Raw genomic sequence first — 55,549 nt, 5'->3', positions numbered from 1 at the left:
CCCTGGCCCGACCCAACGCGGCGGATCGCCAGCGTGCCGTTCCAATCTCGCGCCCACTCGGACGCAGGCGCGAACCCGGCACCATCGAGTGTGACGCGCGGGGGCTCGCCGCTGCGTAGATTGAGTTCGAGGGCCAGAGGCACCCGGCCCGTGCGGCCCAGCGCGGCGGGAGCAACCGACCAGCACAATCGCAGGCACGCCGCGCGTATCGCGGGCTCGTGCCGGATGCGTTGCTCGAAACTCGTGCTGGAGTGCGCGGTGGTCATGCTTGGGTCATTGCGAGATCAGGTTACCTTGGCCAGCATCTTGGCGGCCACGCGCAGGCCGCGCCCCTGCGGGCTCGCGAAACGCTGGCCGAGTTGATCGACGGTAACGAAGAAGTCGACGAGCTCGTCAAGTCGAGCGTTGTGGTCGCCCAAGTCGGTGGCTATGTTGGCCTTGCCCTTCTGCTTGGCTGCTTGCTGCTTGACGCCGGTGAGGTCGCGGATCTCGTGGAGCTGGGCAATGAGCGGCTCGACTTCGCGCTTGAGTCGCTCGCGCACGATGGCGCGGAACATGGCCCACACGTCCTGCTCGGCCTGGAAGTACTCCTTGCGATCGCCACGCTTGTGGGCCTTGCTGACGATCCCCCACTCGAGCAGGGCCCGCAGCGACATCGACGCGTTGCCGCGCGAGATCTGGAGGCGTTCCATCACCTCGTCGGTGTTCAGGGCCTGCCCGGTAACGAACAGCAGGGCGTGGGCCTCGGCCATGGTGCGGCTGATACCCCAAGCCCCGGCCATCTGCCCCCACGCGCCGATGAAGCCGTCCTGGGCCTCGCGGATGGCGGCCTCTGGCTCGAGCGGGGCCGGGGGTGTGGGGACGGGATCCATATCTTCAGTATCGCTGGTGGGCGGGGGTTTGTCCACTATTTGTTTCAAAAATAACTGAAAATGTTGTGGGTGTCGCGTTCGTAGCGAGATCGGTTTGTTTCCCACGAGTATGTGGGCGGCCTGTCAGGGGTCAACCACAACCTTGCCCATCGCTTGGCCGCTTTCGAGTCGGGCATGGGCCTCGCTCGCTTCCTGGAGCGAAAACTTCTTCTCGTCGAGCATCGGGGTCATCCCGCCCGCCTCTGCGATGCTGGCCAACTCGCGCAGGATCTCGCCATGGGCCTCTCGGCGGAAGTCGTGCAGCATCGGGATGAGCATGAAGACCACGTGCAGCGACAGGCCCTTGAAGTGGGCCGGCGTCAGATCAAGCTCGCACATCGAGACGGTTGTCGCGATCTGGCCGTTGAGGGCGGCGGCCTCGAACGAGTTGGCCAGGTTGGACCCGCCCACCGAATCGAAGACGACGTCGAAGCCCGCGCCGCCGGTGTGCCTAACGACGTATTGCTCGACCGTTTCGGTCTTGTAGTTGATGGGCGTGGCGCCGAGCTTTTCGATGAGCGCGAGTTGGGCATCGCCGCCACCGGTGGAGTACACGTCGGCGCCGAAGTGCCTGGCCAGTTGCAACGCGATGTGGCCGACGCCACCCGAGCCGCCATGGACCAGCACCTTCTGGCCCTTCGTGATCCCGGCGCGTTGGAGCCCCTCGTACGCGGTGATGCCAACCAGCGGGATCGCGGCCGCCTCACGCATCGACAGGTTCTTTGGCTTGTGGGCGATCAGCCTGGCGTCGGCGGCGATGCGCTCGGCCAGCGTGCCGGGCAGGTCGCCCAGCCCGCCCGCGCAGCCGTAGACCTCGTCGCCTACGTCGTAGCCGGTGACGCCCTCGCCCATCGCTTCGATAGTGCCCGCGAAGTCCATGCCAAGTATGGCGGGCGTCTTGGGCGCAAAGGGAAGGTCAGCGCCCATCTTGCGGATCATGGTGTCGACAGTATTGACGCTCGACGCGGCGATCTTGATGAGCACCTGGCCGGGCTTGGGCCGTGGGGTTTCGGCTGTTCCGGCCTCGAACTTAGCGTCGGGGCCGTAGTTGTTGATGAGCATGGCGTGCATGTTGTGGCTCCTTTGAGGCTCTGGTTAGCGCGATCGGGTGACGGAGAACGGGCCCTCGCTGCGGACGTAGAGCACACTGGGCCGGGCAGTGGACAGAGCGATGTAGTGGGTCGAGCCGCGTGCCGAGCCGACGTAACTGCCCGGCTGGAGGTCGATGCCCTCGGGCGTGTACCGGGGCTGGCCCTCGACCACGACTGCGCGGAGGGAGGCGCCCTCGCTCTGGAGCGCGCCGTTGAAGCCGGCGGGCAGCATGACGAACGCGCCGCTGGGCCCGGCGTCCTGCGGATCGCCCCAGAGGTAGGCGATCTTCGGGCCGGCCTCTTCATCGCTCTCGATCCGGGTGAGTGTCGCGGCGTCGAGCCACACGAGGTTCGATTCGTGGATGTTTACCGGGCGCTCGCCGGTGTCCTCGGCTTGCTCGCTGGGCAGCACCATGTAGGGGCCCTGCTGGATCTCGATGTAGGCAAGGTTGCTGGTGCCCTTGGCGGCGGTGATGTGGACCTCGCCGGCGGGCTGCGTCCAGTACGAGCCGGTGGGCATCCACATGGGCTCGGCGGTCGGGTCGTCGTTGTGGACCTGGCCCCGGATGACCACGCCGCGGTAGGTGACGTTGTGGATGTGCGGCGGCGACGAGAAGCCGTCGGCGAAGCGGACCAGCATGCCCGTGGCCCCGGTACCGGTGCGGTCGCCCCAGAGGTTGGCCGCGCCAGGGCCCTGGTTGCCGCGGGCGGGGTTGAGCGAGCCCCAATCGGCGTCCGAGGCCAGGAGCACCTCGTTGTCCTGCGGCGCGGCATCGGTCGGGGTGGGCTGCGATGTCGCACAGCCGGCCGCCAGCAGGCCAGCGACACCCTGGGCGGCGGCGGTGCGGGCCCGTGTGATCTGGAATCGAGCGTGGATGGGCATGGCCGCGGTCTCCCGGTTGGCGTGGTGTTGGTGCAACTGGCGGGAACGTACGGCTATACTGCACTCTCGACAAGTACCTACAAAAATGTAAGTATTAAGTTTCTTTGGTTTGCGATGACTCAGGAGAGCCCGATGGCACGGCAGTACAACTGGAAGACCGGATGTGACGTGGAAGCGACACTCAGCGTCATCGGCGGGCGGTGGAAGCCCGTGCTGGTGTGCCACCTGCTCTCGGGCCGCAAACGGTTTGGCGAGCTGAAGCGGCTGGTGCCCAACGCGACCGAGCGGATGATCACGCTCCAGCTCCGCGAGCTCGAGGCCGACGGCGTGATCTCGCGGCACGTGTTTGCCGAGGTGCCCCCCCGCGTCGAGTACGAGGTGACCGACTACGGGCGATCGCTCGAACCGGTGCTTGTCTCGATGCAGGAGTGGGGCCGAGACTTCAAGGCCCGTCGCTTCGCCGAAGAGGCGATGACCAATCCCGAAGAGGCCGGCGTGGCCCATACGATGTGCCCGTGACCGCATCCCCCGTCCAGACCCGCCCCGGCGTGCCGCCGACGAGCCCGGCCGAGCCGCCGAAGGAGCGGACGCTGGGGCCACGCGCCCTGGGGGGCATCATCGCCGTGGTGGCCCTGGCCCCCTTGCTCATCGGGGCCGGGCTCACGCCCTCGGCCGAGGGGCACGGCACGCACACGCAGCTTGGCATGCCCAGTTGCGGGTGGGTGCAGGCCTTCGACAAACCCTGCGTGACCTGCGGCATGACCACGGCGGTGACGCATGCGGCCCATGGCGATTTGATCGGGTCCTTTCTGGTGCAGCCGGCGGGCATGGTGTTCGCCATTGTGGCGGCTATGGCCTTCTGGTGCGGGCTGCACAGCCTGATCAGTGGGGCCGACACGGTGCGGCTGGCGGGGAAAATGTTCAAAGGTCGCCTCTGGTGGGCCATCGGGGGCATCCTGCTGGCCGCGTGGGCGTACAAGATGGTTACCTTCTCGGGCTGAGCCTCTAATGTAGAGCAGCCCCCATTCCGTCCACCGGAGCATCGATGACCCGATCCCTCGCCATCCTCGTGCTATTGCTGGGTGCCACCTTCGCGGGCGGCTGCAACATCCTGGGCTTCGCCGGCGCCCTCGAAGAGCAGCGCCGCCGCACCGGCAAGGTCTGGGTCGATGGTGTGTACAACGGGCTCGAGGACCAGAAGGTCGCCGTGGTCGTCGACGCCTCGAACGACATCTACGCGACGGGCGGCGAGGAAGTGGTCGGGGCCGTGCTGGTCGAGGTCATCGCACGGCTCGTGGCCAACGCGGAAGCGGAGAGCGTCGTGCCGGCCGCGGACATCATGCGCGTGCTCTACGACGAGCCCGATTTGCTTGATCGCACGTACGACGAGGTCGCTGCCCGCCTGGGCGTCGACCGGCTGATCGTGATCCAACTCGACGAGTTCCGATTGGCCGAGCCGGGCAACCAATACGTGTGGAGCGGGCAAGCCGCGGGCAACCTGCTGGTGATCGAGGCCGACAGCTACATCGAGGACGACGTGCGCCTGGAGCAGTACGTCAACGTAACCTATCCCGATCGGGCCAACACGACCATCGACGACCTCACCGCCCAGGTGGTGGCGCTCGAATTGCTGCGTCGCTTTGCGAATAGGTCGTCGTGGTTCTTCTACCGGCACCAGGAGCGGTACCCAGGGTACCAGGAGTACTAGCCGATGCGGACCACCTCCATACTCGTGCTTGTCGCGCTCTCGATCTCGGCCACGGGATGCAACATCCTCGGCCCGGCGTTCGTGATCTTCCAGGGCCCGCCCAAGGTCTACGCCGAGCACGACCTGGACCGCCAGCGCACGGTTGCGGTGGTCATCGACGACCCCGACAGCATCGTGCCGTCGATGGGGTACCGCCGCGTCATGCTGGCCACGGTGCAGGAGCAACTCGCCAGCGGTGCCAAAGTGAAGGAGGTCATCGACAGCCGCGACACGATGGCCGTGCTCCAGCGTGACAGTGCCCAGGAGCGCATGAGCCTGGCGGAGATCGGCAAGGCCATCGGCGCCGAGCAGGTGGTCTGGGCACGCGTCGAGGGCTTCTCGCTGGCCGCCCGCACGGGCGAGTACCGACCCAACGCGCAGCTCCGGGTGAAGGTCATCGACGTGACGGCCAACGAGAGGGCCTGGCCCAACGAACCGCCCGATGGTTTCTTGCTCGATGTCAACATGCGTGTGCGCCCGGACTACGTGCCCAGCAGCGGCCCCGAGGAGCGCACGGCGATGGAAGACCTGGCCAAGTACACCGGCCGGGCGATGGCCGAGCTGTTCTACACCCAGGAGAAGGTCCTGAGCGCCCGGGCGGGAAGCTGAGCGACCGCATGGCCCGAACGCCCCACCGATTGCTCCACCTGGTCGAGGCCGACCACCCGGCGATGCCCCCGCCGGAGGCCGACGCGCCCGTGGACATGATCGAACGCGGCGGCGACCTGAGCGCGCTCGCTTGCGCCGCGATGCTCGACGCCGAAGAGACCAATGAGAGTGCGCACGCGGTGGTCGCGCTGGGGCCTTCGACCGTGCAGCGCCGGGCCGCCGCGTTGGGTGCCGACCCGGTCGCCCGTGTGCCCGTCCCGTTCGGCACACCCCACGCCACGGCGAACGGGCTGCGCAAGGTCGTGCGGAACTGCGGCGTGCGGTTCGACGCGTGCATCGCGTGGAGCGCCTTTGCGGCTCGCGTCGCCCGGCTCACGGGGTTCGGCCCCGGGCGGGGTGACCTGGCGCCGTTGCTCGAAGCCGACCCACACCGGCCCGACCCCGAGTCATCGAAGCTCGAACTCTTGCGCGGTGAGCGTGCCGACGCCGGCGCGCTGGGAAGCCTGGCCGATCGGGTGTTCCACGCCGCCCTCGCACCGGCGCGGCTGCCGCTCGGCGGGGCTTCCGACTCCGATGATCCCCGCACCGTGCGCATCGCGCTTCTGGCCGACCCCGCGGCCTCGGGACTGGCCACCCTCGCCTGGCGCGGGGCGGTGCTGGCGGCCGCGGCCTCGGGGCCCACCACCCTCATCCTGCCCGCCGGCTGCGCGGGCGCCCGGCGTGTCGCCCGGCTGCCCGCGGCTGCGAACATGACCGTGGCCTTCGATGCCGGCGGCCTGCCCCAGCGGCTCGCGCGATCGCACGCGGCGCTCGCCGTCTACGGGCCGCAACCGCACCAGCACGCCAGCCCGGGCCTGGTGGCCTATGCGCTGGCGATGGGCGTGCCCGTCGTGGCCGATCCCGCACGATTGACCGAGGGCCACCCGGACTTGGAAGCCGGCATCGCCACACCCGGTGTGCACGGCGTGCACGCGCCCGTGGCCATCGAGATGTCGCGCGCCCTCCTCGCGGCGATGGACGCCGCCCCGACGACGATCTGATTCCAAACGACACCGCCCGCACAGCGCCATTGGGCACCGCGCGGGCGGATGGTTCAGAATCCGAGGAATCGGTCGATCAGCGGCTGCGGCGACGCGGCGCCATCTCGGTCTCGTCCTTATCCTTCGGGGGCTGGAGCACGAGCAGGCGGTCGACGATCTTCGAGATGTTGTCGCTCTTCACGCCGGCGGCACGCACGATGCCGTCGCGATCAACGACGACGTAATAGGGCCACCATTGCACGCCGTAGGCTTCCTTGGTTTTGTCGTCTTGGTCGGCGGCCATGGCAAAGTGGCCGTTGTGCTTCTCGGCCGTCTCCATCATGGACTCGGACTTGTTGGTGTTGCAGATGCCCACGACGCGGACCTGCTTGTCGGCGTACTTCTCGGCCATCTCGGTGTTGTGGGGCATCGCGGCCCGGCAGGGCGGGCACCAGGTGCCCCAGAAGTCGATCACGACGATCTCGCCGCGCATCGACTCGATCGAGCCGCCCTTCATCTCGCTGTTGAGGCTCTTCCACTCGCCAACGCTGAACTTGGGAGCGGGCTTGCCGAGCTGGCTCTGGATCTTCTCCCACGCCTTGTCGTCGCGCTCGCTCGAACCCGAGGCATAGGTAAGGTCACGCGTCAGCACGGTGTCGAGCGTGAAGCGTTCCTGCTGCTCCTGGACTTGCTGATCGCCGCCGTTCTGGCCGTTGGCCATGCCGGCCGACACGGCAAGGGCCGCTGCCATGCCGAGGGCCAGGGCACCGGTGACTCCACACTTGTAAAACGAGCATGCCATGGTTCGATTCCTCCACGCTGGGCCCACCGAGTTCGTGGCAGGCGGATGTCTGCTGGATCGATAGCGGCCCGGGTGTCGGGTCACCACGCTGTGTGAAACAACGCTAGCGCCCGGCTTGTTCCCGGGGCTTGCAGAAGGTCGCCCGGTGTTTATGATGCCCCCATGGCCCCGCCGACCCCCACAAAGCATGTCCGCATCGTCGAGGTTGGCCCCCGTGATGGCCTGCAGAACGAGCCTGGCAGGGTACCCACGGCCGACAAGGCCGAACTTGTTCGCTCTTTGATCGCAACGGGTACCCCCGAGATCGAGCTGACCAGCTTCGTGAGCCCGAAGTGGATTCCCCAACTCGGTGATGCCGCGGAACTGCTCGATTCGCTCACGGGCGACCTGCCCGAGACCACCACGTTCAGCGCACTGGTGCCCAACCAGCGGGGCATGGACCGCCTGCTCGACGCCAACGAGAAGGCGGTCAGGGCGACCGGCCGCCGCGCGATCGACAAGGTGTGCCTGTTCACCGCCGCCAGCGAGACGTTCAGCCAGAAGAACACGAACGCGAGCATCGAGGAGAGCATCACGCGGATGGGGCCGGTCGTGGCAGCCGCGAAGGAACACGAGCTTACGCTGCGCTTGTATGTTTCGTGCGCGTTCGGCTGCCCGTTCGAGGGAGACATCAGGCCGGCAAACGTGGTCTCGACGCTCCGGCTCGCATCGTTGATCTTTGGTGTCGAGGACGATCGATGGTTGCGCGAGCACCTCGAGGTATCGCCGAGCGACACCATCGGCGTTGCGACGCCGGGCAAGATCGGGCTCGTCCTCGAGGCCATTAAGGATGCGACACCGACATGGTGGATCGATCCTTCGACCAACGTGAACCTCCACCTGCACGACACGTTCAACCGCGCCGCCGACTGCGTGCGCGCGGGGCTCGAAGCGGGGGTGCGTTCCTTCGATGGTGCCGTCGGCGGCCTGGGCGGATGCCCCTATGCCTCGACACCCGGCAAACGAGCACCGGGCAACATCGCCACGAGCACGCTGGTCCAGACCGTCGAGGACGCGGGCTACGAGACCGGCGTCGATCATGCGGCCCTCAACATCGCACGCGTCCTGGCCGGCGATCTCGTCGCACGAGCCCGCGCGGGAGCCCCGGCATGATCGCACGGGAACGCATCGGCGATGTCGAGCGGCTGATTCTCTCTCGCCCCGAGCGGCGCAATGCCCTCACGCCAGCGATGCTGGATGACCTCGCCACGCACATCGAGAACGCGAGCGATGCGCACGCGCTGCTGCTGCTGGGCGAGGGCAAGGCCTTCTGCGCCGGCTTCGATCTGGACCTGTGCGTGGGCGAGCGCGGCGACGAGAACCTGCGGTCGCTGCTTTCGGGCCTGTCTCAGTGCATCGTTGGAATGCGGGCACTTCCCTGCCCGGTGGTCCTCGGTGTGCAGGGTGCGGCCATCGCCGGCGGCTGCGCGCTCTTGGGTGGCGGTGATATTGTCTTCGCCCACCCCGATGCCAAGCTGGGATACCCGGTTACGCGTCTTGGCATCTCGCCCGCGGTGAGCGCCCCATTCTTGCGAGCGATCCCCGATGGCCAGGGCCGGCGGCTCATGCTCGATCCGGGGCTCATCGACGGCCGCCGCGCGCACACGATGGGGTTGGTCCACGAACTCTCCGACGAGCCGGCCGCTCGCGCCATGGAGCTGGCCGAGCAGCTCGCCGCCAAGCCGCCACACGCGCTGACCGCCACCAAGCAATGGCTCAACGAGCTCTCGCCCGCCGATGCGCAGCGCGGGCTGGACACCTCGCTCTCGCTCGTGGGCAACGACGAATCCCACACTCTCCTCGCCGCAGCCCTCCAGAAGAAGTAGGCCCATGACCGACTACGCAACACTCGAAACAACCGATTCGATGGCGACGCTCACGATGTACCGCCCCGACGCGCGCAACGCCATGTCGCTGCCGCTGCTCGACGCGATGCACGCGGCGCTCGATGGGCTCCCCGAGGGGCCGCACGTGCTGGTACTGACTGGCGCCGGCAAGAGCTTCTGCGCGGGCATGGACCTCAAGAGCGTGCTGGGCGACGAGCACGCCCCGCCCAAGCTGCTCCACAGCATTGCCAAGCTCACCACGCGGCTGCGCAACCTGCCGATGGTCGTCGTCGCCAAGGTCAACGGGGCGGCCATCGGTGGCGGCTGCGGGCTGGCGTGCGCGTGCGACATCGTGCTCAGCCACGCCGACGCAAAGCTCGGCTTCCCCGAGGTCGACCTGGGCGTGTGCCCCGCGGTCGTCGCCCCACTGCTTGTCAGGAAAATCGGCGCGGGCCCGGCACGGAACATCCTGCTGCGAGGCGGGCTGATGAGCGGCACACGCGCCCACGCGGTCGGTATCGTCGACGATCTGGCCGACTCGCGAGAAGACCTGGATGCGCTGTGCGACACCATTACCCAGCGCCTTGCCTCCGGCGGCGCGAACGCGATCGCCGCGACGAAGCAACTCCTGACCGAGATCGATGGCTCGGGCGACGGCACGCTCGCGGCCCGGGGCGCGGACCTGAGCGCCTCGGTGCTCGCCACGCCCGAGGCCCGCGAGCGGCTGTCGGCGATGTTCCAGAAGTCCTGATGGAATTACGAAAGCCCCCGCGAGTTCACCTCGCGGGGGCAGGCATTCCGTCGCAACGCGACGGTTATTAGGGTTCACCAATCTTCCTTACGGGCAGCCGGCGTCGAACTCGTTCTGGAACGCCAGGAAGTCGAACAGCGTCAGCACGCCGTCACCATCGAAGTCGGCGAGCAGGTCGCCCGAGTCGAAGGCGTTCTGGAACGCGAGGAAGTCGAAGATCGTCAGCACGCCATCGCCATCGATGTCGGCCCGGCAGGCGGTATCGAAGCAGATGTTGTCGATGCTGTAGATCCATGTGTCGGCGAACGAATCGATCTCGATACGCGTCACGCCGGACAGGCCATCGAAGCGAAGGTTCCGGGCCCAGTCGTTGCCGGTCGATGCCAACCCTTCGGTGCGAACCAGGGCCGCACCGCGGTAGAAGCGGATTGGGAACTCGAACCCTGGCGCGGGCGTGCCCGCGCTGTTGAAGTCGAACTCGATCGAGTCGATCGAGGGATTGAACCGCATGCTGAGCGTCAGTTCGCGGTCGCCCGAGGTTCCCCCAGCCGTCGCGTTCACGACCGACAGGGTGCCGAAGAACGAGACAAAATCGGAGATCGAAGCCGGCCCGCCGCCCGTGGTGCTGAATCGCACGCCGGCGTACTGGTTGGTAATGGCCTCGGCCGCGGCACGATCCTCGAACTGGATGCAGCCGGGGTTGCACAGCCACACCATCTGGGCTTCGAGCAGGTCGGCCACCTCCGTAGCGGTCATCGATTCGTACTCGAAGCCGTTGATGAGCGTGCGCTGGCCGCGGCCACCGATGATCGTCGCACCGGGGCCGAACACGGTGGTGAATCGCGAGACAACCTGGGCACCGGGCGAGGCGGTCATATCGTCGCCGTTGTCGTTCCATTCGTCGCCCGCGACGGTGACCGGGCTGGTCGCCACGCTCCACGAGGGGTGCCCGGTGTTGTTGTGGACGGGCTTGGGCGCGAAGAAGTCGACCGTGCTGGCGACGTCGAAGGTCGTCTGCAGGGATGGCGAGGCGTCCAGGTTCCAATACGAGAAGTGGACCTTCGCGCCGTCATCCACCGCCGCATCGACAATGCCCTCGAAACCGGCGGCGAAGCTGTTCGCCGGTTGGTGGATCACGATGCAGTCGTACCGACCGCTGGCGACCGCCGCGTTGAGCGCGGCAGTGTCGCTATCGATCAAGCGGTACCGGGCGGTACCAAAGGCGGCATCGGCGGCATCGACATCCCACTGCGCGTCGTCGCGGGCCTCGGTGTACACCAGCACGCCACTGCCGATGCCGAGCAGGTAGCGGATCTGGGCGCGGATGCCCGCCTGCGTACGGGCCTGGTTGGTCATCGAGCGGTAGTCCCAGGCGTTGTAGATGGTCCGCCCGCCGACCGACGTGGCGATCGCGCCACCCGTGCTGCTGAGGCCCGACCGGTAGCCGGTGTTCAGCGTCAGGTCGTCGCCGTTGTCGGCGTAGTACGGATCGGCCGCATCGGGGAAGAGGTTGCCGGTGCCACCCCAGGACGAATCACCGATATCGACCTTGCCCTTGGGCGCGAAGTAGTCGATTGCGCCGCTGAAGCCGAAGATGTCGCCGCTCAGCAGGTCGTCGCCGTTCCAGTAGGAGCAATGCAGGCGACCGCCGCCGTTCACCCAGTCACGCATCGCGGTGATGGTGTCGGCATCGAACAGATTCAGGGGATTGTTGACGACCACGACATCCCACCCACCGGCGGCGAGCTGGGTACGGAAGTCGGCTTGCAGGTTCCCGTCGATCAGCGTCACGGAAAGCCCGAGTGCATTACAGGCGTCTTCGGCGATATCGGTAGCCGACGCGGCGCTCTCGTTCTCCCAAACGAGAGCGGACTGCGCGCAAGCGAGGCCAGCGGTCGCCAGGAGCGACGCGGCAGAAAGAGCACATACATGGATCGGTTTCATCGGTTCTGTTCCTCCGTGCCCCAGCGCGTCGGACCTCACGCTGGACAACGCGGGCTGGGGCTGAGTCAGAAAGCGGAACAGAACCAACTGAGTCACGCAACTTCCAGATAATTTTTTGTGTTCGTGCGTAAATGCCGACGCTTGCGATGCGACTGGGTCTCAACGGGCCGTGAGCAAAATCCGCAGGTTCTCCTCGGAGATGTGCTCGATGAGCTGCACACGCTCGCGGGGGATGTGGATCTCCATCCGTTCGTTTCCCTCGGCCGCCTTGCGGAGGATGACCCAGTCGTCCTCTATGTCGTGGAGATAGCCCAGCACCTGCGTCGGCCATGTTGCGCCCCGTGCGGTCTGGAACACGGTGATGCCCCCGCCCGTGCTCGTCACGCTCTGGCCTCGCTCGGGGTGCTCGGCCTCGTGGACCAGGTACACCCGCACCGGGTCGTCGGCCGCCGACGAGTTTCCGAGCCCCAGGGCCGCCCCCGTCGCCAGCACCATCGCCACGCCACCAATCGCCAGCCATCGCTTCTGCCGCATGTTGAGCCCTCCCGGCCTTACGCGTCGCTCTGCGAATGCAACGCCACACGGTTACCCTCGCTGTCGTGGACGATCGCCCGGTAGCCGTGCGGCCCGATCGCGTGGACGTCCTGCTTGACCGTCCCACCCAATGTCGGCACCTTGACCACCGCGTCGCGAATCCGGCCGTCGACGTTGAGGTAGATCAGCGCGCCCTTCTCGCACACGGTGCCGGCGTCGGGCACCAGGCAGCCGCCATTGCCCTCGTCGTGCTCAAACACGGCAAACTCGAACCCATCGAACGACTCGCGGCCGACCTTGATGGCCAGCACCCCCGAGTAGAACTCGATCGAGCGATCGAGGTCGACCACGGGAAGGTCGAACCAGACGACGCGGTTGTGCTTGGTGTTGAGGTCGGACATGGAATACTCCTTTTATGCCGGCTGCTTCGCCTCGTTCAACTTCTTGCGAATCACCGTGTGCAGGATCCCACCGTTGCGGTAGTACTCGATCTCGATCGGCGTATCGATGCGGCACTTGCAAGTGAACTCGATCGCCTTGCCATCGGGCGTGCTCGCCTTGACGGGCACGTCGCAGCCGGGCTCGATGGGGCTGGGCAGCATGATGTCGAAGGTCTCGTCGCCCTTCAGGCCCAGGCTCGCGGCGCTCTGCCCGTCCTTGAACACCAGCGGCAGCACGCCCATGAACACCAGGTTGCTGCGGTGGATGCGCTCGAAGCTCTCGGCGATCACCGCACGCACACCCAGCAGCATCGCGCCCTTGGCGGCCCAGTCTCGGCTGGAGCCCATGCCGTAGTCCTTGCCCGCCAGAACCACCAAGGGCGTGCCAGCCTTCTTGTAGTCCATGGCGGCGTCGTAGATGTACTCGACGGGCGCACTGGCCAGGTCCTTGCCCTTGGTGAAGTTGCGGGTCCAGCCGCCCTCGGGCTGCTTCCCGCCCTCGGCGGCGATCTTGTTCTTCACGCGAACGTTCGCAAACGTGCCTCGCGTCATCACGCGGTCGTTGCCGCGGCGGCTGCCGAAGCTATTGAAGTCGCTCTGCTTCACGCCGCTCTCGATGAGGTACTGCCCCGCGGGCGTCTCGGGCTCGATGCGGCCGGCCGGCGAGATGTGGTCGGTCGTCACGCTATCGCCCACCAGCGCCAGGCACCGCGCGCCGCTCACCGGCACGAAGCCCGGGGCCTCCTCGGCCATCCCATCGAAGAACGGCGGGTTCTGGATGTAGGTGCTCTCGTCCTCCCACGGGTACAGGTCGCTCTCGGACACCGGCACCTTGTTCCACGTCTCGTTGCCCGTGAAGATGTCGCCGTACCGCCGCTCGAACTGCTCGCGGTCGATGCACGAGGCCACGACCTTCTGCACCTCTTCGATGCTGGGCCAGATGTCCTTGAGGTACACCTCCTTGCCATCGGGTGTGGTCGCCAGCGGCTCGTTGATCACGTCGATATCGATGCGGCCGGCGATCGCGTACGCCACCACCAACGGCGGGCTCGCCAGGAAGTTCGCCTTTACCTTCGGATGCACGCGTCCCTCGAAGTTGCGGTTGCCGCTCAAGACGCTCGCGGCGATCAGGTCACCACGCACGATGCCCTGCTCGATCTCGGGCGGCAGCGGGCCGCTGTTGCCGATGCACGTCGTGCAGCCGTAGCCAACGGTCTGGAAGCCCAGGGCGTTGAGATCCTCGGTCAGGTTGGCCTTGTCGTAATACTCCGTCACGACCTTGCTGCCGGGCGCGAGCGACGTCTTGACCCAGGGCTTGCGCGTCAGGCCGAGCGCCCGCGCCTTGCGCGCCACCAGACCGGCAGCCACCATCACGCTGGGGTTGCTCGTGTTCGTGCAGCTCGTGATGGCGGCGATGACCACCGAGCCGTGGTGCAGGCGGATCTTCTGGCCCACCCGCGGCGGGTGGCTGGCCTCGGTCAGCTCGACGACAACGCCGTGCTCGTCGAAGTGGGTCGAGTCATCGGAGCTCGGAACGGCATGCTCGGGGTTAACCGCCGAGAACTCGGCCTGTCCGCCCTCGCCGGCCCAGCGGTTCAGGTTCACGCTGCCGCTGGGCGGGTTCTTGCCGAAGGGGCCGGCCAACTCCTCGGTCCAGCGAGCCTTCATGTCGTGCAGGTCCACGCGGTCCTGCGGGCGCTTGGGGCCGGCCAGCGAGGGCTGCACGGTGCTCAGGTCCAGCTCCATCACGTCGGTGAACTCGGGGTCGGGCTGGCTCTCGTCCCACCACAGCATGTTGGCCCTGGCGTACTTCTCGGCCAGCTCGATCTCCTCCTCGCTGCGGTTGGTCAGGTGGAGGTACTCGATGGTCTTGTCGTCGATGGGGAAGAAGCCGCAAGTGGCGCCATACTCGGGTGCCATGTTCGCGATGGTCGCGCGGTCGGGCAGGCTGAGCGCCGCCATACCCGGCCCGAAGAACTCGACGAACTTCTCGACCACACCGAACTCGCGGAGCATCTGTGTGACGGTCAGCACCAGATCGGTCGCCGTCACGCCCTCGGCCAGCTTGCCGGTCATCTTGAAGCCCACCACCTCGGGCGTCAGCATGTACACCGGCTGCCCCAGCATGACCGCTTCGGCCTCGATGCCGCCCACGCCCCAGCCCAAGACGCCCAGGGCGTTGATCATGGTCGTGTGGCTGTCGGTGCCCACCAGGCTGTCGGGGTACACCTGGCGCTCTTCGCCGCTGGCGGTGTTAACGGTCCGTGTCAGGCAGCCGCGCGCGAGATACTCCAGGTTCACCTGGTGCACGATGCCGGTCGCCGGCGGCACGCAGCGGAAGTTGCTCAGGCTCTGCTGCCCCCACTTCAAGAACTTATACCGCTCGTTGTTGCGCTCGAACTCGTGCTGGGCGTTGATGGTCAGCGCCACACGCGTGGCGAAATCGTCCACCTGCACCGAGTGGTCGATCACCAGGTCGCACGCCACCTCCGGGTTGATCATCGTCGGGTCGCCGCCCAGCCGCTTCATGGCGTCGCGCATGGCCGCCAGGTCGACCACGCACGGCACGCCGGTGAAGTCCTGCAGCACCACGCGGCCGGGCGAGAAGGGCATCTCGACGCGGTTCACGTCCTTGGCGTTCCAGTTGGCCAACCCCGCCACGTCGTCCTGGGTCACGGTGAACCCGTCGACGTTCCGCAGCATCGCCTCGAGCAGCACGCGGATCGAGTACGGCAGCTTCCTGACGTTGCCCACCTTCTGGTCGGCCAGAGCCTCAAGGGCGTAGTACGTGTAGTCCCCGCTTTTGCTGGTGCTGAGCGAGCGGCGGCTGTTGAACGGGTTGCTGGCCATGGTGAGTCCTCCTGAAGGGGCGTTGCGAGCAGGTCTACCAGTAGTATCGCCGGGTCGGACCTATTGGTCCAACTGCTTGTGTGCAGAGTTTATATAGACAATGACTATAACGAGCCAGCTACCCGTCTATTGGCTCGTCCGGCGGCTGGGTCTCCCAGTGCTCCAATCGCCCCAGTTCCTGCCCGTGCTCGAACAGGGCGGTCATGTCCTCGGGATCGAAGTCGTCCCACTCGGGGTTGCCATCGAACTGGCGGATGTAGTTGAACCGGAACTCGACGCCGGCCTCGAACGCCTCGGCGTAGAGCTTCTGCAGGCTGCCGATGGCGACCTCGCTGATCATCGTGCCCACCGACCGTCGGGCGATGCCCAGCATGGGCACCCAGCCGAAGTCGACCTCGCGGTATTGGCTTCGCATCTGCCCGTTGATGAGCGCGTACAGCCGGGCCGGCGGCACGCTCGGATCGTCGCGCCGCGATTCGAGCACGTGCGATAGTTGCGCCAGCTCGCGCCGCCAGAAAACGTTCTCGCGCAGCCCGCCATCGACGTGCCAGCGGTGCCTCTGCCGATCGTCGCGCAAGCCAGACTTGATCTTGATCGGCGGGAACGCCATGGGCACCGCGCTCGCTGCGAGCAACACCTTGCGGAACAGCTTGTACTCGTTCGCCAACGCGATGCACACCATGTCCCAGATCACCAGCCGGCCATCCGCAAGATCGACCGTCGCGACATACAGCCCGCGGTCGGCACCCTGCTCGGCGACCTCCTTGATGACGCTCTTGGTGATGTGCTTCTCGATCAGCTCGGCCAGCGGCTTCGAGCTCAGCAGCGACTTGCTGAACGGGATGCTCACCCACAGCCGCTTCTTGTAGACCTTCTCGGTCGTCACGGTGGTGTAGATCTCGCGCAGCGCCGCGTCAGCCTTGTCATTGCCCAAGAACGCCAGTGGTGCCATGAGCGAGCCCGTGCTGATGCCGGTGACCACATCGAACTTGGGCCGATCGCCGCGCTCGGCCCAGCCTGTGAGATATCCCGCGCTGAACGCCCCGAACTTGCCGCCGCCCGAGATCGCCAGCACGGTCAAAGGCTTGACCGGCCCCGCCGGGCACACCACGTCGGCCGCGCTCTGCGCGAATTCGCCGCTGCGCAGCGCACGGCAGCGGACCTCCGGGCGTTCGTCGTGCTTGGCCATCCGTGCCTCCCGTGCCTAGAGCGCCGATACTTCGCCGGCCTCCAGGTCTATGACGAAGCCCACCGGCCCCGCGTTCACCACGATCGCCCCACTCTGACGCTCGAACCGCCCGCCGCTGTCGTGGATGTGCCCGCAAACCACCAATGGCGAGCCCACACGCTCCATCGCCGCGCGCACCGAAAGCGACCCGGCGTGCCGGCCGGCGCTGGTCACGTCGAGCACGCCATGCGGTGGCGAGTGGCTGACAATCACAGCTTGTTCGGGACAGGACTCCAGCAATTTCGCCGCCTCGTCCTCGGTCAGGTCGAAGCTCCACGCCCCAAACGGCGTCACGGGAACACCCGCGCCAAGACCGAAGAACGGCACGCACCCGATCGTGGCCGCCTCGCCGTGGAGCACGCAAGCACTGTCCCACCCTGCGCACGCGACGGCGAGCGCGTCGGGCCGCTCGTTATTCCCTGGCACCAGCACGGTGGGCTTCTCGATGGCCTGGAGCACGTCCACCGTCGGCTCGAGCCCGTGGTGCTGGTTGGCCAGATCCCCGGCAACGACCACGACATCAACGCCGCCGGCGTGCGCGACGATAGCCTCGGCGTGCGGGCGGCTGGTGTGGATGTCCGAGCAGGCGAGGATGCGCATGCCAACACACTACGACGCTGTTGCCATCGCCGCATGGAGATCCTGCTCGAACGCCGCCGCCGCGGGCGAGGGCGCGCGGTCGCGCCGCCGCACGAGGGCGAGCCCGCGCAGCAATCGGCCGTCCCGGCACGCCAATCCGGTTGTCTCGCTCAGGGCCATCCGGCTGACGAACCCAACCCCCACGCCCGCTTGCACCATGCGTGCGATGCCCTCGATCGAGCGTAGCTCCACGACGACCTCGAGATGCACGCCGTGCGCGATGGCCGCCTGATCGATCACCGCTCGCACGCTGCTGCCGGCCTCGAAGCCGACGACCGCCTCGCCCGCGAGCTCCTCCCACGCAAAGTCGGTGTGCCCCGCGAGCGCATGCCCGGGCGGCAGGATCAGCCGCAGCTCATCCTGCGCCCGTGCCACGGTCATCAGCTCGCCACTCCCAGGAATGTTCACCGGCAGCGTGACCACGCCCAGGTCTAGCTCGCCCTTCAGCAGCGCCTCGGCCACCTGGCTGCTGCCCGCCTCGCGCACGCTGACCCGCAGGTCGCGGTGCTTGCGGCGGAACCGCTCGACCACGCCGGGCAGCAGATACGTCACCACCGTCGCCCCCGCGCCGATGCGCACCGTCCCGGCCTCGAGCCCCGCCAGCGCCCGCACCGCCCGCACTCCTGCGTCGACGTTGCGCACCGCCTGGTCGGTATGCTCGAGCAGCGTGAGGCACGCCTCGGTCGGCGTCAACCCCCGCCCCGTGCGGCTGAACAGGTCGACGCCCAACTCCTCCTCAAGCTTTCGGACCGCGGCCGACAGCGTCGGCTGGCTGAGCCCCAGCCGCTGGGCGGCGACCGTCATGGTGCCCGCGTCGGCGATGGCGCGGAGGTATCGGAGGGGGGTGAGTTCCATGGGCTATTGATCCACCCAGATGACCTGATCACGGCGCGATGGATCGCGCCCGGCCATGATGCGCTCGGCGTCGTGCGCCCCGATCGTTCCGTCGTAAACGAAGATACATCGAACCCCCGCCATGCGCGTGGCGTTACAAGCGTACTCGACCATGCGGTACCACAGCTTGGAGCGATGGACGACGTTCAGCCGCTCCTCGTCGAAGACGAACTCGACGTCCATCGTCTGCTGGTGGAAATCGAGCGTCGATCTGTAGTCGAAGAGGATTTCGTCCTCCAGCGAGACCTGGACATTGATGGTGCCCTGCATGCCCCGGCGTGCTAGCTCGTCCAAAGCCTCGCTGAGGCTGCTTGTTTGCTCGATCCAGCCGTCGCCATAGACCTGCTTGACCACGAACGCAAACCCAGGCTGGCCGAGCATCTCGGTCACACGCTCGAGCACGCGCTCCGTGGACGCACCAAAGAAACCGAAGTTGAACGCCGGGAACGAACCATGCGCGTGGGACGCAAGCATCTCGTCGAGAACAGAAGCTGGAAGCTCGTGCATGGCGGCGTCACTCATCGTCGTGGAACGTACACATCGGACACGGCCCACGATCTGTGATCAGCGGTCAGTGGGCCACCGCCCTCGAAGGCCCCGCTTCGGCCCCGATTGTCGATTGGCGGCTCCCCGCGACCGATTGGCGGCCCTCGATGACCGATCATCGGCTCCCGGCAAGCGCTTCGCGGCTCCTGTGCATCGTCCCTCGGCCGCCCACAGACGATGCGCAGGAGCTGATAGCCAGTGCGCAAGAGCACACAGTCGATGCGCAACGGCCGACACACAATGCGCAAGAGCAGAATATCGAGGTTTGCGGACCGCAATCCAACGAACCCTCACAGATTGGCGTTCGCCGGGGTCATTATATAAGGCTATTGTTCGGCATGCCCCCCACCCTCACCACCACCACCCTCACCAGCCCCGTGGGCGTCCTCACCCTGGCCTCCATCACCAATGCCGACGGCCCCCGCGTCGCCCTGGTCGAGTTCGGCCACCGGGCCCCGGCGGCCATGGACGCCCTGGCCACCCTCTTCGATGCGGAGGTCAAACCCAGCGTCGACCCGCCCGAGTGCCCGGCCCTGGCCCTGCTCATGCGGGAGCTGGCCGCCTACTTCACCGGCGACCTGCGCGAGTTCACCGTGCCCCTCGAGCTGGCCGGCACCGCCTTCCAGAGCTCGGTGTGGAACGCCCTGCTCGACATCCCCTACGCCCAGACCATCAGCTACGGCGACCTGGCGAGGGCCATCGGCAAGGAGCCCGGGGCCTCGCGGGCGGTCGGGGCGGCCAACGGGGCCAACCGGCTGGCCATCGTCGTGCCGTGCCACAGGGTGGTGGCCGCCGACGGCAGCCTGCACGGCTACGGCGGGGGCTTGGATCGCAAACGCTGGCTCATCGACCACGAGCGCACGGCCGTGGGCGGCCTGTTCGCGTCGGCGAGCTGACCGCCTCCCGCGGGGGGGTAGAGACCCTTTTCTTCAGGTCAGCGCGGCAATCATCCGTTGATACACACGCATGCGCGTGACCACCATCATCCCAAGCCGGGGAACACCCGGCGGCCCCCTCGCCCGTTGCGTCGCGGCGTTGCTCGCCGGGCGCGACGCCAGGCTCCGCATCATCGCGAGCATCGATGCCCCAGACGCCCCCGACGAGCTCGAACCCCTGACGCGCGACGGCTCGGTGAAGGTTGTCGCCGGCGAGCAGGGCGGGCCAGGAGCCGCGCGCAACCGGGCGCTCGAGTACGCCGAGGGTGATCTTGTACTGTTCTTGAACGACGACGTGGTCCCCGCGCCGCGGCTCGTCGACCACCACCGCGCCGCGCATCGCGACGGCTTGCCGAAGCTCGTCCTGGGCGATGCCCCCTTCGCCGTGCCGGGCGAAGATCGCGTCATCGACCGTCTCACGCGCGAGACGGCCCTCCTGTTCTTCTACAGCGACATGAACTCGATGGAGCGGGATCGAGACTGGAGCTTCCGCCACGCGTGGACGCTCAACCTCTCGGTGCCGCGTGCGATCTGTGAGCCCTTCGACGGCCGGCTCAGCCATCCGATGTTCGACGACCTCGAATGGGCCTACCGCGTCACCACCGACAACGGCGCGCCCGTGCTCTACCGCCCCGAGGCCAGCGTAACCCACCACCACCGCTACGAGCCCGCGCAGATCCTGGCGCGCGAGGCCTTGTTGGGCCACCAGGCCCTGGCCCTGCACCGCACCAACCCCGCCTGCGCCACCGCCGTCTTCGGTGATCGCTTCGACGGCTCGCCGGCTTCGACCAGCGACGCCCAGGCCCTCATCACCGCCGACGCCGCGCAGGAATACGCGCACTTCGAGGCTGTAGCCACGCGACCCGCGCTGAGCGCTAACATCCACGACCTCTTCGCCCGCGCCCGCACCTGGCGCATGGCCGCCCGTGCCGCCGGCTATCTGGCTGCCGTCAATGGCAAGCCGTCACCCACGGCTGCCAGCATCTTCCCCGTTGGAACGGGCGTGTGAAACGCGTCGTCCTGTTCGGCAGCCGCCGCCCGCTCGACCAGTTCGCCGGCGTGCCGCAGACGTTGGAACAACTGGGCACGGAGGTCGTCTACGAACGCCTCTGGGATCGCCAGATGCGCTTCGGCCATCACGCGAACCCCAATGCCATCGACGGTGCGCACGCGCTCGCCTTCGCCGACCTGAGCTACAACGCGCACCTCGCGCCGACACGCCTCGCCCGCGAGCGGGGCATCCCCACCGTTCTGCTCGTCGACGGCGTCGTCGAATACGCCAACACCTTCATGAATCCCTGGCTCGGCCCCACGCACCTCCAACGCACACCCCACGACCTCGTACTCGCCACGGGCCCACTGCAAGCGAAGCTCCTCGAACACCTCGGCAACCGCGTCGTCACCACGGGCCTGCCACGCCTGGACGGCTTCGAGAACCGCATTACCGAAGCGCGAAAGCACCTCGAGCCGAACCAGTGGCTGCTCGCCGTCACCGCTCTCACACCCGCCATGGACGACGATGCGCTGAGCCGCGTGCGAGGCATGCTTCGCACCATTCGTGACGAGTCCAAGCGTCGCAATCTCAGTGTACGTTGGCGCATCGCTCCCCATCTGGCCGACGCGCTCGGCGTGCCGGTCGACACGGCCGCACTTATCGAGTCCCTCGCCGGTGCCAAGGCCACGCTCACCACTGCCAGCACGCTCGCCGTCGAATCAATGCTCGCCGGCGTGCCCACGGCCGTTGCCCATCCGCATCCCTGGCCGCTGTGGGTGCCCGCCGCGTGGGTGTGGCAGGCGTCCCCCGACAACGCACCGCTCGGCAACTTGCCCATCGAGTACCTCACGACATGCTCGGCTGTCCTCGATGCGCCCCTGGCATCGCCAGACCTCAGGAACCAGCGGGCCATACTCGACCAGCTCCACACACCCAAGGCCGCAACCAACGTCGCGCGCACGCTGCTCGGTGCAACGCCGGCTAGCAACGCCAACCCCATCCCATCCATGGCCCGCGTTCGCGTTGCGCCCTCCCCCTGCGACACGCTGCACATCGCCATCTGCGATCACACGCAACCGCGACCACGGATCGTCGATCACGCCCTGCGCGCAATGACGACCAATACACACGACCACCTGCTGTGCGTTGGCTTGAGCCCGCTCAACTTCCAGAATACCAACACGCCCTCGCTCGACCACCCACGCGCCCACGAGGTCATCCTCGACCCTATCGCCGCCGAGCACGAACGCGCCCAATCACTCCTCGATACCGCGCTCGTACTCAAGCCCACGCGCGTTTCCTTTGACGACAACCGCGCCCTCGCTCTGGCCGCCCAACTCGTCTCACGCGGCGTTCGATGCGACGATCCTCGATTGGCTTCGAGAAGTGACCATGCCGTACACACGACCGAGCAATGGCCCTTGGCCCCTCGCTCGCCCGCAAGCGAAATCGAGGCCGACGCCTGGCTCGAACGCGAGCTCTGCCAAGCCGGCTACGCATACATCGCTTACGACCAACCGGAAGAGGATTGCGATGCCGTGCTCGTGCGGGCCGCGTCACCTCGACCACACCCGGCAGTCTTGGAGCAGTGGCGTACCCGTGGCCTGGGCGTCGCCGTCTCACCCAACATGCATGTTGAAACAGGCGTCTACGCCGCCGAGAGTGCCCTCGCGCGCTTACAACACCAAGGCTGCACACGCCTCTGCGTCGCTGGCACGGCCGAGCGCTCACCCATCCTCGCCGCCCCCATCCGCCACGGCGCACCCATCTTCGGCTGGCTCGACGACGACGCGCTCGACCCCACGACCCACATGGGCCTGCCCGCGCACCCGTTCGAGAGTGGCTTGGCCAGACTCAAGCCCAACGGCCTGTTCGTGCTGCGCGAGCCCATGCTCGACCGCTGCCGCGCCACCGGCCTGCCTACCGAATTAATCGACCTACACGAAGCTCTTGCGCACCAGCCCGATCATCGCGTCGGCGAACCGATCCATCGCGAACCGCTCGCGCACCCGGGGGTTGATCGACGCTGACCAATGCTCACGCCAGCCGGTATCCCGGGCTTTGCGCGCTATCCGCTCCAACTCGTCCTCGCTCGCGAAGCCGATCTCACCCACGTCCACCAGCATCACAGCCGGATCGTCCTCGGGCATCCTGGGCTTGCCCAGCGGGCAGTCTTTTAGGATGCCCATCTCGTAGGCCGAGGGCGACACGACACCATCATCGCCGAGCGTCAGCCCGCACCGCCCCCACAACGCCGCCACGCGTATCAGCCCATCGTGATTCGCGATGACATAGCTGGGCCGCCCGTCCTCGGTCCGGCCATCGGGCTCGACCTGCCCCACCATGGCGTTGAGCTGGAACCACCGCGCCCGATCGACGTCCTCGAAGCTCCGCCGCACGACCGGCAGCCCACCGCTCATCGCCGCCTCGGCCACGCGCTGGTGCATCAGCCCGCGCACCGACGCGTGGATTGTCACGCCCGCGAGCTGGTACGCGGCCCGCAGCTCCTCGCCGTGCCCCAGCTCGCCCCTGGCGTACTCGGCCAACTCGGGGTGTTCCTCCCAGCCATTGCCATACAGGTGCAGCCGCCAGCCGTTGCGCTCGCACACCGCGGCGGCCCACACGGCCGATTGCTGGCGATAGTGCAGATCGGCCAACGGCATGACGATCTCGTGCAGGAAACCCTCGACCATCGCCGCCGGCGGTGTCCGCCCGCACCCGCTGCGGATCGCCTCCTCGCATCGGGCTCGCAGCTCCCGCGCTGTCCACCGGTGCTCGCGCTGCGCGCGCTCCAGCCCAATGGGAACCAGCCGTTCCATCTCCGCGATCGCGCGGCCCGTGGGTGTCGCGCCCCCGGCTTCCTCGATCTTCCGCCGCACGTACGCCGCAGGAAGCTCGCTGTGCCGCGTCATCATCGCCACGTCACACCGCAGGTGCTCGAACTCTTCACCCACCGGCTCGCGATGGAACTTCGCCGGCGACACCGCGTTGGGCCACGCCAGCATCCGCTCCTCGGGCAGTCCGACGCGCGTCCGCAGCTCCGGATACAGCATACCGACTACATAGTCGAGCGTGCCCACCCGCGGCGGCGAGGCTCCGGTGAAGTAGTGCGGCATCGCATCCTGAGACCAGGTCACCACGGGCACGTGCGGCGGCAGCACCGGGCCGATCTGCGGCCTGAAAAAATTCAGCAGCACGACACCATCGGGATCGAACTCGGCCACCGCACGCGTGTAATGCAGCTGCGTCTGACGCGTGTGGTCGTCGGGCTCGAGCAGCAGCCTGGCCTCGTGGCCGATCGCGTCGAGCGCATCGACCAGGTCCGCCGCCGCGTGCCGCATGTACGTCGAGAAACGTGTCGTACTGACGAGGATCCGCAGCGTCTTTCCTTCCCGCCAACGCGCCCGGACCGCTTCGCGCCGCTGCCGGCTGTTGGCCCCCTCGCGCATCATGGCGACGCGATCGCGCATCAACGCCTGCTGCCGCGCGTGCGCCTCGCCCAGCACCTTGGCCACGCCCGTCGCCAGTTCGGGCGGTGCCCCGTTGGGGATGACGTCCTTGGGCAGTGGGTCGTCCACACGCTCGGTGAGCCACGCCTGGAACGCCGACATGCCCAGCGGCCCGATGAACCACTCGACTCCGGGAGCACCGAGCAGATCCCGCGCCGCGGCCTGGCCATCCGAGGCGGCGTACCGCGCGATCGCCGCCAGCGCGACCTCGGCCCGAGGCTCGACAACGAAGATCCGTGGCCGATACTGCAACACGCCAGACCTGTCGGCAATCGCTCGCACCAGCACGTCGGCCGAGCCCAGCCCCGCCACCGCGACCGGCGGCGCGAACCGCTCGCCCGCCGGCCAGATCACCTTGCCACCCCCAGCCACCGGCGCTTCGGCCAGTGCCGAGCCAACACCTTCGAGCACGCCGCCCGAGATCCCCCACCGCTCACTCGCCAACGGCCACAACGACCGCGCGAGCTCGAGCAGCGGGCCAGACCCAGCGGGCGCACGGACAGCGGGGATCGCGGACATCCCCAGTCCATCGGCCCCGGGCTCGTGCCCGCACCAGAAGATGGCCGATGACCGCCCCGTGAGCGCCTTGCATACGCAGAACCTGCCGACCGAGTCCACGCCACCCGCCACATGGCAGCCCAAGGCCCCGCGCCTGCCGCTCGTGCCCCAGCTCCGCGAGCGACTGCTCGACCGCACCGCCGCCTGGCTGGCCGCTCATGGCGTGAAACGCATCGCCCTCTACCCCGGCGGCCGCCACACCCGTGCCATCATCCGCCAGCCCTGGCTGTTCCACGGCATCGAGGTCGCCGCCGTCCTCGACGACCAGCCCGAGCGCGACCACCTCGCCGGCGTTTGTGTCCTCTCGCCAACCCAAGCCGCCCAGAGCCCGACCTTCCAGGCCGTCGTCCTCAGCGCCACCGAGCACGAAGACACGCTCCGCGATCGCGCCCACGCCGCCTTCGCCGGCACAGCGGTCAAGGTCGTCTCGCTCTACCTGCCCGACGATTCCCTCTGGGACGCCAACACGACCGTCGAACGCCTCGTCGCCCGCGGCATCCCTCTCGACGATGCCCGCTGGCTCGTCGACAACCGCGGCGAGCGTCACGATGCCCTGCTGCCCATCATCCCTCCCGCGCGGACCGAGCTGCACGCGCGTCGGTACGAGCTCGCCGCAGACATCGCACTCGAGAACAACGCCCGGCGCATCGCCGACGTTGCCAGCGGGACCGGCTACGGCTCACGGTTGCTCGCGACGATCGCCGACGCCACCACCGACGGCGTCGACCTCGACCCCGACGCCATCGAGTACGCCCGCCGCCACCACGCGTGCGAGGGTCGCTGCGCGTTCCACGCCGCCGACGCCTGCGACACACCCCTGAACTCCAACACCTACGACCTGGCCGCCAGCTTCGAGACCATCGAGCACGTCCAGAACGCAACGGGGCTCATCGCGGAATTGCACCGCATCCTCAAGCCCGGCGGCACGCTGGTCATCAGCACGCCCAACCGTATCGGCCCCACGCCCTACCACGTCCACGACTTCGGCCTTCCCGAGTTCTCGGCGATGGTCGAGAGCTGCCTCACCGTCGAGCGTTGGATCGGCCAGAACGCCACCGATGAGGTGTATAGCCCAGGCCTGCCCCCCGGCATGTGGGCCATCGACCGGGCGGCCGCCATGGACGAGCGATGGACCGGTCTGGGTGGGGGCGGCGGCGGCAAGCCCCAGTTCCTCATCGCCATCGCGCGCAAGACCGGCAGCTCGCGGACGACACCCGTCGATCACATCGACGCCATCGTCTCTTGGCTGCACCAACGGCGTTGAGTTCCACGCACGAGAACGGAGGCCGGCCACACCGGGGTCGCGTAAGAGAACCCCGGCGAGCCGGCTCTCCTTGTCTTCGCGCGGGGCTTAGGAGAGAGCCCCTACGGGCAACCCGCGTCGAAGAGGTTCTGGAACGCGAGGAAATCAAAGATGGTCAGCGACCCGTCCATATCGATATCGGCCGACACCTCGCCTCCATCAAACCGGTTCTGAAACGCCAGGAAGTCGAAGATGGTCAACAAGCCATCCATGTCCAGGTCCGCCCGGCAAACCGGGTCCGTCACCATGTAGTTTGCCGGCCCGTGGAGCAGCTCACCAACCGCCGAGACCAGCTCGATCTCGACAGAGTCAGTCCGCGTCACGATGAACTCGCCCGCGGCGGTCCACAGACCCTCACCCACGGCCTGGCCCGTGCGCTGCTCGGATGTTCCCATATCGCGGCCATCAACGTTCCACTGGATGTGGTCGGCGATGTCGGAGCTGTCGCCGAAACGCACGGTGCCGTCGTCACCGGGGAAGAACACCTGCATACCGAAGGCATCCTGGTCGAGCGGCCCGGCAATCGCGCCGCCGAGATCGCTGGCGTTCACGCCGGACGGGAAGCCACCGGGCATGTCGTCGTTGGTGAAGACCGTCAGGCTCTGGCCGGCGTCGAGGCTGAACCCGTTCAGCCCGGTCGAGCCCGTATACCGGCGCGCCTCGTTGAAGTCATGGGAGCACAACCGCCAGCCGTCGAGCGCGATCGTCTCGTCGGTCGTGTTGGCGATCTCGATGGTGCCGTCGGCAAAGCTCACGCGCACAATCTGGACGCCGCGCTCAATCGGGTCGACTTGCGCCGTCGCCATCGATGAGGACACGACCAAAGCACCACACGCGGCAAGCAGTAAAGAGTTGGACACAATATTCTCCGATCCAGTTTGGTTTCTGTTGGCGTCTCGATTAACCATGGCCGACATCGACTCCGCCACACCCATGAAATGTTCGCGGCACTCCGCGACGTTGCACCGGTCAACTGCTATGCGAGCGTTTTTGTGCCCCATCGCAACAGATCCCACTTCGGGATACCTCCAAGCGGGGATGCACCACATGACTGGAGCAACCAGACGGGACCGGCCGATGCCCGAGACCGACACCAAGCAGGAGACCACGCCGAGCGCGAGCCGATGCCGGGCCCGCCGCCATCACGATGCCCGCCACGCGTCTGGACCAGCCCGAGTTCGCCGAGCTCTTCGATCGAGCCACGCCCACGCTGCGCCTGGTCGCGGCGGCCGAGGTGGGCCGGGCCCACGCCGACGACGTGGTGCAACAGGCCGCGATCATCGCGCTCCAGCGGCTCGATCGCTTCGAGGCCGGCACCGACTTTCGCGCCTGGATGGCCGCCATCACACGCGGTGCCGCTCGCAACCACCGCCGCAGCGAGCAGGCCCGCGGCCGCCGCGAACGAACGCCCCGGCTCCTCCCACGCCGCCAGCCCAAGCCCGCCGATAACCCCACGTTCGAGCAGCACGCGCCGCTCTTCGACGCGTTAGCCGAACTGTCCCCCGCCCAACGCGAGTGCTTGCTGCTGCGCGTGGTGGGCGAGCACACCTATGAAGAGATAGCCACCATCCTCGACATCCCCGCCGCCACCGCACGCAGCCACACCTATCGGGCACGCGCCCACCTGCTCGAACGCCTCGAATCGAGAGGCGACACCCCATGACTGCCCAGCCACCCACACCCCGGGATCTCGAACGACTCATCGCCCACGCCGATGGCGAGGGCACGCCCGACGAACGCGCGGCCTTCGAAGCCGAACTGGAGCAACGCCCCGAACTCGCCCGCGCGCTGCAACAGCTCCACGCGAACGACACCGCCCTGCGCGACCACTTTGCCGCGCCGCCATCCACACCCGCGCGATGCTCGCGCCGCCAGTTCCGGATCTACGGAGCCGTCGCCGCCCTCGCCGCCGCCCTGGCTATCACGATCACGCTGAGTGTGTTCTTTATGCACGAGCCCGTGCGCACCGTCCAGCTCGGCCACGCCCGCGGCGTCTTCGAGGGCCCCTTCGAGCCCGCCGAGGTCTGCGACACCCGCGAGAAGTTCCGCCAGTATGGCCTGGACACCTTCGGCGTGCCCCTGCTTGCCGACTTCCAGCAAGCCGCCGCCAGCAACGTCGCACTCATCGGCTGGACCGCCTACGAGGGCCGCTACGGCCGCGATGTCGAAGCCGGCGAGAAGCCCCTGCGCGTCCTGCTCGCCCGCGCTCCCGGCGGCGAGCGTGTCATCGTCGTCTTCCGCCCGCCGGGTACCCTGCGCTTCGACACTAACTACACCCACGGCTTCACCCAGCACACCACGATGCTTGGCGGCCTGGTCGTCGACGAGATCAGCACGCTGGAAAAGCCGGTGGTGCTGCCGTTGTTGGGGGTGGAGGGCGAGTGACAGTTACGGGCAACCGAGGTCGAAGGCGTTCTGGAACGCCAGGAAGTCGAACAGCGTGAGCTCGCCATCACCATCGAAGTCGGCTGCGAGATCGCCCGCATCGAACAGATTCTGGAACTCAAGAAAATCGAATACGGTGAGCACGCCATCACCATCGAGATCGGCCCCGCACGCGTCGGCCTCGAAGAGCGTCGCCTCAAAGAAATAACTCGCGGCCGCAAGGCTGTCGCTGACCTCCTCGAAGCCGTCGGTCCGATCGGCGGCCGTCGCCGCAATGCGCAGCTCGTAGGCCCCCGGATCGAGCGCGATCTCGATAGGCGCCACGGGCCGCAGCAGCAGCCGCGTGCCGATGTCGTCCAGCACGGCCTCCACCTCGAACTCGACCTCGAACGTGCCCGTGTTCACCAACCGGATCGACGCCCCCGCATCGCCGGGACGATCACGAGACACGATTCCATCGAAGGCCCGATCGACCAGCAGCTCGAAGTCCTCGATGAGCAGCGTCGCCGAGCCGGCCGCCACGAACTCCAGGCGGTACAGGCTCGTGGCGTATGCCTCGCCAAATCCCTGGATGAACAGCTGCGCCACGGCCGAGCCCGAGGCGTCGATGAGGTCGCCGCCCGCCATTGGTGAATCGGGAACAAAGAAGCTCACCTGCTCGGCACGCGATCGATTCGACGCGAACGGCGGGATGGCCGCGAGGGCCGACACCGACTCAACAAAGTCACCAGCCTCCATCGACGATGCCAGGTCGCGGTCGCGCACCGGATCATCGAACACCAGCGCCAGCGCCTCGGCCTCGACGATCCGGCTGATTTCGCGATCCTGGGCCGCCACCTGCCCCGCGAGCGCCGCCGACGATCCAAGGATGATCTTCCACCACCGCATGCTCCACCTCCTTTTAGCATTGTAACGAAAACCGCCGCGATCGCGATGAAGACTTCGAGAAGACCCGCGAACGCCCTCCCTACCCTCTCCGCCTATGACCACCAAACCCCGAATCCTCACCGGCGACACCCCCACCGGCCAGCTCCACCTGGGCCACCTGGTGGGCAGCCTCGAGAGCCGCGTCGCGCTCCAGGACGAGTACGACTGCTTCTTCCTCATCGCCAACATGCACGCCTACACCACCCGGGCCGACAAGCCGGCGGGCATCCGCGAGAGCACCTTCGAGATCGTGAAAGACTGGCTGGCCGTCGGCATGGACCCCAGCCGCGCCGTGTTCGTGTTGCAGACCGAGGTCCCCGCCATCGCCGAACTCACGTGGTTCTTCGCCATGCTGCTGCCCTTCAACCGCGTCATGAAGAACCCGACGCTCAAGACCGAGATCAAGGACAAGGACCTGGGCGACACCTACTCCTTCGGCTTCCCCATGTACGCCGTCGGCCAGTGCGCCGACATCCTCGCCTTCCGCCCCGAGCTCGTACCAGTGGGCGAGGACCAGGTCGCCCACATCGAGATGTGCCGCGAGGCCGCGAGGCGTTTTAACCAGGTCTATTGCGGCGTCGACCCGCACGCCGAGGACCACGAGCACGAGGCCCTGGGCGGCGTGTTCCCGATCCCCCAGGCCAAGGTCGGCCGCATCGGGCGATTGGTCGGCACCGACGGCAAACAAAAGATGTCCAAGAGCCTGAACAACGCCATCATGCTGGGAGACACTTTCAAGCAGATCAAGAAGAAGATGGGCCAGCTCTATACCGGGCGCCAGACCATGGACGAGCCCGGCGACACCACCAACGCCCTCTTCGACTACGTCCGCGCCTTCATCCGCGACGAGACCCGCGTGAAGGAACTCGAGACCAAGTACGCCGCCGGCGACAACATCGGCGACGGCCACATCAAGGTCGAGGTCGCCCAGGCCATCGACGAGCTCATCGCCCCCATCCGCGAGAAACGCGCCGAGCTCGCGGGCGAGGCGGGCGACAAGGTGGTGTTGGAGATCCTTCGCGACCACTCCAACAAGGCTAACGCCGTGGCCGAAGACACACTGGCAAGAGCGAAGGCGGCGATGGGGCTGGATTTCTTCGGGCGGGAGTTGCGGTTTCCGAGGTAAGAAGTTGAACGCGGAGGTCGCGGAGGGCTTGGAGTAGAAGAGGGCTCTTTCCGAGCCGCGTGCGTGAGCACGCGGACCAACACCCAAACTTCATGATCGTGCCTCGTCGGCAGCCTCGATCTCTTCCAGCGCCACGCTCACGCCGTACGCGTCTAGGCACGCCTGAGCCGCGTCACTGATCCGGGCCACGCGGGGATCTTCGTGGACCAACTGCTCGATCGTGGGGCTGGCCTCATGGCACGGGATGTCCGTGAACGGGCCGCCCGCGAGGTCAAGAAACCGCTGGAGCGCTTTTAGCTCCACTGGAGTCCACGGACCGGCTGCCAGATCGGGGCGGGCTCTTTGCACGGCTCGCTCCCGCCGCTCCACGTTCCACTGGACCAGTTCGAGCGTGTCCGAAATGATCTCATCCAGCAGCGCGTACTCGCTGGCGGTGGCCTCGCGGATGCACCACTTGTCCTGGTACGCCTTCGAAGCCACGCGAGCGATCGCCAGCAGGACATGCCTTTGATGTGCCGTGAATCGGTCTTCCACACACGAAGGTAGCCAGTCGGCCCTCCGTATGCCTAGTCACTGACGCCACTCAATGGTTATCTTTATTCATGCCCCTCCGCCCGCTCATCCCCGTCATCGCCGGCCCCACCGCCGGCGGCAAGACCGGCCTGGCCATCGCTTGCGCGAAGCTGGCCGAGGCGAGTGGCCTCACACCGCACGCGGCGGTCATCTCGGCCGATGCCTTCCAGGTCTACCGCGGCCTGGACATCGCCAGCGCCAAGCCGACGAGGGAAGAACGCGACGGCGTGCCCCACCACCTGATCGACATCGTCGAACCGACCGAACCCTTCACCGTGGCCCAGTGGCTGGAACTGGCGACACAGAGGATCGACGAGATCGAGGCCGCGGGCGGCTGGCCCATCATCGCCGGCGGCACCCACCTCTACATCAAGGCCCTCATCGACGGTCTGTTCGATGGCCCCCCCGCCGACGACGCCCTGCGCGAACAACTCCGCGCGATGCCACCGGCGGAACTCCGGGCCGAACTCGAACTCGTCGATCCCCAAGCCGCCCAGCGCATCCACCCCGCCGACCAACGCCGCACCATCCGCGCCATCGAGGTCCACCGCATCACCGGCACGCCCATCTCAGACCACCAGAACCAGTGGGACAGTGGGACCGGCCCCCTGGCCGACCGCCTGCTCCTGGTCACCCTCCAGTGGCCGACCGAGGCCATCAACACCCGCATCAACGCCCGCGTGAAGGCCATGGTCCAGGCCGGCCTGGTGGAGGAAACCCGCCACCTCTGGGAAGCCAACCGCCTGGGCCCGCAAGCCGCCCAGGCCCTGGGCACAAAACAAATCCTCGCACATTTGCAATCCGGATTTCCCCTCGATTCCACCATCGAGCGGACAAAAATCGAGACCCGCCGCTTTGCCAAGAACCAGCGCACCTGGCTCCGCCGCCTGGCCTCGCAGGCCGCCAGCAGCCCCAAACGGCTGGCATTCCATCCCGAATCCGAGGACGCGGGCACCTTCACACAAACTCTTGTGCAACAATGTTTTACAACGGATTAGCCACGGGTTTTCGGCAGGCTGTCCACGCCCGATCCACCAAAGCAGTATGAATATCTCGGGCCCCCGGGCCGATTCAGAGCCGATGGAAAGCCGTGTCCGAGTGTCGGAGCGGCCCCATCGGCCGGCTGGCGCTTGACATCGCCCCGCCGGCAACCTTCCCTGTCCAGCGACCGCGCCGCCGGAAGCAGGCAGAACAAGCGACAGGACCCATGGCCAAGAAGACTACCAAACGAACCTCGAAAAAGACCACCAAGAAGGTCGGCAAGACGACCTCGAAAAAGGTGGCCAAGAAGACCGCCGCCAAGGCGGGCGGGGGTCGTGGTGGCCGATCCAGCCGCGGCACGGGCTACAAAGCCGGCGCCGCCAAGGGCAAGGACCTGGTCATCGTTGAGAGCCCCAGCAAGGCCAAGACCATCAATAAGTACCTGGGCGACGAGTACGTTGTGCTGGCCAGCGTCGGCCACGTCCGCGACCTCCCCGAGAAGGCCGACAAGGGCGACAAGAGCCCCGTGCCCGGCGTCGACCTCGAGAAGCGCTTCACCCCGACCTACCGCGTGTTGAGCGGCAAGGAAGCGGTGATGAAGGAGCTCAAGCGGGCCGCGACCGACGCGACGGGCAGCGGCGGCAAGGTCTGGTTCGCGACCGATCTCGACCGCGAGGGCGAGGCCATCGCCTGGCACCTGGCGCAAGAGATCGGCATCGACGCCGCCGACGCCAAGCGCGTCGTCTTCGCCGCCATCACCAAGGCCGAGATCGGCAAGGCCTTCAACAACCCCCACCCCATCGACGTCGACAAGGTCAACGCCCAACAGGCGAGGCGCATCCTCGACCGCATCGTGGGCTACCAGGTCTCGCCGCTGCTCTGGAAGAAGGTCACGCGAGGATTGAGCGCCGGCCGCGTGCAGAGCGTGGCCGTCCGCCTCGTCGTCGAGCGCGAGCGCGAGATCCGCAACTTCATCCCCGATGAGCACTGGTCGGTCTCGGCCAGCTTCACCGGCGACCAGGCCACCGCGAGCAAGCTCGCCCCACAATGGACCGAACTGCTCGCCAAGCGCGACGACAAGGGCAACCCACCGCCCCTCAAGATGCAGAATGCCTGGCTGGCCGACCACGGCGCCTTCCGAGCCGAACTGGTCGAAGTCGCCGGCCAAAAATTCGACATCGGCCAGCCCGGTGACGCAGAGCCCACCGACCTGACCCCGCGCGTGGTTAAGCTTCTCGAGTCCGCCGGCCTGACAAACATCAATGTCGAGAGCGAAGAGGATCCGGAAGCCAAGGGCCCCGCCCGCTTCAAGCACGCCATCACCGGCACGCCCGACCCGGCGATGCCCTGGACCGTCCGCTCCATCGAGACCAAGCGCACGAGTTCACGCCCGCCCGCGCCGTTCATCACGAGCACGCTCCAGCAAGCCGCCAGCACGCGCCTGGGCTTCGGCGCCCGCCGGACCATGAGCGCCGCCCAGGGCCTGTACGAGGGTGTCAACATCCCCGGCGAGGGGCCCGTTGGCCTCATCACCTACATGCGTACCGATTCGACGCACATCGCCGGCGAAGCGCTGAACATGGCGCGCGAGCACATCACCAAGATCTGGGGCGACAAGTACCTGCCCGAGAAGCCCAACTTCTTCGGCAGCACCAACAAGAGCGCCCAGGAGGCCCACGAGGCCATCCGCCCCACCAACGTCGCCTTCACGCCCGACATGGTGCGCAAGAGCCTCAAGCCCGACCAGGCCCGCCTCTACGAGATCATCTGGCAACGCTTCGTCGCCTGCCAGATGACACCCGCCCAGTGGGACGCCACCGCCGTCTTTATTGATGGTGGCAAGCCCGACACGCTTACGTTCAAGGCCACCGGTCGCGTCCTCGTCTTCGACGGCTTCTACAAGGTCGCCGGCGTGCCAACCGCCAGCGACGAGGCCACCCTGCCCACCGTGCAGGAGCAATCGACCCTCCACGCCTTCGCCATCGACCCGCGCCAGCGCTTCACCAACCCACCCGCGCGATACACCGAGGCCAGCCTTATTAAGACGCTCGAGAGCGAGGGCATCGGCCGGCCCAGCACCTACGCCAGCATCGTGCAGACCATCCAGGATCGCAAGTACGCCGAGCAACGCGAGCGCCGCTTCTACGCCTCCGACCTGGGCGAAGTCGTCACTGACAAGCTCATCGAGGCCTTCCCGCGCATCATGGACCTGGGCTACACGCGCGAGATGGAAGCCGAGCTCGACAAGATCGAAGAAGAGCACCTCGACTGGATCGACATGCTCGAGCGCTTCTACGGACCGTTCAAAGAGAACCTCGAGCACGCACTCGAAAACCTCCAGCACGCCAAGGCCGAGATCCAGCCCAGCGACTACCTCTGCCCACGCGACAGCGCCGAGCTCGTCTACCGCTTCGGCAAGAACGGCCGATTCCTCAGTTGCAGCAACTACCCCGACTGCAACTACGCGTGCCCCGTCGACAGCACGGGCAAGCCCCGCCCCATCGAGTACGTCGACGTCCGCTGCCCGCGCACCGGCCGCCCAATGGTCCACCGCACGGGCCGCTTCGGACCCTTCATCGCCACCGATCTGGCCGAGGGCGAGAGCCCCGAGGACGGCCTGATCCTGAACATCGACAAGAAGGGCCACGTCGTCGCGCCCTCGGTGCCGCCCATCGAGACCGAGCTGCCCTGCCCAACCTGCGAGGCCCCGCTCAATCTACGAAATGGCGCCCGCGGCCCGTGGCTGAGCTGCTCGCGCTTCCCCAAGTGCCGCGGCCGCGGAAAGTGGAGCGAACTGGACGAGAAGAAGCAGAAAGAGCTGGAAAACAAGCTCGAAGCCCACGAGCGTGAGAACCCCACGCCCATCATCGAGCGCCTCGATGGCACCCCCCTGACCGACGCCAAGGGCAAGCCCCTCGAGCACGCACCAACGATCTCGCAACTCGTCCTCGACACCATGCCCGATGACGCCGTCAGCACCCACGAGCGCCCGGTACCCAAAGCCGATGCCGTCGCCAAGTCGGCCTGACGACTACTCGCCGACGACCCTCTTCCGTCTCAACACGTGGTGGTAATGCCGCGCAAACCGGTGCGCCTCGTCGCGCACCTGCTGGCACAGCCGCAGCCCGAAGTTCTCGCGCCCGAGCCGGATCGGAGCCTCCCGTTCCTGCACATAAATCAGCTCTTCCTTCTTCGCCAGCGAGATCACCATCGGCGCCGGCACGTCCATCTCGCGCAGCGCCTCCATCGCCGAGTGCAGTTGCCCGAGTCCGCCATCGATCAAAATCACGTCGGGATACAACTCGTGCCCAGCGCCCGCCTCGCGATACCGGCGGCTCACAACCTCCCGGATCGACGCATAATCGTCGTTCCCCGTGCCCTTGATCTTGAACCGCCGGTACTCGCTCTTGAATGGCCGCCCATCCACGAAGCACACCTTGCTCGCGACCGTCTCGTTGCCACCCAGGTGCGCGATGTCGAACCCCTCGACCACGCGCGGCGGCTCGTCAAGCCCCAGCGTCTTCTGCAAGCTCCGCAACCCCTTCTCCGGATCGACATACCCGATCTCGGTTTCCGGCTGCCACCCGTCGCGCTTGGTCGACCGCTCCTCCAGCTTCTCGATCGCCGCGATCTGATCCCTCAATTCCGCCGCCCGCTCGAACTCCAACCCCTTGCTCGCCTCAGCCATCTCCCGCCGCAGCTCGACGAGCATCTTGCTCCGCTTGCTGCCCATGAACCGCACGAACCGATCCACCTGCTCGCCATACGCCGTCAGTGTCACCTTGTCGGCGCACGGGGCCGTGCACTGCCCGATGCTGTACAGCAAGCAAGGCCGGAAGTACTTGTTCTTCGGATCGCCCTCGACAATATCTAGCTTGCAATCGCGGAACTTGAACACCCTCTGGGCCACCTGCACCGCCTCGCGCAGCGCCCCGGCGTTCACGAACGGCCCGAACACCTTCGCGCCCTTCATGTATTCGGGCGTCGAACCGTCCGCCCGCACGCCTGCGGGGTTCCGCGTCACGAACACCCGCGGGAAGTCCTCCCGCTGCGTGATCACCAGATACGGGAACGTCTTGTCGTCCGTCAAGCGAACATTGAACCGCGGCCGGATGTCCTTGATCAGCCGGTTCTCGGTCAGCAGCGCCTCGAACTCGGTCTCGCACTCGATGAAGTCAACATCCGCCACCACGTCCAGCATCGGCCCCTTGGCCGGCCCAAGGTCCGCGCTGGGCACGAAGTAGCTCGCCACACGATCCGGCAGCTTCCGAGCCTTGCCAACATATACCACGACATCCCGCGCATCCTTCATCAGGTACACGCCCGGCACCGCCGGCAGCGACCGCGCACGCTTGAGCAACCGCGCTAACCGCTCGGCACGTCCCTCGTCCTGCTCTCCAGATTGCTCGGCGTTCACTGGTTCGTCGGCCACGCTCACATTGTACGAGCCCGCGAAACCTACCCGCCCGGTTGGGCCCCGCCCTTGCCGGAGTCCCCACCACCATGCCGTGCCTCTCGCACCTCATCGGCCACCGCCCGGTCCCGCTCCTGCTGCTGCATCATGGCCGCCGGGTTCAGCGTCCCCTCCTGCTCGGCCCGCGCCCTCTCGGCCGCCGCCCGCAGCTGCGCATCGTTCTCCAGGTCCGAGGCCGTCAGCCCCGTGCCCCGGAACATCCCAAAGCCAAACACGAGCACGAGCACCACAACCAGCACCAGCGCCGCCCCCGCTCCGAACGCCCCGAGTACCACCTTCGGGCTCATCGACCCGCCCTCGAATCCCTCGCGCAGCGTCGCCACGCGCTCGTCCAGCTTCTCCTTGGCGCTCGGGCCGCCCGACATCGGGCGCTGGAACCGCTCGAACAACCCGCCCGTCGCCATGCGATTGTGCATCCGCTCACGCCACTCGCGCACGCCGTTAAGTACGGCGTCGATGCGCCGGCCGATCTCGGCCAGGACCTCTTCAAATGCGGACTTATCGCTCATACCAGGTTTCCGCCTTGATGACAGTCCATTGTATCGGAAACGGCGGCGCATTGGAAGGGCAAGACACGCCCGAAAACACCGCACCCTTACACTGGACGATGCCCGAGGCCGACACCATCCCCGAAGGCCTCGCCTGCGCGAGTTGCACGTACAGCCTCGCCGGCCTGCCCTGGGGCACCCCCTGCCCCGAGTGCGGCTACGGAGCACCCACCACCACGCCCACCAACGCCCTGCGAGAAGCCCACCCGAGGTTCATCAGCGCCGCCCGAACCCAACTGCGCAACCTCATCGCCGCCGACGCCATCGTCCTGGCCGGCCTCGCCCTCCTCGCGTTGGCATCCATCACCCTCGCGTCGGTACCGCAACTCCCACGAACCGCCCGCTTGATCGCATCGATCGGCGTCCTCGGCTTTCCCGCCGTCGCCGCCGGCTTGATCTATGGCCTCGTTGTCTGCGTGCTCATCAGCACACGCCATCGCAACGCCCGGGGCACGCTCGACCAGCCCGGCCGCTCTGGTATCTCGAAATGCTTCTGGTGGTGCGTCGCCCCGTTCGTCGGGAGCCTCGTCCTGACAATCGTCACCGGCGGCGCCGCCGGCTGCCTGCTCATCATCACCGGCCCGATCTCGCTCGCGTGCGCGGGCGGCTTGTTCTATTGCCTCTTCGATCACGCCAACTCCATCATCGCACGCTGCGGCCAGAACCCGAGTTGGTCACGCCTCCAATACACCACGGCCTACGGCTCGCTCGCCTGCGTGCTGCTCACCCCGTTGGCATTCATCGGAAACCGCCTCGCTCTCGCCCTCCTCATCATCGGCGCCATCGGCCTGCTCTTCCTCACCCACGCCCTGCGCACCCGCATGGCCGAGCGATGCGTCCGCCGCGTGCAGGCCGAAATCCATAACCCGTCCACAGAGACCTAAGCTCATCCATGGCAGGCGACACCAGCCAAGGCTCACAGATCGACCCCGACCTGCTCGACAAGGCGCCCCAGGGCGCGATGTGCCTGGGCTGCCGCTACGACATCTCCGGCATGGACATCCGCGCCAAGTGCCCCGAGTGCGGCGACCGAATCGCACCCTCGGTCAACTTCATCAGCATCGAACACGCGCCGCCGTCGTTCCTCGCCGCCGTGGATAAGGGCACACGAGGACTGACCAAGGCCGGTGCCCTCGCACTGGCGGGCCTCGCCCTCTTGTCCATTGGGTACACGCTGATCAGCACAACCCTCGCCGGCCGTGCCCCGCTGTTCTGCACGATCTTCGGCAGCGCCCTGCTGCTCATCGCCACGGGCGTCGCCGCCCAGCACATGTGGGCGCTTTCTTCCCAACGCCTCCCCGGCGAAGACGCCAGGGCCAAGATGCTCCGCACCGTCATCCGCATCATGGCCTGCATCGCCGTGGCCACGGCCGCCATGTCCGCCATCATCTTCGCGCTCGTCGGCACGGACCAGTTCACCTGGAGCAGCCGCAGCCCGCTCGACCACATCTTCATCCTGTGGTTGGCCTTCATCTTCCTGCCCGTGTACACGGTGTTCTATCTGCAGTCGCTAGCCCAGCGCAGCCGAACGCTGAGCTCCAGGCTACTCATGGGCCTGGCCGTGGGAACCATGGCGCCCTTGGTCACGCTGCCGGCAACCTTGTCGTTTAGTAGTGACGGGGTCTTCAGGCTATTCGGCCTTCCGGCGACAAGCCAATTCCCCACGCCGAATCTGCTGCCCATCGATCCGCCCTACGGGTGGCCGATCACGATGGGCCTCAGCATCGCCGTCGCCCTCTTCGCCATCGCCTACTTCCGCAAGGGCATGGGCTTCACCCCTACCGCGGCAGATCAACCCCACGAACCCCACCGTTCGTAGCCCAGAAGTACAGCGGATACTCCCCATCGCTCCCCGCCACGCCGCCCAGCGGCTGGAGCCGCTCGGGCCGCCAACTCGGGAACAGCGGCATCAGGTCGCTCGGCTGGATGCGCCCGCCCGGCAAGAACTCGTCGTTCTCCGCCGCCGCCTCGCCAATCTTGCGCATGTCGGCCTGCCGCACGCCGCCGTCACCCGTCGCCACGTGCGGCCGCGCCTCGGGGTTGCACCAGTTGGGCGCCATCTTCTGCCGCGTCGCGCTCCCGCCGCTGATCGCGATCCTGTTGTTCTTGGCAAAATCCGCACGCTCCCACAGCAGCACCTTGTCGGCCGGCTGGCCGATGCTCGCCGTCGACGTGGGCGCGAGCGTCCCGGCGTTCATTGCTCCACGCGTGCCCGCCCCGAACCGGCTGGGCGCACTCCACAGCGTCGGGCTCATGTAATAACTCGAAGGCCACAGGTATTGCCCGTTGCGGCTCTCTTGCAACGACCGATACTGGTTCAATTGATCAAGCCCCAGCCGATCGGCCGGCGAGTACTGCACCTCGGTGTCGCGCCCGCCCTGCGCGTTCCAATCGCTCAGCCACGAATACCAGTACACCCCGAAGAACTCCGTACTCCACTGCGGGGCGCTGGGCACCTCGAAGTTCCACACCGGCTCGTCCTGGGTCGGGTGCAGCGCGTCGCTCCACACCGTGCCCGGCACGCGCCGCCCCCGGCCATCCTCGGAGTTGAACGGCGTGGGGAAGAACCGCTGCTCGTGCTCGTACAGCATCATGAGCTGCGACAAGCTCCGCAGGTTGGCCACCCCGACCGTCGATCGCGCCGTCAGCCGCGCCCCAGCCAGCGCCGGGATCAGGATGCCCATGAGAACCCCGATGATCGAGATCACCACCAGCAGCTCGATCAGCGTAAATCCACGCGCCCTGCCGTTGCCCATCGGGGCCTCCTCGCACCAGAACCGATCTTGCCGACCACCCCACACCGTACTACGCCCGACCCGCTCCCAGGTTGCACCGCAGCCACGAACGGTAATTCTTCCGATAACCAACGCGCAGTTCCTGCCACTGCGGTTCGATTTCTTACATTTCGGACTCAAGCCGCCCCCGCGCACGTTCGATAACCCGGGTATGGCCAGCCAAACCAACACCCAGACCAGTCCCCAGAGCGTCGAGACCACCGAGCCCCGCCCGGCCGTCTTCAAGATGTCGGCCCTTCACCCCCGGGCCGGGAAGGCGTCGGCCGCTGGCACCGCGCCCAACCTCCTGAGCGAGATGGCCGGCCTGTTCGAGGGCAGCCTCACCAGCGGGCTCGGGCCGAGCGTCGGCATGCTGCCCCAGCCCAAGCCCGCGCCCCAGCCAAAGGCCGAGCCCCCGCGTCCCGCCCAGCGTCGCAAGGCCAGGGTCGCCGCGGAGTCCAAGCCAAAGCCCAACCCCAAGCGCATGACCGCCGAGGAAGCTCGGGCCTTCCTGCTCGGTGCAAACGCCCCCGCCGGCCAGAGCGCCCAGGCACGCCTCATGCGCACGCCCCCCATCCCACAGCACATCCGCGACGTGCGCGCCCCCGGCTTCACCAGCGTCTACGAGATCCTCCCCGAAGAACCACGGCTGTTCGCCCTCGAGTCCGTGTACGGCCGGTGGGATGGGAAGGTCCTCGTCCTCGACTCGGCCCCCACCCACGTGCAGGTGGTCAAGGCACGCTTGCAACGCAACACCCTACGCCCGTACTGCCAGAACGAAACCTCCGCCACCTATGGGCTGGCCCGCCTGGCCTTCCCCCTGGCGAGCCGGGGCGTCCTGGCCGGCACCGCCTTTGGCCCGCTGCTGATCAATTCCAACGAACGCGATGAGCTCGCCGCCCATCGCGACCAGGTCCGCAAGATCGTCGCCCCCACGCTGCGCTTCGTCATCAAGAACATGCCCAACCTCAAGGCCATCGTCTGCCTGGGCGTCACCGCCTACGAGTTCGTGCTCCACGCCATGACCAGCAAGGTGACCAACCCCGACACGCTCGCCCGGTATCCCGAAGACTTCGACTCCACCGAGCCCGTGCGCCCCATCTTCGGCGGCCCCACCGTATTCCTCACCTGCCGAACCTCGCCCGAAGCCATCCGCCGCCGCGGCGGCGAGACCAGGGCCATCCAGGACTGGCAAGCCGTCACCGACCACCTCACCCAACAGGAACGGCCCCGCGCCCTCCGCCAGCTCGGCCGCGGCAAGGCCGTGCGAGACATCCAAGCCGCCTGAGCAAACCCGCTTCGATAACCAGGCCCGGGCTCTGTCCGCAAACACCTAACCTCCCCCGTGGCCCATCGCATACCACGCAAGGTTGAAGACGACTGCGGCGTCACCCACACCGTGACCCAAGCCCGCCGCCACGCGCTCTGGCCGATGCCTGATACCCAGTGCCCGATGCCTCCTTATTCCCCCACCTTCCGGGTCACACTCACCGCCGGATACAACCCCGCCACCTTCTCCCGGGGCTCCACCCGGGCCCGATACCTCGGGTTCAACGGCTGCAACCGGATGAACTCCTCGCCCTCACCCGTCCGCTCGAAGTACACCCGCTTGAAGGTCGTCTCGCTGTCGGGCTCGATCAGCCGCGCGAAGCAGTCCATGCCGCTCTTCACCTCACGCCCGGGGCTGAAGATCACCACGTCGCCCTCCACATACGTCGGCTCCATGCTGTCGCCCGTCACCCGGGCCGCGAACGCGTCCGGATCGCCGAGCTCGGGCGCCGCCACGTAGCTGTCGGCAACCCTGGCCGGGTACCCCAGATCCGTGAACTCAGCCGCCTGCCCCGCCGGCACGAGATTGATCAGCGGCACCGCCCGAGGCAGCAACGCCCCGACCTTCTCCCCCTCGCCCGATCTTTCGTCCGCCGGAGAGATCCGATCCACCAGCCTCGCCAAAGCGCCAGACTCGAACGCGCGATCCAACCCGCCGGGCCCCGCGCCTCGTAACAGCGCCGCGAGCTGCCGCCCCGCCTCGGCCTGCTCGCGCCGCTCTTCAAGCTCCTTCCGCACCCGCTTGGGCGTCGTCTCCATCGCCGCCGCTGCGGCCAGTGAACCGGGCTCCATCTCAAGGGCCCCCTCCAGCGAAGCCAGCAACCCGGGCGTCGGGGCTCCACGCTTGCTGCGCTCGAGCAGCGACAGGTACCCCTTCGTACACCCCGCCCGCTCGGCGGCCTCGCGCAAACTCAGGCCCAGTCGCATCCGCCGATCGCGGACCCGAGCCCCGAACACCATCGGCCCGAGCGGGCCATCCTGGGTCTCGCCTGCCATGGTCATCATCCTCGATTTCCCCACTTCGGAGGCTCTCACAGGGTTCCAGCGGTCAAAATCGCCGCGCATCGCCACGCCGGTGCGCTATCTGGTGGACATACCAAACAATACCCTTGCAATTGTTTGCAATCCAGTCGACAATAGGAGAGAATCGACCAGTAATCAGTAAACGGAGGCCCAGCTATGCAGACCCGACTCGACGATGCCACCCTCGACATGCGCCGCAAGCGCCGCCGGGCCCTGGTCACCCGCGTCCTGGACGCCGCCGACCACCTCCCCGCCGACGAACGCCAGCTCCTCGTGGCGATCTATCGCCACGGAATGGCCGTCAGCGAGGCCGCCACCATGCTGGGCACCCCCGAACGCCAGCTCCGCCGACGCGTCAGGGCCCTGGTCCGACGCGTGTGCGACCCGTCGTTCGATGCCGCCGTCGGCCTGAGCCCCGACCTGCCCCGCCAGCTCCGCCAGGTCGCCCGTCTCACCTCGATCGAGGGATTACCCATGCGCCAGGTCGCCCTGCGCCTGGGCATCAGCTACCACAGCGTGCGCAAGCAGTGCGACGCGTTCCGAGCCCTCACGCAGACCCCCGGCCTGCGCCCCGCGGCGGAGACCCTGGCGTGACCGACCGCCTCGCACACGCCCGAGCCCTGTTCGCCCTACCGACCACGACGGCCGACCCCACCCGCCGCAGCGCCCTGCGTGCCGCCCGAGCCGCCGCCAGGTCTCTGGTGCAACTCGACCCGGGCCAGGTCGCGCTGCTCACCGGCCCCAGCGGCAGCGGCAAGACCACGGCACTCACGTGGCTCCGCCGCCACCTGTCGCGCGCCAATCGCCCGGTCGTCCGACCGCCCGCCCACCTCTCACGCCGCCGCCCGACGGTCGAACAGGTCGGCGCCGACTTGGACCAGGCCCTCGGCCTGCTCAGCGCCGCCGGCCTGGCCGAAGCGGCGCTGCTGCCGCGCCCCGCCGGTGCGTTGAGTACCGGCCAGCTCGCGCGCCTCACCATCGCCGCGGCCATGGACCGCTGCACGCCCGGCTGCGTCCTGATCGTCGACGAGTTCGCCGCCGCCCTCGACCGCGCCACCGCGCAGTCGCTCGCCCATGCGCTCGCCCGCTGGTGCCGTCGCAACTCCATCACGCTCATCGCCTGCAGCGCGCAAGAGGACACCCTCGAAGCGCTCGCGCCCGACCTGCTCATTGCCCTGCCCCCGCCCGGCGAACGCCCGTCGCCGCCCACCATCATCGCCCGCGCCCCCGCGGAGCACACCATTGGCACACGCCTCGCTCGCCCGCCGGTTCAGTAGTCCCGATCCCGACACCATCACCATCGAGGCCGGCGTGCCGGCCGACCTCGCGCCGCTGGCCCGCTTCCACTACGCCGCGGGCCGCCCCGGCCCGATCGCCCGCGTCCTGCGCGCCGTCGATGACAACGAAGTCGTGGGCGTCTTGGTCGCCTCGATGCCGACGCTCAACGGGCGATGGCGGCCCATCGCGTGGCCGGGCGAGTACGACACCCCCGACAAGCGCGCCAACGCGCTGCGCCTGAATCACGACGTGCGCGTCATCTCGCGTGTGATCGTCGATCCGCGATACCGCGGGCGGGGGCTGGCCGTCCGCCTCGTGCGCGCGTACCTCGACAATCCCCAAACCGCGCGCACGGAGGCCTTGGCCACCATGGCCCACGCGTGCCCCTTCTTCGAGCGTGCGGGCATGCGGCGGATCGAGTTGCCACCCAGTAAGGCCGACGCCCGGTTGCTGCGAGCCTTGGACCGACATGGGCTCGAGCCGGCGGACCTGCTGCACCACCCGCCCGACAGCATCGCGCCCAGCCTGCGTGCCTGGGCGAGCGCGCGCAAGCTGCGCGGCGGCGACCTCCCGGGCCGCGCGTTCGCCGCACTCACGCACCCGCCCGTCGCGCTCGTGCACGATCGGGGGGCATCATGACCCCCCTGCCAACACGGCCGGCGACCATCGATGGACTCGCCGAGTGCGTGCGCACCGCCTTGGACGTGCAACTGAGCGCCAAGCCCTTGGAATACCTCGCCCACGCGTTCTTTGCGGACCACATGCCCGAGGCGCTGGGCAACGCGAGCGATGATGCGATCGATGCCGTGGTCTGGGCGAACCGGGGTGGTGGCAAGACCTTTCTTGGCGCCGTCGCGACGCTGCTGGATCTTGTGTACAAGCCGGGCATCGAGGTCCGCATCCTGGGCGGCTCGCTCGAGCAGGCCCAGCGCATGCACGCGCACCTGCGGCACCTCATTCGCTCTCCGGCTGTCAGCGACCTGGTCGAGGGCCGCGTGACCGATCGCAAGCTGGAACTCATCAACGGCTCGCGGCTGGAGCTGCTCGCCCAGAGCCAGGCGTCGGTCCGGGGCACGCGCATCCAGAAACTTCGCTGCGACGAGGTCGAGCTGTTCGACCCGGCGGTGTGGGAGGCGGCCCAGCTCACCACGCGGAGCAAACAAGTCCAGTACGACGGCAAGACCTACACCATCCGCGGCTCGATCGAGGCCCTGAGCACCATGCACCGCGCGCACGGGCTGATGCGTGATGTCGTGGAGCAGGCGGCCGAGGGCTCACGGCGATTGTTCAAGTGGGGCGTGGTCGATGTGCTCTCCCATTGCGGCCCGGAATACGAGTGCGAGGGCTGCCCGCTGTGGAACGAGTGCCGGGGCTCGGCGAAGCCGAAGGACCGCACGCCGGGGCACCTGTCGATCGCCGACGCGATCTCGCTCAAGGGCCGGGTGTCGCTCAGCACGTGGGACGCCGAGATGCGGTGCGAGCGGCCCAAGAGCGACGACGCGGTGCTGCCCGAGTTCGACCAGGCCGTCCACGTGCGCGCGGCTCCGACGTTCGATGAGGATTGGTCCTGGGTGCTGGGCATGGACTTCGGCTACCGCTCGCCGACGGTGATCGTGTGGGGCGCGCTGTCGCCCGATGGCGTCCTGCACATCCTGCGCGAGCGAGTGGCGTCGCGGTGTCTGCTGGGCGAGCACATCGACGCGATGCTCGACAATGAAAGTCGCAAGCCGGCGTGGATCGGCATCGACCCCGCCGGCTGGCAGGGCAACGCGCAAACAGGGCTCAGCGATGCCCAGCAGATCCAACGCGCGGGGCTGACCGTGCGCGCGCGGCGGACGACCATCCGGGCCGGCCTCGACCTGCTGCGCGCCCGCCTGCGGCCGGCCACCGGCGAGCCAACCCTGTACATCTCGCCCGACTGCCCGCACCTGATCGAGAGCCTGGAGCGGTACCACTACGACATGCAGCGGCCGATGAGCGAGGAGCCCGCCAAGGATGGGCCCGACCACGCGGTGGATGCGTTGCGGTACCTGGTGACGAATCTGGATCGACCGGGGGCGCTGAAGGCGGGGAGTTACTTATGACCGAGTATCGTTCGAGTACGCGCCTGTCGAGATCTTGCTGGGTTCTGTCAATCACGGGCTGCGTGCTACGCTCTATGCATGATGCTCGGCCTCACGATTGGTATTGTCATGGGTTCGGTTGCCATTGAGTCGCCGCCCTACGACGTTGCATTCATCTCTCGCCGCGATGGCAACTGGGAGATCTACACGATGCGCGGGGATGGTGGCGAGCAGGCGAATCGCTCGCAGCATCCCGAGGGCGACCACGCGCCGCGGTGGACCGACGACGGGCGGTCGATCGTGTTCCGGTCCCAGCGATCGGGCGATGGGTATGCGCCGCATCGGATGCTGGCCGACGGCACGAGCATCGAGCCGACGGATGGCTCGAAGGTCTACGGCATCTCGTTCTTGCCCGACGGCGTGCGCGCGGTGCGGAGCATCGACGACGAGACCGGGCTTGATGTATACATCGAGGACACGCGTTCGGGCGAGCGGACGCGGCTGACCCGCGACGCGGGCGAGAACTGGGGGCCGACGGCTTCGCCCGATGGCTCGCTGGTGCTCTTCAGCTCGAACCGCGACGGCAATACCGAGCTGTACCTGCTCGAACTCGATGGCAACGGGGTAGCGACGCGGACGCGGCGGCTGACCGAGACGCCCTCGCTGCGCGAGCGGTATGCGTCGTTCTCGCCCGATGGAACCACGGTGCTGTACAGCGCCGGGCCGGACGACGCCGAAGACGGCGCGCCGGACCTCTACACGATCGACGTGCGCACCGGCACCGTCACGCGGCTGACCGACACGCCCGGGGCCGAGGGCGAGTGCTCGTACTCGCCCGACGGGGCGTGGATCCTCTTCCAGGGCAGGACCGAGGAAGGCGACGCGGACGTCTTCGCGATGCTCGCCGACGGCACGGGCCGCAGGAACCTGACGAGCACGCCCGGCTACGACGGCGAGCCGGTGTGGTGTCCGGTCCGGCGGGAGCCGTAGCGCAAGGCGGGCGCAAGCCCCTCAGTGCTTGAACAGGCGGTAGACCATCAGGATGCCGCCGCTGAGCAGTGCCCCGGCGACGAGGCCGACGATGCCGCCCATGGCGGCGCCCCAGCCCGGGCCGACTTCCTCGGGCGCGACGAACGCGCCGATGCCGGCGGCGATGGCGATGCTGGCGAGGATGAAGACGGCCTGGAAGAGGTTGTCCTTCAGGCGGACATTGGGGCCCGCGGCGACGTCGGTGACGATGTTGTAGACGTTGGGCTCTTCTTTGGGGGGGGTGGGCTTGTTGCTGGGTAATGTCGGTGGGGCGGGATCTTTCATGAGCAGAGGCTCCTAGCGCACAGGCATCTGAACGATAGGGAACTTGTTCCCCGGTGCGGCAAAGTGGCATTGGTATTGGGTAACACTGCGCGTAAGCAGAACATACTTCGCTCATTATGCGTGTGCTTTGTTTGTTGTGAGATCGACGATGGTCGAAGGAGAATTCGCCAATGACTGAGCAGATTGAAAGCAGGGCCTATGTTCCGGCACCAGCCCCGGTCACCTATACCCTCGAGTTGCTGCGACAGGAATGTCGAGTCGTTCGCGATATGGAAGACCGATTGCTGAATGCCAGTTCGCTGATTGCCGAGCAACGCCCCATGATTGATAAGATTCTGGCACTGCCTTCCTCCGGCACCGCTGAGGAGCATGAGGATGCCCAAGGACTGCGTCAGCCCGGTTTCTATCTCATCGAGGTCGCCAAGTGGGCCCAGAAACCATCCGAAGACGACAAGGCACATCTCAGAGCGAGGCTCGGCGAAGCCCGGCGGTCGGTTCGGGAGATCTTTGGTGGCATGAACCGTCTGGGTCTTGCAGCTCATGCCGAAGACGCGTGCCTGAGCTCGATTGCGATGTGCGAGGGCAGGTACTTGGCCGCAGTCTGGCTCCGATGGAGCGAGTACATCAAGTTTCGCCGCCAGGGCAAGGGCCGCGAGCGTATCTACTCCGTGTCGGAGGATCTCATCTGGCACATCGCCAAGTTCATGCTTTCGAAGCCGCTGGTCGATGCGGACGAGGATGTTCAGGACCAATATACCAAGTACTGGACGCTGGTGCAGGGCTCAGCGAAGCCACTGAGTGAGTACTACTCATCCGTGGAGATTCGCACCGCGTGGGCGGCTTCCATGGAACCCAAACTGCCACAATCTGAGGTCAATGACGATATTGGAGCCGAGGAAGACTCGAAGCAGCAGACGGACTCGGATGGACCGGCGGATAAGACGGCTAACTGATCTTGAGCTCTCTACCTCAATAATCTCACTGCCGGGTGGGTGTTCCTACCCGTGCGCTGCCGCGCCGATGGTCATTTTTACCGCGACGTGGCTGGGCTTCACGCGGGTCTCGAACTCGTCGCGGAACTTGTTCATGATGGTACGCAAGGCCCAATTGTTGCCATCGGCCAGGCCGCAGATCGTCGTGCCGGGCATGGAGCCCATGCTGGTGGCGATCTCGAGGGCCATGTCGAGGTCCTTGGTTTTCGCGTGGCCGTCCTCGATGCGGCTGACGAGTTGGTAGAGCCAGCCGCTGCCCTCGCGGCAGGGCGTGCATTGGCCGCAGCTCTCATGCTTGTAGAAGCGGGCGATGTTGCGGGCGACGGCGACCATGTCGGTGTCTTCATCGAAGACGGTCGGCCCGGCGGTGCCCAAACCCAGCACGTTGTACTTCTTGCCGATGTCGAAGTCCATCTCGGCCTCGTACTGGTCGGTGCCCAGGATGCCCATGCTCACGCCGCCGGGGATGGCGCCCTTGAACTTCTTGCCATTGCGCATGCCGCCGCAGTATTCCTCGACCAGGACGTTCAGGGGGATGCCGAGTTCGAGCTCGTAGCAGCCCGGACGGTTGACGTGGCCGCTGACGCCCATGAGCTTGGTGCCGAAGCTGGGCGGGGCCCCGATAGTGCTGTCGACGCCCTGCTTGGTGAACCACTCGGCGCCGTTCTCGACGATGCTGGGCACGTGGGCGAGGGTCTCGACGTTGTTGATGATGGTGGGCCGGCCGAAGAGGCCTTCCACCGCGGGAAATGGCGGCTTGATGCGCGGCCAGCCGCGCTTGCCCTCGAGACCCTCGAGCAGCGCGGTCTCTTCGCCGCAGATGTAGGCGCCCGCGCCGCGGTGGACGTAGCAGTCGACCTGGAACTTCGTGCCGCCGGTGTTGGCGTCGGTGTTGGTCAGGCCCTTGGGGCCGAAGATGCCCTGCTCGTACGCCTCGGCGATGGCCTTCTCGAGGACCTTAGCTTGGTGGTGGTACTCGCCGCGGATGTAGATGTAGGCCTTGTCCAATCGACAGGCGTAGCAGGTGATGGCGATGCCTTCGAGGACCAGGTGGGGGTCGAAGTCCATGAGCAGGCGGTCCTTGAAGGTGCCCGGCTCGGACTCGTCGGCGTTGATGGCCAGGTAGCGTGGGCCGCGGTCTTCGAGGCTGTCCTTGCCGTCTTCGATCTTGGGCAGGAAGGTCCACTTGAGGCCGGTGGGGAAGCCCGCGCCGCCGCGGCCTCGGAGCATGGAGGTCTTGACGGCGTCTGTGACGTCGCCGGGCTTCGTGGTCAGGGCCTTGCGGAGGCCCTCGTAGCCGCCGGTCTTGACGTAGTCGTCGTAGCCGACGACGCGGCGGTCCTTGGGATCGCCGTAGGGCCAGGTGGGGATGCGCTTGCACAGGACGTGCTCTTCGATCTTGGGGGACCAGGCCATGGCGACTCCGGGGGCTTCGATATCAAGCGGATCAGGAACTGAGCGGCCATTCTAGCGGATGGGGTGGGCGGGCCGACCGGGGCCGGGCGGCTGGTTAGGATTGGCCCCATCGGCCCAGGGAAGTTGGCCGATGTCGGCAGCCCGGATGCAGGCGAGGGAGCGAGCGATGCGGACAGCGATCACGGCGGCGATGGCGGGCCTCTTGGTGATGGCGAGCGGGGCGTTGGCCTCGGGGCGGCCCAGCTTCGTGCACGAGCCGTACGTGGTGCCGGCGTCGATCGGGCTGCCGGGCTCGGTGGGGGCCAGTTCGGTCGGGGCGGCGAGCGCGGCGGCGGGCGGCATGCTCCAGGACGACGTCGATTGGACGCGGCGGCGACGCGAGATCGCCCAGCAGGAGATGTGGTTCTACTACCGCATCGGTGTGGGTGCGACCGACCGTGGCAGCGCCCGATTCGAGAACTTCAACGGCATGGACTTTGACGCCGACTTCGACACCCCGGGCCTGCTGGTGAGCCTGGCCATCGGCGGGCGGTACCGGCTGTGGGCCGACGGGCCGTGGTCGCGCGTGGGGATGCGCTTCGAGGTCGAGGGGCTGTTCGGCTACAGCCAGTACGACCGGGTCGGACGCGGGGGCGGCCCGATCGTGGCCGACGGCGACCTGTTCGAGTACGGCTTCTCGGTGAACCTGATGCCCGACATCAAGCTCGGGCGCGTGAGCCTGTTCGCCGGCGGCGGGTTGGGGGCGTCGGTGTTCACCATCAGCGACCAGAGCCCCAGCGACTACGACGACTCGCGCGGGGCGCTGAGCTTGCAGGCGATGGCCGGCGTGAGCGTGGAGCTCGCCGAGCCCGTGGCGCTGTACGGCATGGTGCGGTACCGCACGTACAGCAACATCCACTTCTACGACGACACCGACACGCGGATGCGACTGCTGAGCCTGGACGCGGCGTCGGTGGAGGTAGGGCTGGAGTTTCGGTTCTAGATCTCTTTCCCCTCCCCCTCCCCCGCTCCCAGCGGGGGAGGGGGCCGAGGTCTTCCGAGGTCGGAGGGGGTCTGCCCGAGGATGCCGATGGCGAGACCGCTGAGGAACGAACTGAAAGCGTCACGCAACACGCAAGCCCGCAGCCGAGAACTGCGAACGGGTGCGTCCGTCCCGGAGCGTGTGTTGTGGTCACGGTTGCGCCGTAGCCAACTGGATGGGCTCAAGTTCCGCAGGCAATACGCCCTCGGGCCGTTTGTTGCCGACTTCTATTGCCACGAGTGTGCACTCGTCGTGGAAGTGGATGGCCCGCAGCATCAGGGCGAACAAAAGGACCATGATGCGCTACGAGACGAGTGGATGCGAGAGCGTGGGTTGTTTGTGCTGCGTGTGCGTGCGGCGGATGTGAGTTCGGACATTGGTGCGGTGCTTCGGACCATTGCCCGCGAGGCGACGCGATTGAAGACCCCCTCCGCCTCGGAGGACCTCGGCACCTCCCCCGCTGGGAGCGGGGGAGGGGGTTAGAGGCGCACCCTCTCGGTGATGCTGAGCCCGAACGCTTCGAGTTGGGGATATGCCGCGTCGCTATTGGTGAGCAGACGCATCTGCTTGATGCCCAGGGCTCGGACGATCTGGCTGCCGGTGCCGTATTCGAGGGCGCCGGCGGCCTGGCTCTTGGTGGGGCTGTCCTCGTTGTTGAGGTCGAAGGGCTGGGTGAGGCGGTTGTTCAGGGCGTTGCGATCATCGGGGGTGTCCAGCCCGCCGCTCGGGCGGAGATAGACGATCGCGCCCTTGCCCGCCTGCTGGATCTGGGCCATCGCGCTGTCGAGGATGGCGCGGCTGTTGCGATCGCCCTGTGTGGCCGCGAAGATGTCGCCCAAGAGGTCGCGGCGGTGGACACGCACCATGGTTGGTTCGGCTTGTTCGACGACGTGGCCCGAGTTGTCAAGGTCGCCCACGCCGCCGAGTGTCAGTGCGAGGTGCGGCAGCGGATCGGTGATGCTTCGGAAGGCGTGTAAGGTGAACTGGCCGTGTTTGGTCTCGATTGGCGTGCCGGCCTTAGGCTCGAGACGCTCGACAAAACTCTCGCGGCTCAGACGGTACTCGATGATCTGCTTGATCGAGCACATCTTGAGGTCGTGCTGCGTGTTGAACTCGACCAGGTCGGGGATGCGGGACATCTGCCCGTCCTCGCGCATGATCTCGATGCCCATGGCCGCTGGGGTGAGGCCGGCCAGGCGGCACAGGTCGACCGAGCCCTCGGTCTGGCCGATGCGCACGAGCACGCCGCCGTCGCGAGCCCGAAGCGGATTGATGTGGCCCGGGCGGACGAAATCGTCGGGGCGGGTGTTGGGGTCGATGGTCATCTGGATCGTGCGCGCCCGCTCGAAGGCACTCACACCGGTCGTGAAACCGTGGCGGGGGTGGCCATCGATCGAGACCATCAGCGGCGTGCCGCGGACGGAGGTATTGCGGGCGGTCTGCGGGTGCAGGTCGAGCCGGTCGCAGATGGCCTCGGTCAGGCTCACGAAGAGGTAGCCCCCGCCCCGGCGGACCATGAAGGACACGGCCTCGGGGGTCACGAACTGGGCGGCCATGACCAGGTCGCCCTCGTTCTCGCGGTCCTCGTCGTCGGTGAGCACGACCATGCGGCCGGCGCGGAGTTCTTCCAGGATCTCGGGGATGGTGCTGAAGCCGGGGGGGGGGTGCGTTGTCACCCGCGAGGATAGAACGAGGCCCTGGCGCAAGCCTGGGCTCCCGCCCGAATTCGGAAGAGCCCAGGCTTGCGCCAGGGCCTCGTTTGCTGTCTAGGGACACCCCAGATCGAACACGTTCTGGAACCCAAGGAAATCGAAGATGGTCAGGGCCCCGTCGCCGTCGAAGTCGGTCTCGAGCGAGCCGGCGTCGAAGCGGTTCTGGAAGGCCAGGAAGTCGAAGATGGTCAGGCTGCCATCGGCGTCCAGATCGGCGGCGCAGGGGGGCTCGGCGATCTCGCCGGCGACGAACATGCGGTCGATCTCGGCGGCCACGTCGACACCCCAGGCCTGGCCGAACGTCTGGTCGCGGTGGTTGAACATGACGGCCACGCGCAGGCTCTGGCCGCGCTGCCAGACGACGGTGTCGGTGCCCGGCAGCGAGCCGCTGTGGGCGCTGAAGAAGCTGGGGCTGATGCCGTCGGGCAGGATCGAGCCAATCGATGCCCCGGACACGATGTGGTTGTCGGCCAGGGCCAGCAGCGGCGGGCCCGAGGCGATCAGGCCGCCGAAGGCCGACGAGCCCTCGTGGTCCCAGCCGCCGTAGGGCCAGCGGACGAACGGGCCGGTGGGATCGAAGACGTTCTGACCGAAGCCGATGTCTTCCTGGTCGTACCAGGGTTCGAGGGGGCCCTGGTCGGCAGCAAACGTGCGGCCGACGCGGACGGCGCCGGGGTGGCCCAGGCCGTCGAACAACCGCTCGACCTCTTGCTCGTAGGTATTGCCGGTGACCGCCTCGACGACCAGGCCCAGCGCGTGGTAGCCGATGTTGGCGTAGGCGTACTGGGTGCCGGGGGCGAACTCGAGGGGCCGGCCCATGATCCAGCGCATCTTGTTCACGCGGCCGGGCGGGCTGGGCACCCCCATCTCGGCGGCGATCTGGACGTCGCGGAAGGCGTGGTTGCCCACGAGGTCGCGGTTCCAGCCGCCGCGGTGCAGCAGGAGGTGGCTGATGGTGATGTCGCCGATGCGAGCGTCGCCGAGCGAGGGGAACGGGTCGATGTCGAGGATGCCCCCGCCCGGCTGGCCGACATCGAAGGCCTTGTCGCTCAGCGACAGGCGGCCCTCGGCGACGAGGTTGCGGATGATCGACGCGGTGATGGGCTTGGAGACGCTGGCCAGACGCATCTCAGCATCCATCGGTAGCGGCGTCGTGCGGGCGCGGTCGAGCCAGCCGAAGGAGCGCTGGTAGACCACGTGGTCGTCGAAGCCGACGGCCAGGACGCCGGCGGTGATGCCGTTGCCCGTCATCGTGTCCTGCATGAGCTGGTCGAGGGCGCTGAGCTGGGGCACGACGCGGCCGCGGCTGGGCAGGTCCTGGGCGAGCGCGGGGATCGCGATGGCGAATAGGGCAAAGCAGATGGATAGGCGACGCATGGTGTCTCTCCCGTGTTCCTGGGGCCCCACGGGGCGGGGCCCTACCGAGGGTATTGGGAGGGGCGCGCCAGCGTTTCGGACCTACGGTCCAATATGGCTATTGAGATGACCCCCGAGCGATGGCGTCACACGTGCGATTACCTGGACACGGTCTTTGGCGATCAGGACGAGCACCTGGCCAATCTCATGCCCCGGGCGATCGAGGCGGGCATCCCGGATATCGCGGTGTCGGCGTCGGTGGGGCGGATGCTGATGACGCTCGCCGGGCTCGTGGACGCGAGGCTGATCGTGGAGGTCGGCACGCTGGCGGGGTACTCGGGCATCTGGCTGGCCCGGGGGCTCTCTGACGGCGGAAAGCTGCTGACTGTGGAGCCCAATGAGATGCACGCGGACTTCGCCGAGCGGATGTTTGGCGAGGCGGGCGTGGGCGATCGCGTGGAGGTCGTGCGCGGGTATGGCACGCCGGTGCTGGAGGCGATGGCCGGCGAGCGGGCGGGGACGGTGGACCTGGTTTTTCTGGACGCCATCAAGAGCGAGTACCCCGACTACCTGCCGCACGCGAAAAAACTGCTGCGGCCCGGCGGCCTGCTGGTGGCCGACAACATGCTGGGCTCGGGCGACTGGTGGATCGACACGCCCGAGGGCGAGAACGAGCACCGCGACGCGGCGGATAAGGTCAATCGGCTGGTGGCGGCGGATGGGGACTTCGAGGCGTTCTGCGTGCCGCTGCGTGAGGGTGTGATGGTGGCGCGGAAGGTCGGATAACACGCAAAGGGGGTTGCGATGGACCAGAAAGAACTGATCGGGGCGCGCATCCGTGATCTCAACGGCAACGTGCGACTGATGCTCGCGTTACTGGTGGGCTGGGTGGGGCTGTATTGGTGGATCAACGTGTCGGCGTTGACATCGTTCATGTTTTCGGCTGTTCAGATGCGGGACATGGCGATGTACAGCGACAGCGAGGTCTGGATCCAGCCGGTGCTGCCCATCGTGATGGCGCTCATCGGGATCGTGACGGCGGGCGTGAGCGTGGCAATGCTGGTCGCCATCGGCAGCAAAGCGGGCGAGATGCGATCGTTGAGTACCACGCTCGCGAACAACTCGACCGGCTTGGTTGCGGGGACCGCCGAGCGATCGGTCTACCTCAAGGCGGCCTGGCCGGTGGTCACGCTGGTGATCTGCATCGGCCTGAGCGCGTTCGGCGCGTTGCTGATGTCGGCAACGTGGCTCGCGATGATCGCCCAGGTATTGCCCAAGCAATAAGGCACGTAGAGCAAGGAGGTCGGCATGCACTGGATCTGGTGGCTCATCGTCGTGGCGCTCGCGGTCTTCGGCCTGCGCAGCCTGTGGGCGGGCTTCGAGGCGCTGCGGCACGAGCCCAGGAAGCCCGGGCGGGCGGCGCTGGAGTTCTTCTTTGCGGGGATCGACGTGGTGTTGATCTTGTGGATTACAGGGGCGATCCCGTGATCGGTGTCAAGGTATGCCACGACTGAGAGCGACAATTCCGCTGTGGTCGATCGTGGTGGCGGTGCTCGCAGCGTTGGTGTGGGCGGTGGGTGTGCCGGTGGTCGTGGCGCTGACCGAGGACGTGTCGCGCGGGATGCTTGAATGGCCGCGGCCAGCCCAACCATTGCCGGCGTGGCTTGTTGATCCGGCCGAACAGGAACCACTGCCAGCGGCGTTCGATCGGGTCTCGCCGATCGTTGCCGTGCATACGCGATCGGCAACAACGATGTACCAGGGCGAGGACCATCGCGTGGACTACTGGCGGCGAACGTATGGGTTTCCATGGCCGGCGCTTGCCCGCGATGCCGTGGGCGTGCGCTATGTGTCGGGCAACGCATTAGGCATAGAGCACGCGCTCGAACTGCACGACAGGCTCGGCTGGCGGCGCGGCATCATGATCGGCCGTGGCCAGGGCAACAACCCGCGCTCGCTGCCGACGGTGCCGCTCTGGGGCCTGCTGGCCAACGCGCTGCTCGTGGCACTGCCGATCGTGATCGCGGCGACGGGCTGGCGGATGCTGGTTCGGCGGCGGCGGCTGGCGCGGGGGTGCTGCCCGGTGTGCGGGTATGGGGAGGCGGCCCGAGCGGGCTCGTGCTCGGAGTGTGGGTGGGGCGTGGCAGAGCCCGCTGGCGCATGAGAAAGCCCGGGCTTGCGCCCGGGCCTCGTTCTGCTAAGCGG

56 protein-coding genes, 1 tRNA gene and 2 pseudogenes (2 of these 59 cut by a window edge) are annotated in these 55,549 nt (G+C 67.3%); 33 read left to right on the top strand and 26 right to left on the bottom strand.

Annotated elements, in window-relative coordinates; translation table 11 throughout:
- The 4 genes from NCW75_14575 to NCW75_14560 form a co-directional block, all read right to left on the bottom strand.
- On the bottom strand, positions 1 to 266 hold the 5' portion of the coding sequence (locus tag NCW75_14575) for a hypothetical protein (GenBank protein UYV12509.1). 157 nt of this gene lie to the left of the window's left edge; only the first 266 of its 423 coding nucleotides appear in the window; its start codon is at positions 264 to 266; its stop codon lies beyond the left edge, outside the window.
- 18 nt (positions 267 to 284) lie between these two features.
- The gene (locus NCW75_14570) at positions 285 to 872 is read right to left on the bottom strand and encodes a hypothetical protein (GenBank protein UYV12508.1); all 588 of its coding nucleotides are present in this window, start codon (positions 870 to 872) and stop codon (positions 285 to 287) included.
- Positions 873 to 995: 123 nt separating this feature from the next.
- The gene (locus tag NCW75_14565) at positions 996 to 1,982 is read right to left on the bottom strand and encodes a zinc-dependent alcohol dehydrogenase family protein (GenBank protein ID UYV12507.1); all 987 of its coding nucleotides are present in this window, start codon (positions 1,980 to 1,982) and stop codon (positions 996 to 998) included.
- Between the two features lie 24 nt (positions 1,983 to 2,006).
- Entirely contained in the window at positions 2,007 to 2,885 is an 879-nt protein-coding gene (locus tag NCW75_14560; GenBank protein ID UYV12506.1) for a DUF4437 domain-containing protein, read from the bottom strand.
- Between the two features lie 132 nt (positions 2,886 to 3,017).
- On the opposite strand from NCW75_14560, the gene NCW75_14555 reads away from it, so the two are divergent.
- From NCW75_14555 to NCW75_14535, 5 genes are read left to right on the top strand one after another with little or no spacing between them, the layout of a single operon-like run.
- Positions 3,018 to 3,404, top strand: coding sequence for a helix-turn-helix transcriptional regulator (locus NCW75_14555; GenBank protein UYV12505.1), 387 nt, complete (start codon positions 3,018 to 3,020; stop codon positions 3,402 to 3,404).
- Positions 3,401 to 3,886, top strand: coding sequence for a DUF2752 domain-containing protein (locus NCW75_14550; protein UYV12504.1), 486 nt, complete (start codon positions 3,401 to 3,403; stop codon positions 3,884 to 3,886). Before NCW75_14555 ends, NCW75_14550 begins: the two co-directional genes overlap by 4 nt.
- Positions 3,887 to 3,930: 44 nt before the next feature.
- On the top strand, positions 3,931 to 4,593 hold the full coding sequence (locus NCW75_14545) for a hypothetical protein (GenBank protein UYV12503.1): 663 nt from the start codon (positions 3,931 to 3,933) through the stop codon (positions 4,591 to 4,593).
- A 3-nt stretch (positions 4,594 to 4,596) separates the two neighbouring features.
- The gene (locus NCW75_14540) at positions 4,597 to 5,241 is read left to right on the top strand and encodes a hypothetical protein (protein UYV12502.1); all 645 of its coding nucleotides are present in this window, start codon (positions 4,597 to 4,599) and stop codon (positions 5,239 to 5,241) included.
- A gap of 8 nt (positions 5,242 to 5,249) precedes the next feature.
- Positions 5,250 to 6,281 (top strand): hypothetical protein, encoded by a 1,032-nt coding sequence (locus NCW75_14535; GenBank protein ID UYV12501.1) that lies wholly within the window; start codon positions 5,250 to 5,252, stop codon positions 6,279 to 6,281.
- Positions 6,282 to 6,357: 76 nt separating this feature from the next.
- Here NCW75_14535 and NCW75_14530 read toward each other — a convergent pair whose 3' ends face one another.
- Positions 6,358 to 7,062, bottom strand: a complete 705-nt coding sequence (locus NCW75_14530) for a TlpA family protein disulfide reductase (protein ID UYV12500.1) — start codon at positions 7,060 to 7,062, stop codon at positions 6,358 to 6,360.
- A gap of 162 nt (positions 7,063 to 7,224) precedes the next feature.
- On the opposite strand from NCW75_14530, the gene NCW75_14525 reads away from it, so the two are divergent.
- From NCW75_14525 to NCW75_14515, 3 genes are read left to right on the top strand one after another with little or no spacing between them, the layout of a single operon-like run.
- Complete coding sequence (locus tag NCW75_14525) at positions 7,225 to 8,214, top strand: hydroxymethylglutaryl-CoA lyase (protein ID UYV12499.1); 990 nt, start codon at positions 7,225 to 7,227, stop codon at positions 8,212 to 8,214.
- Positions 8,211 to 8,927, top strand: a complete 717-nt coding sequence (locus tag NCW75_14520) for an enoyl-CoA hydratase/isomerase family protein (protein UYV12498.1) — start codon at positions 8,211 to 8,213, stop codon at positions 8,925 to 8,927. The genes NCW75_14525 and NCW75_14520 overlap by 4 nt, the downstream gene beginning before the upstream one ends.
- 4 nt (positions 8,928 to 8,931) lie before the next feature.
- Positions 8,932 to 9,678, top strand: coding sequence for an enoyl-CoA hydratase/isomerase family protein (locus NCW75_14515; GenBank protein UYV12497.1), 747 nt, complete (start codon positions 8,932 to 8,934; stop codon positions 9,676 to 9,678).
- Between the two features lie 87 nt (positions 9,679 to 9,765).
- Here the strand turns inward: NCW75_14515 and NCW75_14510 are convergent, their stop codons facing one another.
- The 8 genes from NCW75_14510 to NCW75_14475 form a co-directional block, all read right to left on the bottom strand.
- Complete coding sequence (locus NCW75_14510) at positions 9,766 to 11,622, bottom strand: hypothetical protein (GenBank protein ID UYV12496.1); 1,857 nt, start codon at positions 11,620 to 11,622, stop codon at positions 9,766 to 9,768.
- A 159-nt stretch (positions 11,623 to 11,781) separates the two neighbouring features.
- The gene (locus NCW75_14505; GenBank protein UYV12495.1) at positions 11,782 to 12,156 is read right to left on the bottom strand and encodes a hypothetical protein; all 375 of its coding nucleotides are present in this window, start codon (positions 12,154 to 12,156) and stop codon (positions 11,782 to 11,784) included.
- 17 nt (positions 12,157 to 12,173) lie between these two features.
- A complete protein-coding gene (locus NCW75_14500; protein UYV12494.1) occupies positions 12,174 to 12,557 on the bottom strand; it encodes a VOC family protein in 384 nt (127 codons plus the stop codon).
- Positions 12,558 to 12,569: 12 nt separating this feature from the next.
- Positions 12,570 to 15,446, bottom strand: a complete 2,877-nt coding sequence (locus tag NCW75_14495) for an aconitate hydratase (GenBank protein UYV12493.1) — start codon at positions 15,444 to 15,446, stop codon at positions 12,570 to 12,572.
- Between the two features lie 118 nt (positions 15,447 to 15,564).
- Complete coding sequence (locus NCW75_14490; protein UYV12492.1) at positions 15,565 to 16,635, bottom strand: patatin-like phospholipase family protein; 1,071 nt, start codon at positions 16,633 to 16,635, stop codon at positions 15,565 to 15,567.
- Positions 16,636 to 16,650: 15 nt separating this feature from the next.
- The gene (locus tag NCW75_14485; GenBank protein UYV12491.1) at positions 16,651 to 17,274 is read right to left on the bottom strand and encodes a metallophosphoesterase family protein; all 624 of its coding nucleotides are present in this window, start codon (positions 17,272 to 17,274) and stop codon (positions 16,651 to 16,653) included.
- 9 nt (positions 17,275 to 17,283) lie between these two features.
- Entirely contained in the window at positions 17,284 to 18,168 is an 885-nt protein-coding gene (locus NCW75_14480) for a LysR family transcriptional regulator (GenBank protein ID UYV12490.1), read from the bottom strand.
- Positions 18,169 to 18,171: 3 nt separating this feature from the next.
- On the bottom strand, positions 18,172 to 18,729 hold the full coding sequence (locus NCW75_14475; GenBank protein ID UYV12489.1) for a hypothetical protein: 558 nt from the start codon (positions 18,727 to 18,729) through the stop codon (positions 18,172 to 18,174).
- 362 nt (positions 18,730 to 19,091) lie between these two features.
- Between NCW75_14475 and NCW75_14470 the strand changes: the two genes are divergently transcribed.
- The 3 genes from NCW75_14470 (at position 19,092) to NCW75_14460 (ending at position 22,712) form a co-directional block, all read left to right on the top strand.
- Positions 19,092 to 19,649, top strand: coding sequence for a methylated-DNA--[protein]-cysteine S-methyltransferase (locus tag NCW75_14470; protein ID UYV12488.1), 558 nt, complete (start codon positions 19,092 to 19,094; stop codon positions 19,647 to 19,649).
- Between the two features lie 70 nt (positions 19,650 to 19,719).
- On the top strand, positions 19,720 to 20,697 hold the full coding sequence (locus tag NCW75_14465; GenBank protein UYV12487.1) for a glycosyltransferase: 978 nt from the start codon (positions 19,720 to 19,722) through the stop codon (positions 20,695 to 20,697).
- Complete coding sequence (locus NCW75_14460) at positions 20,694 to 22,712, top strand: hypothetical protein (protein ID UYV12486.1); 2,019 nt, start codon at positions 20,694 to 20,696, stop codon at positions 22,710 to 22,712. Before NCW75_14465 ends, NCW75_14460 begins: the two co-directional genes overlap by 4 nt.
- Here NCW75_14460 and NCW75_14455 read toward each other — a convergent pair.
- Positions 22,620 to 24,710: a hypothetical protein gene (locus NCW75_14455; protein ID UYV12485.1), complete on the bottom strand. Its 2,091-nt coding sequence runs from the start codon at positions 24,708 to 24,710 to the stop codon at positions 22,620 to 22,622. The genes NCW75_14460 and NCW75_14455 overlap by 93 nt on opposite strands.
- Before the next feature lie 58 nt (positions 24,711 to 24,768).
- Here NCW75_14455 and NCW75_14450 point away from each other — a divergent pair, with 58 nt between their 5' ends.
- A complete protein-coding gene (locus NCW75_14450) occupies positions 24,769 to 26,013 on the top strand; it encodes a class I SAM-dependent methyltransferase (protein UYV12484.1) in 1,245 nt (414 codons plus the stop codon).
- A gap of 101 nt (positions 26,014 to 26,114) precedes the next feature.
- Here NCW75_14450 and NCW75_14445 read toward each other — a convergent pair whose 3' ends face one another.
- The gene (locus NCW75_14445; GenBank protein ID UYV12483.1) at positions 26,115 to 26,858 is read right to left on the bottom strand and encodes a lamin tail domain-containing protein; all 744 of its coding nucleotides are present in this window, start codon (positions 26,856 to 26,858) and stop codon (positions 26,115 to 26,117) included.
- Between the two features lie 341 nt (positions 26,859 to 27,199).
- Here NCW75_14445 and NCW75_14440 point away from each other — a divergent pair, with 341 nt between their 5' ends.
- Both NCW75_14440 and NCW75_14435 read left to right on the top strand, forming a co-directional pair.
- On the top strand, positions 27,200 to 27,715 hold the full coding sequence (locus NCW75_14440) for a sigma-70 family RNA polymerase sigma factor (protein ID UYV12482.1): 516 nt from the start codon (positions 27,200 to 27,202) through the stop codon (positions 27,713 to 27,715).
- Complete coding sequence (locus NCW75_14435) at positions 27,712 to 28,437, top strand: hypothetical protein (protein UYV12481.1); 726 nt, start codon at positions 27,712 to 27,714, stop codon at positions 28,435 to 28,437. The genes NCW75_14440 and NCW75_14435 overlap by 4 nt, the downstream gene beginning before the upstream one ends.
- A 3-nt stretch (positions 28,438 to 28,440) precedes the next feature.
- Here the strand turns inward: NCW75_14435 and NCW75_14430 are convergent, their stop codons facing one another.
- The gene (locus NCW75_14430; GenBank protein UYV12480.1) at positions 28,441 to 29,325 is read right to left on the bottom strand and encodes a hypothetical protein; all 885 of its coding nucleotides are present in this window, start codon (positions 29,323 to 29,325) and stop codon (positions 28,441 to 28,443) included.
- Between the two features lie 94 nt (positions 29,326 to 29,419).
- Here NCW75_14430 and trpS point away from each other — a divergent pair, with 94 nt between their 5' ends.
- Positions 29,420 to 30,490 (top strand): tryptophan--tRNA ligase, encoded by a 1,071-nt coding sequence (gene trpS, locus NCW75_14425; GenBank protein UYV12479.1) that lies wholly within the window; start codon positions 29,420 to 29,422, stop codon positions 30,488 to 30,490.
- Between the two features lie 90 nt (positions 30,491 to 30,580).
- On the opposite strand, the gene NCW75_14420 is transcribed toward trpS, so the two are convergent.
- On the bottom strand, positions 30,581 to 31,024 hold the full coding sequence (locus tag NCW75_14420; protein ID UYV12478.1) for a hypothetical protein: 444 nt from the start codon (positions 31,022 to 31,024) through the stop codon (positions 30,581 to 30,583).
- A gap of 68 nt (positions 31,025 to 31,092) precedes the next feature.
- On the opposite strand from NCW75_14420, the gene miaA reads away from it, so the two are divergent.
- The 3 genes and pseudogenes from miaA (at position 31,093) to NCW75_14405 (ending at position 35,072) form a co-directional block, all read left to right on the top strand.
- Positions 31,093 to 32,061 carry a tRNA (adenosine(37)-N6)-dimethylallyltransferase MiaA gene (gene miaA, locus NCW75_14415; protein ID UYV12477.1) on the top strand — a complete coding sequence of 323 codons (969 nt, stop codon included), beginning with the start codon at positions 31,093 to 31,095 and terminating at the stop codon, positions 32,059 to 32,061.
- 377 nt (positions 32,062 to 32,438) lie between these two features.
- A pseudogene (topA, locus tag NCW75_14410) lies at positions 32,439 to 34,451 on the top strand (type I DNA topoisomerase).
- A 135-nt stretch (positions 34,452 to 34,586) separates the two neighbouring features.
- Positions 34,587 to 35,072, top strand: coding sequence for a topoisomerase DNA-binding C4 zinc finger domain-containing protein (locus tag NCW75_14405; protein UYV14200.1), 486 nt, complete (start codon positions 34,587 to 34,589; stop codon positions 35,070 to 35,072).
- A gap of 3 nt (positions 35,073 to 35,075) precedes the next feature.
- On the opposite strand, the gene NCW75_14400 is transcribed toward NCW75_14405, so the two are convergent.
- Positions 35,076 to 36,476, bottom strand: coding sequence for an excinuclease ABC subunit UvrC (locus NCW75_14400; protein ID UYV12476.1), 1,401 nt, complete (start codon positions 36,474 to 36,476; stop codon positions 35,076 to 35,078).
- A 26-nt stretch (positions 36,477 to 36,502) separates the two neighbouring features.
- Positions 36,503 to 37,027, bottom strand: a complete 525-nt coding sequence (locus NCW75_14395) for a hypothetical protein (protein ID UYV12475.1) — start codon at positions 37,025 to 37,027, stop codon at positions 36,503 to 36,505.
- Positions 37,028 to 37,125: 98 nt separating this feature from the next.
- Here NCW75_14395 and NCW75_14390 point away from each other — a divergent pair, with 98 nt between their 5' ends.
- Together NCW75_14390 and NCW75_14385 are read left to right on the top strand one after the other, a co-directional pair.
- Positions 37,126 to 37,950, top strand: a complete 825-nt coding sequence (locus NCW75_14390) for a hypothetical protein (GenBank protein UYV12474.1) — start codon at positions 37,126 to 37,128, stop codon at positions 37,948 to 37,950.
- A gap of 8 nt (positions 37,951 to 37,958) precedes the next feature.
- Complete coding sequence (locus NCW75_14385) at positions 37,959 to 38,885, top strand: hypothetical protein (GenBank protein UYV12473.1); 927 nt, start codon at positions 37,959 to 37,961, stop codon at positions 38,883 to 38,885.
- Here NCW75_14385 and NCW75_14380 read toward each other — a convergent pair.
- A complete protein-coding gene (locus NCW75_14380) occupies positions 38,845 to 39,822 on the bottom strand; it encodes a prepilin-type N-terminal cleavage/methylation domain-containing protein (GenBank protein ID UYV12472.1) in 978 nt (325 codons plus the stop codon). The two genes, NCW75_14385 and NCW75_14380, sit on opposite strands and share 41 nt — an antisense overlap.
- A gap of 190 nt (positions 39,823 to 40,012) precedes the next feature.
- On the opposite strand from NCW75_14380, the gene NCW75_14375 reads away from it, so the two are divergent.
- Positions 40,013 to 41,128: a hypothetical protein gene (locus tag NCW75_14375; GenBank protein ID UYV12471.1), complete on the top strand. Its 1,116-nt coding sequence runs from the start codon at positions 40,013 to 40,015 to the stop codon at positions 41,126 to 41,128.
- A gap of 173 nt (positions 41,129 to 41,301) precedes the next feature.
- Here NCW75_14375 and NCW75_14370 read toward each other — a convergent pair whose 3' ends face one another.
- On the bottom strand, positions 41,302 to 42,165 hold the full coding sequence (locus NCW75_14370) for a helix-turn-helix domain-containing protein (GenBank protein ID UYV12470.1): 864 nt from the start codon (positions 42,163 to 42,165) through the stop codon (positions 41,302 to 41,304).
- A 183-nt stretch (positions 42,166 to 42,348) separates the two neighbouring features.
- Here NCW75_14370 and NCW75_14365 point away from each other — a divergent pair, with 183 nt between their 5' ends.
- The 5 genes from NCW75_14365 to NCW75_14345 all read left to right on the top strand — a co-directional run bounded on the left by NCW75_14365 (position 42,349) and on the right by NCW75_14345 (position 46,523).
- Positions 42,349 to 42,786 (top strand): hypothetical protein, encoded by a 438-nt coding sequence (locus tag NCW75_14365; protein UYV12469.1) that lies wholly within the window; start codon positions 42,349 to 42,351, stop codon positions 42,784 to 42,786.
- Positions 42,783 to 43,469 carry an AAA family ATPase gene (locus NCW75_14360; GenBank protein ID UYV12468.1) on the top strand — a complete coding sequence of 229 codons (687 nt, stop codon included), beginning with the start codon at positions 42,783 to 42,785 and terminating at the stop codon, positions 43,467 to 43,469. The genes NCW75_14365 and NCW75_14360 overlap by 4 nt, the downstream gene beginning before the upstream one ends.
- Positions 43,435 to 44,109, top strand: a complete 675-nt coding sequence (locus NCW75_14355; GenBank protein ID UYV12467.1) for a GNAT family N-acetyltransferase — start codon at positions 43,435 to 43,437, stop codon at positions 44,107 to 44,109. Before NCW75_14360 ends, NCW75_14355 begins: the two co-directional genes overlap by 35 nt.
- Entirely contained in the window at positions 44,106 to 45,554 is a 1,449-nt protein-coding gene (locus NCW75_14350; GenBank protein ID UYV12466.1) for a hypothetical protein, read from the top strand. The genes NCW75_14355 and NCW75_14350 overlap by 4 nt, the downstream gene beginning before the upstream one ends.
- 78 nt (positions 45,555 to 45,632) lie before the next feature.
- The gene (locus NCW75_14345) at positions 45,633 to 46,523 is read left to right on the top strand and encodes a DPP IV N-terminal domain-containing protein (GenBank protein UYV12465.1); all 891 of its coding nucleotides are present in this window, start codon (positions 45,633 to 45,635) and stop codon (positions 46,521 to 46,523) included.
- A 21-nt stretch (positions 46,524 to 46,544) separates the two neighbouring features.
- Here NCW75_14345 and NCW75_14340 read toward each other — a convergent pair whose 3' ends face one another.
- Entirely contained in the window at positions 46,545 to 46,847 is a 303-nt protein-coding gene (locus NCW75_14340; GenBank protein ID UYV12464.1) for a hypothetical protein, read from the bottom strand.
- A gap of 170 nt (positions 46,848 to 47,017) precedes the next feature.
- Between NCW75_14340 and NCW75_14335 the strand changes: the two genes are divergently transcribed.
- Positions 47,018 to 47,800, top strand: a complete 783-nt coding sequence (locus NCW75_14335) for a hypothetical protein (GenBank protein UYV12463.1) — start codon at positions 47,018 to 47,020, stop codon at positions 47,798 to 47,800.
- Positions 47,801 to 47,845: 45 nt separating this feature from the next.
- On the opposite strand, the gene nuoF is transcribed toward NCW75_14335, so the two are convergent.
- Complete coding sequence (gene nuoF, locus NCW75_14330) at positions 47,846 to 49,255, bottom strand: NADH-quinone oxidoreductase subunit NuoF (GenBank protein UYV12462.1); 1,410 nt, start codon at positions 49,253 to 49,255, stop codon at positions 47,846 to 47,848.
- A 166-nt stretch (positions 49,256 to 49,421) separates the two neighbouring features.
- Here nuoF and NCW75_14325 point away from each other — a divergent pair, with 166 nt between their 5' ends.
- Together NCW75_14325 and NCW75_14320 are read left to right on the top strand one after the other, a co-directional pair.
- Positions 49,422 to 50,237: an outer membrane beta-barrel protein gene (locus NCW75_14325; protein ID UYV12461.1), complete on the top strand. Its 816-nt coding sequence runs from the start codon at positions 49,422 to 49,424 to the stop codon at positions 50,235 to 50,237.
- An 87-nt stretch (positions 50,238 to 50,324) separates the two neighbouring features.
- Positions 50,325 to 50,759 carry an endonuclease domain-containing protein gene (locus NCW75_14320; protein ID UYV12460.1) on the top strand — a complete coding sequence of 145 codons (435 nt, stop codon included), beginning with the start codon at positions 50,325 to 50,327 and terminating at the stop codon, positions 50,757 to 50,759.
- Here NCW75_14320 and ribB read toward each other — a convergent pair.
- On the bottom strand, positions 50,756 to 51,952 hold the full coding sequence (gene ribB / locus NCW75_14315; protein UYV12459.1) for a 3,4-dihydroxy-2-butanone-4-phosphate synthase: 1,197 nt from the start codon (positions 51,950 to 51,952) through the stop codon (positions 50,756 to 50,758). The two genes, NCW75_14320 and ribB, sit on opposite strands and share 4 nt — an antisense overlap.
- Before the next feature lie 738 nt (positions 51,953 to 52,690).
- Positions 52,691 to 53,239, bottom strand: a pseudogene (locus NCW75_14310) (beta-lactamase family protein).
- A 219-nt stretch (positions 53,240 to 53,458) separates the two neighbouring features.
- Here NCW75_14310 and NCW75_14305 point away from each other — a divergent pair.
- The 4 genes from NCW75_14305 to NCW75_14290 are packed head-to-tail and all read left to right on the top strand — an operon-like array spanning position 53,459 to position 55,508.
- Positions 53,459 to 54,130, top strand: coding sequence for an O-methyltransferase (locus tag NCW75_14305; protein ID UYV12458.1), 672 nt, complete (start codon positions 53,459 to 53,461; stop codon positions 54,128 to 54,130).
- 18 nt (positions 54,131 to 54,148) lie between these two features.
- Positions 54,149 to 54,628, top strand: coding sequence for a hypothetical protein (locus NCW75_14300; protein ID UYV12457.1), 480 nt, complete (start codon positions 54,149 to 54,151; stop codon positions 54,626 to 54,628).
- 24 nt (positions 54,629 to 54,652) lie between these two features.
- Positions 54,653 to 54,832, top strand: coding sequence for a hypothetical protein (locus NCW75_14295; protein UYV12456.1), 180 nt, complete (start codon positions 54,653 to 54,655; stop codon positions 54,830 to 54,832).
- 13 nt (positions 54,833 to 54,845) lie between these two features.
- The gene (locus NCW75_14290; GenBank protein UYV12455.1) at positions 54,846 to 55,508 is read left to right on the top strand and encodes a hypothetical protein; all 663 of its coding nucleotides are present in this window, start codon (positions 54,846 to 54,848) and stop codon (positions 55,506 to 55,508) included.
- A 38-nt stretch (positions 55,509 to 55,546) separates the two neighbouring features.
- On the opposite strand, the gene NCW75_14285 is transcribed toward NCW75_14290, so the two are convergent.
- A tRNA-Ser gene (locus NCW75_14285) sits at positions 55,547 to 55,549 on the bottom strand (it continues 87 nt past the right edge of the window).

This window comes from Phycisphaera sp., assembly GCA_025916675.1.
Classification (GTDB): domain Bacteria; phylum Planctomycetota; class Phycisphaerae; order Phycisphaerales; family UBA1924; genus JAHCJI01.
This window is presented reverse-complemented; position numbering and strand designations above follow the sequence as displayed.

Coding starts and splice junctions, on each gene's coding strand:
- NCW75_14570 (UYV12508.1), bottom strand. CDS start 872: ATGGATCCCGTCCCCACACCCCCGGCCCCGCTCGAGCCAGAGGCCGCC.
- NCW75_14565 (UYV12507.1), bottom strand. CDS start 1,982: ATGCACGCCATGCTCATCAACAACTACGGCCCCGACGCTAAGTTCGAG.
- NCW75_14560 (UYV12506.1), bottom strand. CDS start 2,885: ATGCCCATCCACGCTCGATTCCAGATCACACGGGCCCGCACCGCCGCC.
- NCW75_14555 (UYV12505.1), top strand. CDS start 3,018: ATGGCACGGCAGTACAACTGGAAGACCGGATGTGACGTGGAAGCGACA.
- NCW75_14545 (UYV12503.1), top strand. CDS start 3,931: ATGACCCGATCCCTCGCCATCCTCGTGCTATTGCTGGGTGCCACCTTC.
- NCW75_14540 (UYV12502.1), top strand. CDS start 4,597: ATGCGGACCACCTCCATACTCGTGCTTGTCGCGCTCTCGATCTCGGCC.
- NCW75_14535 (UYV12501.1), top strand. CDS start 5,250: ATGGCCCGAACGCCCCACCGATTGCTCCACCTGGTCGAGGCCGACCAC.
- NCW75_14530 (UYV12500.1), bottom strand. CDS start 7,062: ATGGCATGCTCGTTTTACAAGTGTGGAGTCACCGGTGCCCTGGCCCTC.
- NCW75_14525 (UYV12499.1), top strand. CDS start 7,225: ATGGCCCCGCCGACCCCCACAAAGCATGTCCGCATCGTCGAGGTTGGC.
- NCW75_14520 (UYV12498.1), top strand. CDS start 8,211: ATGATCGCACGGGAACGCATCGGCGATGTCGAGCGGCTGATTCTCTCT.
- NCW75_14515 (UYV12497.1), top strand. CDS start 8,932: ATGACCGACTACGCAACACTCGAAACAACCGATTCGATGGCGACGCTC.
- NCW75_14510 (UYV12496.1), bottom strand. CDS start 11,622: ATGAAACCGATCCATGTATGTGCTCTTTCTGCCGCGTCGCTCCTGGCG.
- NCW75_14505 (UYV12495.1), bottom strand. CDS start 12,156: ATGCGGCAGAAGCGATGGCTGGCGATTGGTGGCGTGGCGATGGTGCTG.
- NCW75_14500 (UYV12494.1), bottom strand. CDS start 12,557: ATGTCCGACCTCAACACCAAGCACAACCGCGTCGTCTGGTTCGACCTT.
- NCW75_14495 (UYV12493.1), bottom strand. CDS start 15,446: ATGGCCAGCAACCCGTTCAACAGCCGCCGCTCGCTCAGCACCAGCAAA.
- NCW75_14490 (UYV12492.1), bottom strand. CDS start 16,635: ATGGCCAAGCACGACGAACGCCCGGAGGTCCGCTGCCGTGCGCTGCGC.
- NCW75_14485 (UYV12491.1), bottom strand. CDS start 17,274: ATGCGCATCCTCGCCTGCTCGGACATCCACACCAGCCGCCCGCACGCC.
- NCW75_14480 (UYV12490.1), bottom strand. CDS start 18,168: ATGGAACTCACCCCCCTCCGATACCTCCGCGCCATCGCCGACGCGGGC.
- NCW75_14475 (UYV12489.1), bottom strand. CDS start 18,729: ATGAGTGACGCCGCCATGCACGAGCTTCCAGCTTCTGTTCTCGACGAG.
- NCW75_14470 (UYV12488.1), top strand. CDS start 19,092: ATGCCCCCCACCCTCACCACCACCACCCTCACCAGCCCCGTGGGCGTC.
- NCW75_14465 (UYV12487.1), top strand. CDS start 19,720: ATGCGCGTGACCACCATCATCCCAAGCCGGGGAACACCCGGCGGCCCC.
- NCW75_14455 (UYV12485.1), bottom strand. CDS start 24,710: ATGTCCGCGATCCCCGCTGTCCGTGCGCCCGCTGGGTCTGGCCCGCTG.
- NCW75_14445 (UYV12483.1), bottom strand. CDS start 26,858: ATGGCGACGGCGCAAGTCGACCCGATTGAGCGCGGCGTCCAGATTGTG.
- NCW75_14440 (UYV12482.1), top strand. CDS start 27,200: ATGCCCGCCACGCGTCTGGACCAGCCCGAGTTCGCCGAGCTCTTCGAT.
- NCW75_14435 (UYV12481.1), top strand. CDS start 27,712: ATGACTGCCCAGCCACCCACACCCCGGGATCTCGAACGACTCATCGCC.
- NCW75_14430 (UYV12480.1), bottom strand. CDS start 29,325: ATGCGGTGGTGGAAGATCATCCTTGGATCGTCGGCGGCGCTCGCGGGG.
- trpS (UYV12479.1), top strand. CDS start 29,420: ATGACCACCAAACCCCGAATCCTCACCGGCGACACCCCCACCGGCCAG.
- miaA (UYV12477.1), top strand. CDS start 31,093: ATGCCCCTCCGCCCGCTCATCCCCGTCATCGCCGGCCCCACCGCCGGC.
- NCW75_14405 (UYV14200.1), top strand. CDS start 34,587: ATGGTCCACCGCACGGGCCGCTTCGGACCCTTCATCGCCACCGATCTG.
- NCW75_14395 (UYV12475.1), bottom strand. CDS start 37,027: ATGAGCGATAAGTCCGCATTTGAAGAGGTCCTGGCCGAGATCGGCCGG.
- NCW75_14390 (UYV12474.1), top strand. CDS start 37,126: ATGCCCGAGGCCGACACCATCCCCGAAGGCCTCGCCTGCGCGAGTTGC.
- NCW75_14385 (UYV12473.1), top strand. CDS start 37,959: ATGGCAGGCGACACCAGCCAAGGCTCACAGATCGACCCCGACCTGCTC.
- NCW75_14380 (UYV12472.1), bottom strand. CDS start 39,822: ATGGGCAACGGCAGGGCGCGTGGATTTACGCTGATCGAGCTGCTGGTG.
- NCW75_14375 (UYV12471.1), top strand. CDS start 40,013: ATGGCCAGCCAAACCAACACCCAGACCAGTCCCCAGAGCGTCGAGACC.
- NCW75_14370 (UYV12470.1), bottom strand. CDS start 42,165: ATGGCAGGCGAGACCCAGGATGGCCCGCTCGGGCCGATGGTGTTCGGG.
- NCW75_14365 (UYV12469.1), top strand. CDS start 42,349: ATGCAGACCCGACTCGACGATGCCACCCTCGACATGCGCCGCAAGCGC.
- NCW75_14350 (UYV12466.1), top strand. CDS start 44,106: ATGACCCCCCTGCCAACACGGCCGGCGACCATCGATGGACTCGCCGAG.
- NCW75_14345 (UYV12465.1), top strand. CDS start 45,633: ATGATGCTCGGCCTCACGATTGGTATTGTCATGGGTTCGGTTGCCATT.
- NCW75_14340 (UYV12464.1), bottom strand. CDS start 46,847: ATGAAAGATCCCGCCCCACCGACATTACCCAGCAACAAGCCCACCCCC.
- NCW75_14335 (UYV12463.1), top strand. CDS start 47,018: ATGACTGAGCAGATTGAAAGCAGGGCCTATGTTCCGGCACCAGCCCCG.
- nuoF (UYV12462.1), bottom strand. CDS start 49,255: ATGGCCTGGTCCCCCAAGATCGAAGAGCACGTCCTGTGCAAGCGCATC.
- NCW75_14325 (UYV12461.1), top strand. CDS start 49,422: ATGCGGACAGCGATCACGGCGGCGATGGCGGGCCTCTTGGTGATGGCG.
- NCW75_14320 (UYV12460.1), top strand. CDS start 50,325: ATGGCGAGACCGCTGAGGAACGAACTGAAAGCGTCACGCAACACGCAA.
- NCW75_14305 (UYV12458.1), top strand. CDS start 53,459: ATGGCTATTGAGATGACCCCCGAGCGATGGCGTCACACGTGCGATTAC.
- NCW75_14300 (UYV12457.1), top strand. CDS start 54,149: ATGGACCAGAAAGAACTGATCGGGGCGCGCATCCGTGATCTCAACGGC.
- NCW75_14295 (UYV12456.1), top strand. CDS start 54,653: ATGCACTGGATCTGGTGGCTCATCGTCGTGGCGCTCGCGGTCTTCGGC.
- NCW75_14290 (UYV12455.1), top strand. CDS start 54,846: ATGCCACGACTGAGAGCGACAATTCCGCTGTGGTCGATCGTGGTGGCG.